The organism is Sulfitobacter aestuariivivens (genome assembly GCF_014763045.1).
In the GTDB taxonomy this organism is placed as follows: domain Bacteria; phylum Pseudomonadota; class Alphaproteobacteria; order Rhodobacterales; family Rhodobacteraceae; genus Sulfitobacter; species Sulfitobacter aestuariivivens.
Window position 1 is genome coordinate 1,633,044 of record NZ_JACTAG010000001.1, and the last position, 57,671, is coordinate 1,690,714.

A 57,671-nucleotide genomic window follows, 5' to 3' on the forward strand; every position below is an offset into this window, starting at 1 on the left:
GATCAAACCCCTTGCCGCCGCACCGCAGGATCGCCCGGCGCGCCGTCTCGAACCCCTGCCGTGCCGCCGCATCCGACCCGCCGGTGCTGCTTAGCAGGCGAATGGTATTACCGATGGGCGTGCCATCGCGGTTCATCTGCACCCCAACCACCACAATCGTGCGCAGCGCCTCTGACGACATGGAACCGACATTCCAGCATTCCTTGACCGCCAGCCGCAGAGATTCCCTTTCGCCTTGCGTCAGGGGCGGTCCACTCGGCGCGGGCGTGCCAGGAGCCTCAGCGGCTGCTTGTGCTGCAGCCACCGCTGCGGCAATGGCGGCTGCATTGTCATCCTGCGAGGCCTCATTTGTTGCCACCTGCGGCTCAGGTGCGGCCGGTCTGCGTCCCGGCGGCCGGACCGAAGCCGCCGGGGCCGCCGTCGCCTCAGTGACAATTTCGGTTGTGGCTTCTTCAGGGGCCGTGGCGTCCTGGGGCTCATCCGGCGTCTCGCCCGCCTCATCAGGGGCCACCGCCTGCTGCTGATCAAGCTCGGGGGCGGCTTCGGGATCAGGCTGAGCGACGGGTTCGGGAGCCACACGCTCTATCGGGCGCGGGGCTGCTTCGGGGGCAACCTCGGGTGCCAATACAGCCACATCGCCCACAGGGTCGTCCAATGTCGGCGCCGCATCGGTGACCTCTGCTGGCTGCGGCGGTGCATCGGGCACTTCTTCGGGCGGGCTATCTTCGGGTGGCGCCTCTGCCTGCGAGGGCACAGGCTGGTCGATCACCCTATCTGGTTCGGCGGCAACCTCGGGCGCATCCGGCGTAATCTCTGGCGCTTGTGGCTGTGCCACGTCTGTCACCTGATCTGGCGGGACCTGAGCAGCAAGAATGGCGTCAAATTCCGCCCCGGTGATCACCGAAACCTCGGTCATCTCGAAGGGCGGCGGTTCAGAACGAAAGACACCGCCCAGAAACGCCCAGCCGATCAAGATCAGATGCCCCGCGCCCGAGATATATTGGCCGGTATCCATGCGCCTAACCGTCCGATGGCCCGTTGCCATCCAGGGCAGGCCCGCCGATATCCGTGACCAGGCCGATGTTCGAGAACCCTCCGGCATTCATTGCGCCCATCACCTCCATCACGATCGCATAGGGCACGCGGCCATCAGCACGCAGGAAAACGCGGTCACTGCTGCGTTCTGCCGCGATGCCGCGCAGTCGCGCGACCAGCTCTTCGCGCGCCACATCCGTGGTCTGGATCTGCACCGCCCCTTCTGCGGTTACGGTAACCGTCAGTGGTTCTTCCTGCTCGGCTGGCAATGCTCCTGCGGCGGTCTTTGGCAATTCCACCGGCACTCCTACGGTTAGCAAGGGGGCTGCAACCATAAAGATGATCAGCAACACCAGCATCACGTCCACAAACGGCGTGACGTTGATCTCTGACATTGGCTGCGCCCGCCCGCCACGCCTGCGGCCCCTGCGGCTCCCGCCGCCGCCTGATTTCATGACACCGGCCCCCACGGCTCAGCTGTCCAACTGGCGTGACAGGATGGTGGCAAACTCGTCGGCAAAAGCCTCGTAGCCGCCCAGTATGCGATCACTGTCAGCACTCAGCTTGTTGTAGAACACCACCGCCGGGATCGCCGCCAACAGTCCCAACCCGGTTGCCAAGAGGGCCTCGGCAATGCCGGGGGCCACAACGGCAAGGTTGGTATTCTGCTGCTCTGCAATCTCGATAAAGGCATTCATGATGCCCCAGACTGTGCCAAAAAGTCCCACAAACGGCGCGGTCGAGCCCACTGTGGCCAACACCGGCAAACCCTTCTGCAGGCTCTCTGCCTCCTTGGCGATGGCCACATCCATCGACCGGTCAATTCGTGCAGTCGCACCGGGGATCAGCGCCCCGTCATCACGATGCGACCGACGCCATTCGGTCATACCGGCGGCAAAAATCTTCTCGCTCGGCCCCTCGGGTGTCGCCCCGATCTGGTCATAAAGCCCGTCCAGCGGCTCACCCGACCAGAAAGCCCGGTCGAAATCGCCCGCCTCGCCGCGTCTGCGACGATACTGCAGAACCTTCTGAATGATGATCGACCAGGACCAGAACGATGCAAAAACCAACATCGCCATCACGATCTTCACAGTGAGCGTCGCACGCGCGAACAGTCCCCACATGGAGAAATCAATCTCCTGCGCCAATGCCAGCGTCTCTGCTTCCATGTTTCCTGCTCTTATCCTGCGCCACTTGGGCGCGCCACTGCCTGACAGGCCCTGTTTTCCGGGCTCCAATTGGGATCAAACTACCCCAGCACAAGATCGATTGCCAGAATTAAGCGATCACGTGCCGGTGTTCGACAGCTTTGCGCGAAGTTTTGCTGGCAGGCGCTGCGGTTTGCCTGCGGTGGTCATGCAGACGGCGGTGACAATGGCGCGGAAAATGACAGTGTCACCGCGTCGCACCTCCTGATCAAAGATCCACCGCACGGCTCCTTTGGGCGCATGCGTCGTATGCACGTCCAATCTGTCCCCAAAGCCTGCTGTGCCCAGGTAATCTGCCTCTACCCGCGTGACGACAAAAACCATGGCTTCCGCCCGCATGGCGCGCTGATCAAGGCCCAGCTGCTCCACAATGTCCGACCGCGCGCGTTCAATATATCGCAGATAATTCGCGTAATAGACGATACCGGCCATATCCGTATCTTCGTAAAATACGCGTACCGGGAAAACATGGCTCATCTTTAGTCTCCTGCATTCCACGCCATCAGTGCGCCACCCCGATCCGCGCCGCCAGACGCAGCGCGTGAGAGGCGTCCTGCGCCATCCCCGGCAGCACCGGATCATAGGCCGCCCGCAGAAGTGCCGCAATTTCAGGCCGCAGTATCGTCGTCTCCCCCGCGACCGCCAATGGCGAGGTTTCCCGAAAAGCCAGATCGGACCACAGCAACACCGATTGCACGACCTGGCTCAACGCCAACGTCTCTGCTGATACATCGCTCAGATGCGTGTCCATCCGCAGAAAAACAAAGCAGGCTTTGATGGCGCCGTCTTCGTCAAAACGAAACAACCGGTATTGATTTGCTTCTGCTGTCTGCAGCTTGCCTATCAAGGTGTCCAACTCCGGCACAAGACGGTCCATTCCCGTCACCTCCGGCAATTCCGCCCAGTCGCGGAAAAAGAACATCATGAAGTTACTGCCCAGCTCAGGATCCGTCTCGGCCATCTGATGGCCCGTCAGTACCATCACCGCCTCCAGCGCTCCCTTGACGACAACCAGCGTGGCGTCATCAACCCCAAAGACCACCGGTGCGACGGGCCGGCCCCAGCGCGCAAAGGCATAGCTGCCATCACTGCGCGTAAACAACGCCTCGATCTCATCCGCCTGCATTTTCACCCTTTTACAAATACCTTGCCCAACGGATCACTCAAACAGATCGGTCTGTGATTTGGGCGGCTTCATACCCAAATGCGTCCATGCCTTCGAGGCCAGCATCCGCCCCCGCGGGGTGCGCTGGATAAGCCCCTGCTGCAGCAAGAACGGCTCGATCACCTCTTCCAGCGCATCGCGCGCCTCCGACAAGGCCGCCGACATCGTCTCGATCCCGACAGGTCCCCCCTGATAGTTCTCCGCAATCAGCTTCAGATACCGCCGGTCCGCCCCGTCGAGGCCAAGATGATCCACCCCCAGCCGCGTCAGCGCCATGTCCGCAAGCGCTTTGGTGACCCTGCCATCGCCCTCGACCAGCGCAAAGTCCACGACCCGCCGCAAGAGCCGTCCGGCAATCCGGGGCGTCCCCCGCGCGCGGCGGGCAATCTCGCGCGCGCCGCCTTCGTCGGCGGGCGCCCCCAGCTTGCGGGCATTGCGGTCGACGATGATGAAAAGTTCATCCTCGGTGTAGAATTGCAACCGCGTAGGAATACCGAAACGATCACGCAGCGGCGTCGTCAGCAACCCCATGCGTGTCGTGGCCCCTACCAGGGTAAAGGGCTGCAATTCGATCCGCACCGTGCGGGCGGCAGGCCCCTCGCCGATCACCAGATCCAGCTCGAAATCCTCCAGCGCCGGATACAATACTTCCTCAACAGCCGGGTTAAGGCGATGTATCTCGTCGATAAACAGCACATCGCGGGCTTCCAGATTGGTCAGGATCGCGGCCAGATCACCGGCCTTGGCCAGCACCGGGCCCGAGGTCATCCGAAACCCCACCCCCAGTTCGCGTGCCATGATCTGCGCCAGCGTGGTCTTGCCCAGACCGGGAGGACCATGAAACAGCGTGTGATCCATCGCCTCGCCACGCTGCTTGGCGGACTGAATGAACACCCGCAGGTTCGCGCGCGCCTCGGCCTGACCGACAAATTCATCCAGCATCTGTGGCCGCAGCGCGCGGTCGACATCCTCTGGCAACGGCTCTGGCCGAACGGTGGGGTCAATCTCTGTCATCTGCTCTCGCGCATGAGGGGGGCGGTTCTGCTGCAGCAAGGCTTCCCCACCACGTCCTTACCCTTTCGGTGCCAGAAGTTTCAACGCAGCACGAATAAGCGCAGGCGTGTCTGCCTCGGGGTTTTCAGCGCCAGCCTGCGCCACGGCGCCCGCCGCATCGCCCGGCGCGTACCCCAAATTGCCAAGGGCGGACAACGCTTCTGATTGGGACGACGCATTCGCCGGCGGCTGGGGTTTCGCGATCGGCGGCATGGGTTCGATGACCTCTGCCCCAACGTCGCCCGTGGCTTGGGCTACCGTGCCACCCATCGCCATCACACCCGGTGCCTTGTCCTTGAGGTCAAGCACCACGCGCTGCGCAATCTTGGGGCCAACGCCCTTTGCAGCCCTCACTGCATTCCAGTCCCCAAGCGCAATCGCCCGGCTGACACCATCAGGGCCAAGCGCCCCAAGGATCGCCAGCGACGCCTTGGCGCCCACGCCCTGAACCGACGTCAGCAACCGGTGCCATTCCTTTTCGACCAGCGTGAGAAATCCGAACAGTTGCAGTACATCTTCACGGACCAGAAGCTCGGTATAAAGCGCCGTGGCCTCGCCGACCCCCGGCAGTGCCGCAAGCGTCCGCTCTGAGCAATAGACCAGATACCCTACACCGCGCACGTCAATCAGCACGTGATCGCTGGTGCGATACTCAATCCGGCCTGTGATCTTGCCAATCATGCGCCGGCCTTCGCGACGGCCGCGGCAAGCGCGCTGGCGCCGCCGTGGTGGGCGTGACAGATGGCGATGGCCAGAGCGTCGGCAGCATCGGGCCCTGCAATCTCTGCGCCCGGTAATTGCATCCGCACCATGTGTGCGATCTGGCCCTTGTCGGCATGTCCAACCCCGACAACCGTCTTTTTAACCGTGTTGGGCGCATATTCGCCCACCTCAAGCCCCGCCTGCGCGGGCACCAGCAGTGCAATCCCCCGCGCCTGCCCCAACTTCAAAGAGCCAGCACCGTCTTTGTTGACGAAAGTCTGCTCGACTGCGGCAGATTGGGGACGATACGTGGTGATGATCCGACTCAACTGCGCATGCAGCGACAACAAACGGTATGCCATGTCCGATCCCTGCGACTGACAAACGCCGTTTGCCACATGTGCCAGTCTGCTGCCTGTCACATCGATGATTCCCCACCCGAGGTTTCGCAGCCCCGGATCGATGCCAATGACCCTGATCATAGCCGTACCGCCCGAATTGTTGCTTTTTGGTTGCACTAGCACGAAGCACGAACATCTGGCAATCAATTCTCATCTGATGGCAAAACACGACAGATCCGGGACGCATTTGCGCCAAGTGTCCTGAAAGCGCCTTCGCCGGGCACGAAACCGACACCGCCGAGGCTATTTTTAGCTTTTATTTACTATGGGTTACCGGACAAACGACCTATGCGCCATGTGCATCCCACACATGCGCTTACAGCATTTGTAAACGCGGGATACCCGGCCTATCTGCTCCTTACACCGCCGGAGAAACCGGCATAACTCTATATCAAAGGACGGCTACAATGGCAGCTTTCGACACCACCCGCACAGCATACGGCTCCACAGCAGTCGTATCCTCCATCTCTTCCTTCTTCTCCGGCCTGGTCGCCGCAGTCGTTTCCTGGAATGACGCACGCATCACCCGCAAGGTGCTGTCCGGTCTCAGCGACCGTGAACTAGAGGATATCGGCCTCGTACGTGGCGACATCGACGATGTCGCGATGCCGTACCTCATCCGCTGATGGTAGGCGCGGTCTTATCCGCGCCCAGCGTTGAATGAAAAAGAGCCGCGCTTCCCTACCGGAAGCGCGGCTTTTTCCTTGGAGTAGTCTGCATATTTCAGATCAGCGCAGGACCGGTCCTGCGATATCTGCAAGTTTTTCCGTGACCGGATCAATTTGAAGCGCCTTGGCGCCAGCCTGTTCAATGGGCGTACCGTTCTCAAGCTTGGCAAGCCGTTCGTTGTACGTAATCGGCCCCACGGCAACCAGGATGAACGCCTTGAAGAAGAAAAAGCTGAACAACAGCATCAGGATGCCCTTGACCGGAAAACGCAAGCGCATCCGCTTGGGCTTGACCGACATCAGGCCATCGCGACCGACCTTGGTCACATACCCGTTCTTCATCTTGGCGTGTTTGTGCCCCAGCACATTGAGGCGTTTGATAAAGTGGTCGTGGGTCTCTACCATGGCAGCACGTTCCTTAACGACGGCCCCCACCGCGTTGATCAACGATTATCCAGAAATTGTGGCAATTTCTGGGCAATTGCCGCGATTTTACCGCAAATATGCAAAAAATGAGGTTTTCTGCGTCCCGTCCCAAGGTCATTTGCGCAAAGTGAGTGTAGTCCAGTCAACAATGCTTTCACGGTGAACCAGATTGATGCCATTGCGTGCATAAACGCTGATTACGTCATCGGCCTGCTCGTTCAAAATTCCCGAGAGAATCGCTTGGCCTCCGGGCTGCAGGGCATTGGCCATATCCGATGCCAAAGCGATCAGGGGCCCTTTGAGGATATTGGCAAAAACTATATCAAATGGGGCAGACGCGGCCAGCTCCGGGTGATCAAACCCCGCCGCCTCGATGCACCGCACGCGGCCTTGCATGCCGTTGGCTGCGACATTTGCTGCTGCGACCTCTACCGCCACCGCATCGATGTCACTGGCCAGCACCGTCTCGGGCCACACCCGTGCGGCCGCCATTGCCAGAACTGCCGTGCCACAGCCAATGTCGACCACGTTGTGACCCACAACCCCCTGATCCAGCAAACGATCAAGCGCCAGCAGGCAGCCCAGCGTCGTCCCATGATGCCCGGTGCCGAATGCCATCGCCGCCTCGATCAACAAGGGCAGTTTGCCCTGCGGAATCTTATCCGCATCATGGCTGCCGTAGACGAAGAAGCGCCCGGCCTCTACCGGGGATAGTTCGCGCCGCACATGCGCCACCCAGTCGGTCTCGGGAAGTTGCGAGACCACAAAAGGTTTTGATCCCAGTGCCGCCGCTAACACCGCCAGCGCGGTGTCGTCCGGGGCTGCTTCAAAATAGCCGCCCACTTCCCACAATCCGGATCCATCTTCCATTTCGAAAACGCCGACGCCGGTCGGTTCTGGATCAAGCCGTTCCATCGCTTCGCCCAATGCATAGGCCTGATCACGTCCTGCAAGGGTCGTCAGGGCAGTAAAAGTGGTCATCATCGTCTCCGGAATCTGTCGGGGTTCGGGTAGGGCCGCGGCGGATCGGCGTCAAGCGGGCCCGACGGCGGGGAATGCAGGCCATTGACATAGACCCAGCCCCAGAGGGCTGCGATCACCCCCATCACCGCCCCCGCAACGGCCTGCCCGTAAATCACGCCCGGCGCGCCAAAGAGGGCCGCAAGCCACGAAGCCGCGGGCCAGCTGAGCGCGCCGTCCTTCAACCAGGTCAGCAGCGTGGACCGTCCGGGCTTGCCCAAATTGTTGAAAGCCGAATTGCTGACGAAAAGGGCGCCGATAAAGATAAACCCGCCTACCCCCACATAGGCGAAGGCCCATAGCACTTCCGCCCCCTGCCCGGTCAATCCAAAAGCCCGGATGGCGTAGGGTGTGGCCGCAAATAGAAGCGCCCAGGCCACAAGCGTGTAGATCAGGCAAAAGATCAACGCATCGCGATAGGTTCTGCGCACCCGGTCCAGCGCCCCGGCACCATAGTTCTGGCCAAAGATGCCGCCAATGGCCCCCGAAAGCGCAAAAATACCGCCGAACACAACCACCGTCAGCCGTGCCACGACGGCCCAGGCCGCCACCGCATCATCCCCAAATCGCGCCATCACGATGGTCAGCAGGTAGTTGCCCGCTGGGGTCGACATCTGTGTCGCAATAGCCGGAACAGCGACCACCCAGAACGGCCGCGATAGCGTGCTCAACGTGCTCAGCCGTGGTCGCGCGACAAGTTGCATCTGAAGGATCGCGAAGTAGACCCCAAGCGCCAAAAGGGAGAACCGGAACAGCACCAGACCAATCGCTGCCCCATCCAGCCCCCATCCCATCCAGAAGATCAGGATCGGATCCAGTACCAGCAGGACCAGGCCCGAGAACATGGTGATATACATCGATTTGGCCCCGTATCCGTCTGCGCGCAGTGTGCCGGAACAGACCAGTGCGGCAGACATCGGCACCAGCGAAAAGATCGTCATCGCCAGATAGCGCGCGGCCAATCGCGCGGTTTCGCCCTCGGCCCCGGCAAACGCCACCAGCTCGTGGCGGAAGATCACAATCGCCGCAGACACCACGGCCAGCGTGGACATGGCCATCACAATCGCCGCCCCTGCCTGGCGGCGTGCCCGCGCACGGTCCCCTGCCCCGATGCTGCGCGAAATCAGCGCGGTTGCGGCAATCATCAGACCCACAGCCACCGAAACGGAAAAGAACTGGATCGCATAGGCAAACCCGATGGCCGCAACCAGCCGCGCCTCCCCTAACTGGGAAATCCACAACAAGTTTGCCGCATCCACCAGAAACACAAAGGTGATCCCGAATGCCCCCGTCGCGGTCATCCGTGTCACATGCCCCATGGTGGACCCCGTCAGAAACCGCCCCTCGGACATCCCTACTCGGCCGCTTGCGCGACAGGATGCGCAAAGATCGTCTCGCGCCCCGGTGCGGGATTGCGGGGGATCAGCAGCGCCAGCGTCAACGATACCGCAGCCATCCCCGCCGCCAGCAAAAACACCGCCGCAGGCGAGACCAGCCACAAAAAGCCAAGCAGAACCGGTAAAAACACGGCCGCGATATGATTGATCGTGAATGCCACGGCGGCGGTTGGTGCGATGTCCTGCGGATCCGCGATCTTCTGAAAATATGTCTTCAGCGCCAGTGCCAAAGCAAAGAACATGTGATCCAGCACATAAAGAATGGCCGCAATCAGCGCGCCCCAACCCAGCCAATAGACCCCGCCATAGGCCAGAAACACGGCAATCAGACCCATGTATTCAAACGCCAGCGCGCGCCGCTCGCCAAAATATCCGACGGCACGCCCCATCAGGGGGGCAAAGATCATGTTGGCCACCAGATTGATCAGATAAAGCGTCGTGATCTCATGCACTTCATAGCCGAACCGCTCCACCATCATGAAGCCAGCAAAGACCATGAATATCTGTCGCCGCGCACCCGCCATGAACTGCAATGCATAATAGAGCCAGTACCGCCTGCGCAGCACCATCTTCTTGATCTGCGGTGTCGGTGCCTCGAACTGCGGATAGGCCAGCATCGCAAAGATCGCGATCACCACGGTCACGCCCCCGCCCACCATGTAAACGGTGTTGTAGCTCAGCTGCAGTGTCTCCCACAGCGCCATGATCGCCAGATAGGCAATCAGTGTGGCCAGCGACCCCGCCGCCATCAACCACCCCAGCATGCGCGGCGCATCCTCGATCTTCAGCCACTGCAGCTGCAGCGACTGGTTCACCGTCTCATAATAGTGAAACCCGATTGAGCTGAGCATGGTCAGCGTCAGGATACCGCCCATCTGAGGAAACTGCGCGGTCAGAGCTGTCGCAACCCCCAGCAGGATCAGCGATACCATGCCCAAAACCTGCTCGCGCATGAAGATAATGATTGCGATCACACCCACAGCGAAAAACCCAGGGATCTCCCGGATGGTGTGCAGCAGACCAATGTCTGCCCCGTCAAAATCCGCCACCTCGATTACAAAATTGTTCAGCAGCGCCGCCCAGGTGTTGAAGGCAATCGGCATTGCCAGCGCCATCAGGAACAGCAACGCCACAGGCCGCCGCCAGAATGGCAGCTGCTTTGCGTCTTCAAGGGTAATCAACCGGGCCATGAACGACCCTTACGCCTCTCCCTGACAATTGGCGAGACCCTGCTGATGCACGCCCCACAAATCACCCCCGCGACACACCCCGAAATCTTCTGGCCCGAAGTATCCCGGGGGGTCCGGGGGCAGCGCCCCCGAACGGGTGCGGCACAAGGCGATCGCTTATCGGGATGGCGGGCGGGGCGTCGTCGCAGACGCGCGCCGCTCCCATCTCGGTGCCCCCGACGCCGCGAACGACCCGCACATCAAAACCGCGCAACCGCCAAAGCCGCAGCGCCCGCATTCCCATGCCATTCTGGCCCAGCAGGCATGGGGTCCGTTCCCTGCGCAAACCAGATGAGCCCCACAGCCAAGAGCCCGCCAAGCAACAAGGCGAGCGGAACAGAGATGCCTCGGTGTGCACTCCGCGGGTGCTGAGCAAAAATATCCTGAACGGCCATAACGATCTCCTGTGATCAATCAGCGCCCCAAACCGGGACGACCTGATCCTCAGATAGAGATCACCGATCCATGTTTAAAATGAATGTTTAGCGTCGATACCATCACACATCATGATGCTTTGAACCCTCAATAAAACGACTGCGGATCGATATCGACCGCCAGCCTCAGTTCCCCCTTCAGCTTGACCTGCGCCACCCAACGGGCCAGCGCATCCTGCAACGGTACCAGCTTGTCCGCCTTGACCAGCAGCCGTACCCGGTGCCGGCCACGCACCCGTGCGATCGGCGCGGGCGCGGGTCCAAAGACCTGTGCCCCGATCTGCCGCAACGGCGCGTCCTGACGGGCCAGTAAATTCCCCGCATCAAATACCTGCGCCACATCCGGCCCCGACAGGATAATGCCCGCCATCCGTCCGTAGGGCGGCACGCCTGCCTGCTTGCGCTCGCGGGCTTCGGCCGCCCAGAACGCTTCTTCATCGCCCGCCAGAATGGCGCGGATCACCGCGTGCTCTGGTTGATAGGTCTGCAGCAGCGCCGCCCCTGGTGCCTCTGCCCGCCCCGCACGCCCCGCCACCTGCCGCATCAGCTGAAATGTCCGTTCCGCGGCGCGCAAATCCGACCCCATCAGCCCGAGATCGGCATCGATCACCCCCACCAGTGTCAGGTTGGGAAAATTGTGCCCCTTTGCCACCAACTGCGTACCGATGATGATGTCCGCCGATCCGTCAGCTATCCCTGCAATCTCTGCCTTCAACGCCCGGGCAGAGCCGTACATGTCCGACGACAGCACCGCGATCCGAGCGTCGGGCCACAGCGCGCGCGCCTCCTCGCCCAGACGTTCGACACCCGGTCCCACCGGCGCCAACCGATCTTCAGCGTCGCACGCCGGGCAGGCGGTGGGCATCGGCTTGGTCTCGCCGCACTGGTGGCACACCAGCCGCTTGAGAAACCGGTGCTCGACCATTCGCGCATCACAATCATCGCATCCAATCTGATGCCCACAGGCCCGGCACAACGTAATAGGCGCATATCCGCGGCGATTGATGAACAGCATCGCCTGCTCGCCCTTCGCAAGCCGCTGATCAACTTCCTTCTTCAGCGTGGCAGACACCCAGCGATCTGACGGCAGGCCTTCGGCGCGCATATCGATTGCACCCATTTTTGGCATCACCGCGGCGCCATAGCGCGACGTCAGCTCCAGCTTTCGATACTTGCCCGCCTCTGCATTGGCCCAGCTTTCCAGCGACGGTGTGGCCGAGGCCAAGACCACCTGCGCATCGCAAATTGCCGCGCGTAGCACCGCCATGTCACGGGCATTGTACAGGACCCCGTCTTCCTGCTTGTAGGATGTGTCGTGTTCCTCATCGACCACAATCAGACCAAGGTTCTGATAAGGCAGAAACAGTGCCGAACGAGCCCCGATCACCAGTTGCGCCTGCCCTTGCCCGACCATGCGCCAGATCCGGCGGCGTTCGGTCATGGTAGCGCCCGAGTGCCATTCAGCAGGCTTGGTGCCAAACCGCTCCTGCACCCGGCTCAAGAACTGTTCCGTCAACGCGATCTCCGGCAAAAGCACCAACGCCTGCCGCCCTGCCCGCAGCGCTGCGGCCACGGCTTCCAGATACACCTCCGTCTTGCCCGAACCAGTGACCCCGCGCAGCAACGTGGTTCCGTACTGCCCTGACCTTACAGCATCCGCTAGTTGCGCTGCGCCGCGCGCCTGATCCTCGGTCAACACCTTGCCGGGCAAATCGGGATCAAGGCGCGGAAAGGGCAAGTCGCGTGGGCTGTCCTCTTCGTGCACCACGCCCTGTTTGACCAGCCCCTTGATCACAGAAGACGTCACGCCAGCCATTTCAGCCAGTTCTTTGAGCGTAAATGACAGATCCCCATACTCCCGCAGCGTCTCGAGAACCTGCGTGCGCGCCTTTGTCGCCCGGTCCGGCGTGCCCATGCCACGCCGGTAGATTTTGCGCATCGACGGCGGATCCCCAAGCCCCGGCGCCCGTGTGGCCAGCCGCAGCATCGCGGGCAAGGGCGTCAGCGTATAATCCGCCGCGCGGGTCAGGAACGTCTGCATCTCCGCGCGCATTGGTGCGACATCCAGCACCCGGATGACACTGCGCACACGTGCATAGTCAAAATCCCCCTGCCCGGGTCCCCAGACCACCCCCAACACCTTGCGCGGCCCCAGAGGCACTTCGACAAAGGCCCCCGGATGGCAGCCCCCTTCCGGCGCTTTGTAGTCCAGCGTCCGGCCCAGCGGCTGGGTTGTCAGCACGCCAACTAGATCACCTTCATCGAAAAATTCCGGGGCACTCACAGGTGGGACGTGTCCTTGTTGGGATTGAGGGTTTAAGACAAGCGACGCTTGCGCTAGACCCAAGATCAACGCTCACCCTTCCAAGCGCAAGGATTGCACATGAAATTTTTCGTAGACACCGCAGAAATCGACGCCATCGCCGAACTGAATGAACTCGGGATCGTGGATGGGGTCACCACCAACCCGTCGCTGATCAAGAAGTCCGGTCGCGACATTCTCGAAGTTACCAAGGAAATCTGCGATCTGGTGGACGGCCCCGTCAGCGCCGAGGTTGTCGCCACAGAAGCGGACGCAATGATCGCCGAAGGCCGCAAACTGGCCAAGATCGCCGACAACATCGCCGTCAAGGTGCCGCTGACATGGGCCGGGCTCAAGGCCTGTAACGTGCTGACCAACGAAGGCAATATGGTCAACGTCACCTTGTGTTTTTCGGCCAATCAGGCGCTGCTCGCGGCCAAGGCCGGGGCCACCTTCATATCGCCCTTCATCGGACGACTGGACGATATCCACCTGGATGGGATGGAACTCATTCAGGATATTCGCACGATCTATGACAACTATGGCTACGAGACACAGATCCTCGCCGCCTCAATCCGGTCGGTGAACCATGTGCAGGGTTGCGCGCTGGTGGGGGCGGATGTCATGACCGCGCCGCCCGAGGTGATCCAAAAGCTTGCCGGTCACGTGCTGACCGACAAGGGACTTGATCAGTTCCTCAAGGACGCCAAGGCGGCCAACATCAAGATCGTCTGACCGGCCATTCAGGCCGCTTTCGCATCCTCGCGTTCAAGCAAGGCGCGCACAGCCGCGGGGCTCAGCGGAAAAAGCGGGTTCGCGACCGTCTCAGTCGTTTGCGGGTTCTGGGATTGTGTCTGTTGCAGCATGTTCATGGGACCGCACTAAATACGAAATGTGCTGCCGTCATGGCGAAACTGCGATGGTTTTTCCCCCCGCCTGACGCAGATTGGCCACATTTGCCCAAGGATCAGGAGAAATTCCCAATTCGTTGGCAGATTTCGGGCCCATCGGGTGCTATAGACCTTTCAAACAATAAGAGACGTTTATGAGCAGCACCCGACAGATCGATGATGCCCTGCGCGAGGCGATCATCACCGAACCCCAAGTCATTCTGGACGACAACGATGTGATGCAGGCCCTGATTGCGGCCAATGAAAAGGCCATGGGGGGCAATATTGTCGACCTGCGCGGCATCGCGATGGAGCGGTTGGAAACCCGGCTTGACCGGCTTGAGGATACCCACCGCAGTGTCATCGCCGCAGCTTACGAAAACCTTGCCGGCACCAACCAGATCCATCGCGCGGTGCTGTGCATGCTTGACCCGATGGATTTCGAAGTCTTCCTGCGTGACCTCGGCACCGAGGTCGCTGATATCCTGCGCGTGGACGCGGTCCGACTGGTGCTGGAATCAGTACAAAGCGATGAAGACCCCGCAATCCAGCGCCTTGGAAATGTCCTATGTGTTGCGGAACCCGGCTTTGTCGACATCTATATGACCCAAGGGCGCGGTGGCCATTTCCGGCCAGTAACGCTCCGTGGCATTCAAGAGGGCACCACCGAGGTCTTTGGTGACAAAGCCAGCTGGATCCGGTCGGAGGCCTGCCTCAAGCTCGATTTCGGCCCGCGCCGCCTGCCCGGACTTCTCGTTCTGGGATCTGAAGACCCGCATATGTTTACGCCCCAACAGGGCGCAGATCTGCTGACCTTCTTTGCCGGGGTGTTTGAACGCACCATGCGGCGCTGGTTGTCTTGAGCGCGCCAGCCAAAGCATACGACATCGGGCTGATCAGCCCGGCTGCGCGCGACGCACTGCAAACATGGTTAAATCAGCAACACGCCCTCAAGGGTGCCGCCGAAAACACCATTCTGGCGTATCAGGGTGATGTTACCGATTTCTTGGCCTTCATCACCCTGCACAAGGGCGATGCGCAAGGATTGGGCGCGCTGGCGCGTATCACGGTCTCTGACATGCGCAGCTGGATGGCCCAGACACGCAGCACCGGCGTTGGACCGCGGTCCATGGCGCGCAAATTGTCGGCAGTCAAAGCCTTCTACCGCTGGCTGGCCGAACGCGAGGGGTTTGAGCCCACCGCCGTGCTGTCCACCCGATCGCCGAAGTTCCAGAAAAAACTGCCCCGCCCCCTGGCCGTCGATGCGGCCAAAGCGTTGATAGACTGTGTCGAGATCCAATCGGAGACGCCGTGGGTCTCGGCCCGCGATGTCGCGGTCCTGACGCTTTTGTGGGGCTGCGGCCTGCGCATCTCTGAAGCCCTTGCTCTCAAAGGACAGGACGCACCGCTCCCTGAGGTGCTACGGATCACAGGAAAGGGCGGCAAAGAGCGGGTGGTTCCCGTCATCCCCGCCGCACGACATGCCATCAACGCCTATCTTGCCGCCTGCCCCTACCCGCAGGAAAAAGATGCTCCCCTTTTTCGCGCTATCCGGGGTGGGGCACTGAATCCGCGCGCGATTTCACAAGTGATGGCGAACGCCCGGATGCAACTGGGTCTGCCCGCCACGGCCACCCCCCACGCCATGCGCCACAGCTTTGCAACCCATCTGCTGGATGCAGGCGGCGATCTGCGTGCCATTCAGGAACTTCTGGGCCACGCGTCCCTGTCGACCACGCAGGCCTACACAGCCGTCGACACCGCGCGCCTGATGGAAGTCTACAACCGCGCGCATCCCAAGGCTTCAGGCTAATTCTTTGCAAACAACGCTTTGCGCAATTGTTTCATTCGCTGAGGCTAGATTGGCCATGGGCACCGAGGCTCACAAACGATCTATAAACCTCTGTGCGGCTTCTGCCGGATCAACCGCGCCACTTGCAACATCATCGCTGAGTGCAGACAAAGCAGCCTTGGTATCCGGATCGCCAAGACGCGCCAAAAGCCGCTGCTTGACGTCTTCCAAAAACCAGTACCGCGCCTGATCGGCACGGGTTTGCTCCCAAAAACCTGCGTCGCGCCGCCAGGCCGACAGCGTTTCCATCTCTGACCAGACCTGCGCTAATCCAGTGTCTTCCAGCGCACTGACGGTCATCGCCTTGGGAAAACCGTCAGGGTCTTGTGGGCGCTTGCGAAGCAGGCGCAACGCGCCCGCGTAATCCGCACATGTGCGCGTCGCTGTCGCCTTTAAATCTCCATCCGCCTTGTTGACCACGATGATATCCGCCATCTCCATGATGCCGCGTTTGACGCCCTGCAACTCATCCCCACCCGCCGGAGCCAGCAACAACAAAAACAAGTCAGACATTTCGGCCACAGCCGTCTCTGATTGTCCCACACCCACTGTTTCAATCAGCACCACATCAAAACCGGCCGCTTCGCACAGGCGCACCGCTTCGCGCGTGCGGCGTGCGACGCCACCCAGATGCGTCTGACTAGGTGAAGGTCGGATGAACGCGCCCGCCTCCCGGCTGAGCCGGTCCATCCGCGTCTTGTCCCCCAGTATGGAACCACCAGAGCGGGCAGACGAAGGATCGACCGCCAAAACGGCAACCCGCTTGTCCTGCGCGATCAACATCATGCCAAAGCTTTCAATGAAGGTCGATTTACCCACCCCGGGAGTGCCGGAAAGTCCCACGCGCAGCGCCTGCCTGTCAGTTGGCAAGGCACCCAACAGCTGCGCGGCCTGCGCCCGGTGATCGGCGCGGCCCGATTCAACCAGCGTGATCGCCCGCGCCAAGGCGCGGCGTTCGCCGGCGGCCACCCTCTGTGCCAGTTCGTCCATATCCATGGCCGCAGTCTTTAGTGGCACAGTTCGAAAAGTCCAGTACACACCCTTGGCGCGCCCACTGCGATACCCGATAAGACGTCATGTCCTTTTCCCTACCCATCGACGCGGTCCTGCCGCAGGTCATCGCCGCCCTGCGCGAACAGGGCCGTGTGGTGCTTGAGGCACCGCCCGGCGCGGGCAAGACCACCCGCGTGCCGCTTGCGATGCGCGATGCGGGGCTGACCACCGGGACAATCCTGATGCTTGAACCGCGCCGCCTTGCGGCCCGGGCGGCGGCAGAACGCATGGCCGCAACGCTGGGCGAAAAGCCCGGCGAAACCGTAGGCTACCGCGTGCGCGGAGCCTCAGCAGTGTCCAAAAAAACCCGCATCGAGGTGGTGACCGAAGGCATCCTGACCCGCATGTTGCAATCCGCACCGGATTTGCCCGGGGTCGGCGCGGTCATTTTCGATGAATTCCACGAACGCACGCTTAATGCCGATCTGGGCCTCGCACTTTGCCTGGAAGTTGCAGGCGCGCTGCGCGACGATCTGATGTTGGTTGCCATGTCGGCTACGCTGGATGCAGGCCCCGTTGCCAAGCTGATGAACGCTCCGATCGTCACCTCCGAAGGGCGCAGTTTTCCGGTGCAAACCCGCTGGCTGGACCGCCCGTTGGGCAAGGTGAGGTTTGAAAATGCCGTTGCCGATCTGACCCTCAAGGCGCTGCAAGAGGCACCCGGCTCTGCCCTCGTGTTTCTACCAGGTGAAGGGGAAATCAGGCGGGTCGAGGCACTTTTGAAGCCGCAATTGCCTGAAGATTGCGTTCTGTCCCCGCTGTTTGGTGCGATGGATTTCAAGGCACAGCGCGCAGCGATTGCACCCGCGCCAAAGGGCCGCAAAGTGGTGTTGGCCACCTCGATCGCCGAGACGTCCTTAACCATCGACGGCATCACAATTGTGGTCGATGCCGGCCGCGCCCGGCGGGCAGTATTCGACCCCGGATCCGGCATGTCGCGATTGATTACCGAACGCGTGACCCGCGCCGAGGCTACCCAGCGTGCGGGCCGCGCAGGCAGGATCGAGCCGGGTGTCGCCTACCGGATGTGGACCAAGGGCGAAGACGGCGCACTGGCCGCTTATCCACCCGCTGAAATTGAAGCCGGGGATCTTACCGGTCTTGCCCTTGAGCTTGCGCTTTGGGGTGCCGAGGCTGATGCGCTCAGTTTTGTGACCCCACCGCACGAGGGACGGCTGGCCGAAGCACAATCCGTGCTGCGCATGCTGGACGCCCTCGATCGCAACGGCAGGATCACCGAGCACGGGCGCGGCTTGGCCGCGCTGCCCTTGCATCCGCGTCTTGCACATATGGTGGCCAAAGGCGGCCCCCGCGCCCCGCAGCTTGCAGCACTGCTGGCAGAGCGCGATCCGCTGCGCGGCGCTGGTGTGGATCTTACCCTGCGGATGGACGTAATAAGTGGCAAACGAAAAGATCCAAACGCCCACGCCCCGACCGTCGCCCGGATCCGGCAAGAGGCCAAGCGCCTGGCGCGCGGTCAAGCCTCGCGTGGCCAAAACAGCCTCGGCGTGCTCGCAGCGCTTGCCTACCCCGACCGCATTGGCCTGCGCCGCAAAGGCGAGGCCCCGCGCTATGTCCTCTCCGGTGGCAAGGGGGCCGTGGTGCCCGACAACGATCCGCTGGCGGCGATGCGCCTGATCGTGGCAACCGATCTGGACGGCGACCCCCGCGAGGCGCGCATCAGACAGGCCGCGATTCTGACAGAAGCTGAATTGCGCCATGGCTTCTCCACGCAGATCCTGTGGGAAGACGTTTGCGAATGGTCGCGCCGCGAGGGCCGCGTGCTGACCCGCAGTCAGGAACGCTTTGGCGCGCTGGTGCTGAATGATCGCAACTGGACGGACGCGCCGTCCGATGACGTTGCCCGCGCGATGCTCGACGGGGTCAGGCAGACAGGATTGTTGCCTTCCCCTGCAGCCCGGCGCTTTTTGGCGCGCGCGCGGCTGATGGGTCCGGAATTCCCCGACTTTTCAGATGTGCACCTCATGGACACGCTCGAAGACTGGTTGTTGCCGCATCTTATCGGGGTGCGTTCCACAGCGGATTGGAAAGCGTATGATATCCTGCCCGCCCTCAAGGCCCGACTGGATTGGGATGCTACCCGGCACCTGGACACGGTCGCACCTTCACATTTCGAAACACCATTGGGCCGCCGTGTGACCATTGACTACGCAGGCGCACAGCCAGCTATATCGCTACGCTTGCAGGAACTCTTTGGCGTCACGCGCCATCCCAAAGTTGCCGGTGTGCCCGTCCAAATTACCCTGCTTTCCCCTGCCCAGCGTCCGGTTCAAGTGACAACCGATCTGCCGGGGTTCTGGCAGACCTCTTATGCTGACGTGCGCAAAGACATGCGCGGTCGCTATCCGCGCCATCCCTGGCCCGAAGACCCCACCCAAGCCGACCCGACCCTGCGCGCAAAACCTCGAGGGACCTGAAGGGGCACATCGGAGGCGACGATCAAAAGGGGTGGTGAACGCGCGCAAGGCTAAGGGCAGGCTCGAAGTTATGCGGCCGACCCAGGGACTTTGATGTCGGGACCGTGAAAAAGATAGAAGAAATCTAATCGTTATCCGTCAAACCCGCTCCGGCGCCTGCCAACCGCGACGCCTCGCTTTCCGGCACCAGAATACGCGCGGCCAACTCTGAAAGATGTGCGGTGGTATCTGCGGTCAGCTCAACCCGCGCGGGCGGGATCGGGGCTGCAGGCTCTGTCAGGTACAGCGTAACGGAGAAATGCTCTCCGTCCGCCATGACCTCCTGTCTGAAAGGCAACGCCTCCACATAGCTTTGTGCAAGTGCGGTGGCGGTCATCCTCCCTTGTGCGTTGTCACCATTGCCATCCTCCAACAGGCGCAGCAGCACCAGCGGCATCTCCAGAATGGGCCCGCCCGGCAAGGCATCCAACGCAGAAACCAAATCATCCAGGTCCCGCCCGCCCAACACATGATGCAGCGCAGCACGACCAAACTGAGAGGCCTGCTCAGGGGGGGCACCTGCCCCGCGCGCGGCCTTGGCCATCAGGCCCATGATCTCATTGCCCGAAAACGTCACGCCTTAAATACCGGCAGCCACCAGTCATCGGCCCCGTCCTTCAGATCGTCTGCCAGTGGCGCGCCCTGACACAGCGTGATGCGCGTCCAGCGGTCGGATTTGGGATCAAACTTGGAGGCCCCAAAGAACGACAGCTTGCAGCGCAACATGTCGATGGGAAGGCAGGATGTGGCAATCAGATTGTCGCGGATTTCCGCATAGGGATACCGTTCCGCCAGCAAAACACGGGACACCGCCAGCGCGTGTCCCGGATGCCGCGCCAGAAAATCTGAGACGCGCCCGTCTTCCCCCTCAAGTGCGGTATAAAGCGCTTTGACGCGGCGGCCCACGTCGAGCGGGCTTTCCAGCTCTGATCCGGCTTCGGAAAATCGCAGGCCCAGACGAGGTTCCTGTTTGGCTTCAGAGACATACCAGAATTGGCCACATCCATCTTTGGCGTCATAATCCGGCATCAGTGCCCAGTCAAAATGGTCCTCTATCGTCGCGCGCATTGCGCCGGTCTCCCGCATCGGCGGGCAGAACGCGCCAAAAGGATCGCCCATGCAGTCGGCCAAGCCATCCACCACATCGCCAAACGGCTCGATGACCAAGGACACCATCAGTTCCTGCACATCCTCCGACATGTCCTGCACAACGCGGACCGCATGATCCAGCGGCAGCGGCGCGTCCAGATCAAGCCTGCCGCACGCGATATTCCAGTCCGCCCGCAGCGTCACGATACGCGCCTGATGTTCGGCATCCGGAACCGTCCATTCCTGCAAATGCTGCGCCGCACGGTCGGCCAATGCGACAAGCCGGGCCTTCTGCCTCTCTGTCAACACCTCGATCGCTCGCACTCGCGCCAGCGCGGTTTCACGCACCATCATCCAGTTGTTCAATAAAACCGGATGGTTGACCAGAAAGGGCGCCATGCCCAGCCCGGTGGAATTACCAATCCCCAGATGCCGTTTCAGCGTCGGATCCAACGACCCGCGGCCCACATGTTCTACCAGTTCATGGGTGAAATGCCGGATCAGCCAGACGGTCAGCATTTCAGCGGCAAAAGGCCCTTCCAGACCGGGACGGCTTTCGATCACGGCCCGATCGGCAATGCCGAACTTGCCGTTGCCATAGACCGCCGTCGTGCGCATCAGATAGCCGACGCTACGCACCATCTCTGCATCAGGTTGCTGCCCATCGCGCAGCGCCTGCACCACATGCGCAAACAGCCGGACGGATTTGTTGGCGCGGCTCAGCACCAGGTCGGCCCCCGTAAAGCGTGCGGCTTCCTGCTTTGGGGCTGACGCCACAATGCGCGCAACCTCTGAAGCATTCGGAACCCCATCGTACAGCACATACGCGCTGTCCCAGGCCTCTGCGATCACCCGGTCAGTCCGCATCTCAGGCGGCAGATCGTTGGAAACGGCCACCAGCGAATAGTCATGGCCGCCCAGCGTCACGGTATAAACCGCATGACCGAACCCATCCGCATCCATCTGCCAAACCGGGCGGCGCACAGCGACATCCTCTGCTGCCAGCCTGCGCATCAGAGATCGCAGGAAACTCAGGCGCGTCGGAAACATCGAGCCCATCCGGCTAAGCCGCATTACCGTATCCGGTGCGCGCAGGGGCATTTGGGGCGGTTGGGGCGTATCAAGCATCGCTCAATTCCTCAGGCCCGAAAGAGGTTTCGTAGAACCGCAGCCAGTTCCCGCCCATGATGCCATCCACGTCTTCGCCGCTGAGCCCGGCGGCGGACAGACCGTCCCGAATGTTGCAAAAGTCCCGATTGTCGTTGAACCACGTGGGCATGGGAGGAAAGCCTGCATTGCTGGCCGATCCTTCACCATAATCAATTCCCTTGGTCCAGCGCCCGACACGCATCCATTCCACGATGCTGTCAGGCTGATCCTGACACAGGTCCGTGCCGATCCCGAGGTGCTCTGCGCCGTATCTGTTGGCGGCCTCAGCGATCATGCCGCAAAAGCTGTCGAGGGTGCAGTCTGTGCCCCCGGCCAAATGATGCGGATAAACCGAAAACCCCAGCATCCCGCCCCGTGCCGTCAACGCCCTGAGCACGGTGTCTGATTTGTTGCGCAACGCCGGGTGCCACCAATGCGGATTTGCATGCGTGATCGCGATGGGGCGGGATGAATGGTCAATCGCCTCAAGCGTCGAACGCTCAGCAGAGTGGCTCATATCCACAACCATGCCAACGCGGTTCATCTCCGTGACCACCTCGCGACCCATGCGCGTCAACCCGGTGTCATCATCCTCATAGCACCCCGTCGCCAGCAGGGACTGGTTGTTGTAGGTCAGCTGCATAAACCGGACGCCCAGCTGGTGACAAATTTCCACCAGCCCGATGTCGTCTTCGATGGGGCTGGGGTTCTGAAACCCAAAGAAGATCGCCGTGCGCCCGGTTTCCTGCGCGCGGCGCACATCTGCTGCGGTGGTGCCCTTGAAAATCAGATCCGCGTGATCCTCGAACCAGCGGTTCCAACGCTCAAGGTTCAGCACCATTTCGCGGAAGACTTCGTGGTAGGCGATGGTGACATGCACCGCATCCACCCCCCCTGCCCGCATTTGGGCAAAGATCTCGGGCGAGAAGTTGGCGTATTGCAAATTGTCGATCAGCGGGCTTTTCATGGGCGCATCATCGGGCTTTGTGCGCGCAATCTCAATCTAGAATGCGACACCGGCCACGTCATTTCGAACGCTGCGTTGGGCAAATTGCCAAGGCAGGTCCCCTGTCCAGATGTCGACAGGAACACCAGACCAAGAATTGCGACGAAACGGCCGGATCCAGGTGCACCTGGATCCGGCTCATACTCGTCACAAAGGGACAACACCCCGGCACTCGTAAACCACTCTCACCCAGGCGCTGCGCGTGATACATCTGGTACGCGGGAAAGACTGCGAAAGTTTCACCCGTGACAAAAAGAATGCCGCTCTTTTGGATCAAATTTTCGACAATACGCCAGCGACCTGAATGTCATCCCCAGGCGCGACCTGCTCTACCCTAACGGATAACCCGCGCTCAGGTTGATCTCTGTCAAGGCGCGGAAAGCGCGGAGGTGTCAGAATGACAAAAGCCAAGAGGGAGGTGCTGATATGGAAGACTTGGTCAAGATGGGACGGGACTTCGTCAAGGCAATGCGCGATCGTCAGGGCATCGCGCATGTCGATGACATCTATGCTGAAAACGCACAATCGGTTGAAGCGGTCGTACCGCCGGGCCGCGATGTGCGTATCACCAAAGGACGTGACGCGATCAAGACAAAGCGCGAAGACTGGCAAGCCCTGCACGATCTGCACACGCTTGAAGTGGACGGACCCTTTGTGCATCCCCCGAACAGTTTCGGCGTCCGCTACGAGGCCGAAGTGACACACAAAGCCACGGGAAAGCGGATGACCCTGAGCGAGATCGCGATCTACTCTATCGAAGAAGGGAAGATCGTGCGCGAGGAATTCTACATGCGCCCAAGGTAAATCGCCGCGCGGGCGCTGCTGCCTGCGACCTGCCAAGGTATGGTCACTGCGACAAATGGGGGGCATGCAATGCCCGGGCCGAGGCTAGGGTGACAAAAATACTTCTGCACGCACCAAGCGCCGCTTCAGGGCTGCTGGGAAAGAAACGCTTCATAATCTTCAATCCACCTTTGCTCACACCAGGCGTTTTCACCAAACCTCTTGATCTGCGATAACTCGCCTTTCTCAGTGATTGTCTCAAGCCACGGTAGAATGCGCGCTACGACCGTTTTCCGGAGTTCTCTAAGATGGCTCCTGACCATCCCTTCATCACCATTGGCGTAGTTGGTATCGTGAATTCGCCAGCGCCCAGAGTTTTCGGGTCGGTAGTTGAGTTGGGACGGATTCCAGCCATCAAAATCGTCAAAGATCAGCTTTCTCGAACAGTCTTGTACATAAATTGGTGACTTTTTCGGGTCATCGCTTGCGATAGGCCTCAGGAAGGAGTGGCGGAAACAAATGACGGAGCGCGCAAATCCGGGCCGGGCAAGCCGCCCTCCTTGTCTTAGTATCAAGAGTTCCCGGTTTCCGGAGGCATAGCGCAATGAGTTGCCACGTCCAATCAGACAAAACCCCTGCTCAATCAGTGGCTCGACGAACTCGGTCGTGAACAGTTTGTGGAACTCTTCGTTTTTCATTTGGCTGCAATTTGAACCCAAACAAGCGGGTGGCTGTCAACTATGGAGGCGGCACGGTCTGTCACACCGGACACTGGTGAGATCGCAGCGAAAACTCACTTTGTGCCGCTGAGCCGCTGTTGCCGCCGCGCTCAAGGTGCCCTGGCGCCTCGAGAGCGCCAGTGTCCGGTTTGAGCCCGGATTGACCGATCCAGAGCCTAAAAAAGTCCGATTCAGAGAACGAGCTTACTCCGGCAAACCAGCGTCGCGGAGACTGGTGAGCCACCTTCGCCGGTTTTCCGGATGGTTTTTAGAGCCTACAAATTGCCTTTGCATCGCTGTGATCGAAAGCTTTGGATTAATCTTTAATGCGGCGGCAACGGCCTTTTGAGCCTCTTCTGGCACCCCGAGTTCGCTGAGATTTGCGGCACGTAGCAAGTGATAAAAAACCCGCCAAGTATCACTTATGGCAACAGCGCCCAAATGGCGCGCCGCGTCGAGCGCGTCCTCATGTCGACCAAGATGAAAGAGAATATGCCCCTGATAGAAATACATATTCTGGAGCATCGGATCACGGGGGCTTAGTTTCAGTGCCATCTCGATGTGGGGCAAGGCTTTGCTTTGCATGCGAAACCAATCATACGTATGCGCCAGTTCCAGGCGAATGCGGGCATTGTTTGGATTAAGAACCACCGCACGCTCAAGGTTTGCAATCGCAGGTTCGGCCTCACCGGTAAACCGATAGATATACCCCAAGGCTGCGTGGGCTTGCGCGTCCTTGTCATCCAATTCAATGGCCCGTTTCGCCGCCTCTGTTGAGGACACAAGTGTGTCCTGTGGTGCATCGCTCCACTGAAAGAAGAATATGGTGCCAAGTGCCCTCGCCTTCAGGCTATGCGCTGCCGCGAATTCCGGATCACGGGCCAGCGCCTCTTCTGCAAACTGCAAGGCCTCTTCCTGTGCTTCTTTGGAAAACACAGACTGTCGAACACGGCCACGCAAATAAAGATCCCACGCGCCAAGATCATCTGTCGGCTTGTCAAGTCCCTGCAAACTGTCAGATTGATAAATTTCAGGCAGAAGTCTGCCCGAAATCGCTTGGCTAATCTCCTCCTGAACAAAGAAGATGTCATTCAGTTCATGCTCGAAAGCCTCCGCCCAGATTGTCTCGTTGGCCTCAACATCGACAAGCTCTCCACTGACACGTACACGTTCATCTTCGCGTCTAACGCTGCCTCGAACCACATAGCTCACACCGAGATCACGGGCGATTTGGAGAGCCGTGTCCGTTTGATCGGCGTAGGAAAACATCGTCGCGCTTGAGACAACAAACAGATCTCGATTGCGCGAAAGGTGTCCGGTAAGTTCATCCGTCAAACCCTCTACAAAGTATCGGGTCGACGGGTCTCCGCTGAGATCATCGAAACGAACAACGGCGATCGACGGCTTTTCTGTATCCAGCACCAGCATTTCTTCACCGGGTAAAGCAAGCCAGACAACGCCAGACAGGGCGACAAAAGCTGCAACCAGGCTCAGCAGCCGCCGTTTGGGTTTTAAAGGTTTTTCCCCGGCCTCGTCTGTGGTTACCCGCGCAACGAACTGAAACCCGCGCTTTGGATATGTCTTGATAAATTCGGAGGTAGAAGCGGTATCGCCCAGGGCCTTTCTGACAGAATGCACACGGGTGTTCAGTGCCGCGTCGGTTATTGCCTTCCCATCCCAGATTTTATCAATGAGGTCCTGCTTGCTGACGATGCCTGCGCGATGCTCGATGAGATATCCCAACAACAGTAGCGCCTGTGGTTCAAGCGCGACGGCAACACCATCCCGGGAAAGCCCCCGATCGGGATGAAATTCAAAGTCCGCAAATTTGTACATACAGAGACCTTACAATCGGCAAAGCATGGCGCTCAACGGTTGATCGTCTTTGTCATCTAAATGTCAGAAAAAATCAGGTTCCGATCAAGCCAGTCAGGATTGGCCACTTTATGCATTCGAATTGGGCTTTGCCCGCGAACACGTAATAGATTGAAAAGGAGACGAACATGACATTCTCAAAAGTAGCGATTGCGAGCTGTGCAGTTGCATTGGTGGGCGGTATCGCAATGGCGGAAACTGAGCTCGATGCAGCGCTCAAGGACGGCGGTGAGCGACTGAAGTCTGATCAGATAGCGGAACTTTTGGTCGGCCATGTCGTGACAGCAAAGTCGGGCGAAAAGATGTTTCGATTCTTTTATGACCCAACCAATGTAGTAAGCGGCGAACTGACCAACGGTGGTTGGGAAGGCAGTGGCGTCTATGCCATTACCGATACTGATCATGTCTGTGTATCGATGGCGGCAGACAAGGGCCGCTATCGTTGTTTGTCCGCCGTGCGGAATGGGGATGTTGTTCAGAAGTTCAATGCGAAAGGCAAGATGACATTCGAACTTCTCGATTTCGAACCTTCGTCAGGACTCTAAGGGTCGGTCGGTCAATCTCTGCCATTGGCTCGCATATGGCCGATGGCAGCAATGTCCCCCGACCTGCCTTCCTCTTAAACAGGTTCTTGCGTGTACTTCTTCAGCTCTGCGCGCGCGACCTGACGGCGGTGTACGGCGTCCGGTCCATCGGCAAGGCGCAATGTACGGACATGGGTCCACGCGATGGCCAACGGCGTATCCTGAGAGATGCCTTCGCCCCCGTGCATCTGCACGGCTTCATCGATGACTTTCAGCGCCACGCGCGGCGCAATGACCTTGATCTGGCTGATCCACGGGGCAGCGGCGCGTTTGTCGCCCTGATCCATGTACCAGGCGGCCTTCAGGCACAAAAGCCGCGCCATTTCGATCTCCATCCGGCATTCTGCGATGATGTCATAGTTGGCGCCCAACTTGGCAAGGGGCTTGCCAAAGGCTTCGCGCTGCAAGGATCTGCGGCACATCAGCTCCAGCGCACTTTCCGCCTGTCCGATGGCGCGCATGCAATGGTGGATACGGCCCGGCCCAAGGCGGCCTTGTGCGATCTCAAAGCCGCGCCCTTCGCCCAGCAGCAGGTTTTCGGCCGGCACGCGCACATCCGTGAAACGGATATGCATGTGCCCGTGGGGCGCGTCGTCATGGCCGTAGACCTGCATGGGACGCAGGATGTCGATGCCGGGTGTCTCAGCATCGACGATGATCATCGACTGGCGACGATGCTTGGGGTCCTCTTCGGTGCCGGTGCGCACCATTACGACATAAACCTTGCAGCGCGGATCACCCGCACCCGATGCCCACCATTTTTCCCCGTTCAGCACATAGTCATCGCCATCGCGCACACAGCTAAGTTTGACATTCGTGGCGTCTGACGACGCGACATCAGGCTCTGTCATCAGATAGGCGGATCTGATTTCACCGTTGAGCAGCGGCTTGAGCCACCTCTCTTTCATCGCCTCGGACCCGTAGCGTTCGAACACCTCCATGTTGCCCGTATCCGGTGCCGAGCAGTTGAAGGTTTCGGCTCCAAGAGGCGTCTTGCCCATCTCTTCGGCAAAGTACGCGTATTCAACCGTGGTCAGCCCGAACCCCTTTTCACTGTCCGTCAGCCAGAAGTTCCACAGCCCTGCATCCTTGGCCTTTTGCTTGAGCCCTTCGAGGATTTCGGTTTGCCGCGCGGTAAACTCCCAGCGATCGCCTGTGCCGATTTCAGTCTGGTATTCCTCTTCCATCGGCATGATTTCGTCGCGGATCATGGTCGCGACACGGTCCAGCAGCTCTTGATATTCGGGGCGCATGGAAAAATTCATGGGATGTTCCTTTGGCGTGACGTGACGGTGGGGTTTCGCTTGGGCGGCAGAGTTGCTTAGATTGCCTGGGCTGTCCATGGCGGAGTGGCCCTGACCAAAGGAGACGTTACGTGCACCAGTATGATCGCGCCGAATTGGAAGGGTATCTGCAGGCCCATGTCGACGGATTTGGCCGCCTGGATGCGATCGACAAGTTCTCTGACGGGCAGTCGAATCCCACTTACAAGCTGACGTCCGGGGCCAAGCAATTTGTGTTGCGTGCCAAGCCGCCGGGCAAGTTGCTGAAGTCTGCCCATGCCGTTGACCGTGAATTCCGCGTGATGCAAGGGCTGGCGAAAACGAATGTGGCAGTGCCGAAAATGCTGCATTTGTCCGACGACGACAGCCCGATGGGCACACAGTTCTTTGTGATGGAAATGGTCAAGGGTCGCATATTTTGGGATCCGGCCCTGCCCGATCTCGACAATAACGCACGCGGGCGCGTTTACGACGCCATGAACAACACGCTGGCCGCCCTGCACTCAGTCGATCCAGAGGCCGTGGGTCTGGGAGATTATGGCAAGCCCGGCAATTACTTCGAACGGCAGGTGGGGCGCTGGTCAGGACAATACCGGGCTGCCGAAACCGATAAGCTTGAGGATGCCGATTGGGTCATGGACTGGCTTGAGGCCAATATGGTGCCTGACGATGGTGCATCTTCAATCGTGCATGGAGATTACCGTATCGACAACATGATCTTTGCCCCAAACCGCGAAGTTGTCGCGGCGGTGCTGGATTGGGAGCTGTCGACCTTGGGCCACCCGCTTGCCGATCTGGCCTATCAGTGCATGCATTGGCGGTTGCCCAATTCGGGGCATTTCCGCGGATTGGCGGGCGTGGACCGCGCCGGGATCGGCCTGCCAACCGAAGATGAGTACGTCGATCTTTACTGCGAACGCAGAGGCATCAAACGGCCCGCCAACTGGACGTTCTATCTGGTATTTTCCTACTTCCGCCTGTTGGCCATCCTGCAGGGAGTTCTGAAACGCGGGCTGGACGGCAATGCCTCAAATCCACGCGATTCAGAGATGATGCGTCATGTTATCGCGCTGATGGCGGGCGAGGCGCGGCGGCTGGCCAATGACTGATGGCGTGATCGAATATTTCTACTCGGCCCACTCGGCCTATGCCTATCTGGGCGCATGGGAACTACAGCGCATCGCTGATGATGCGGGCTGGCGGATTGATCATCGCCCCATTGATCTGAACCCGGTCATTGATGCCACCAGCGGCGATGCCTTCGGGTCCAGAAGCCCCGCGCATGAAGACTACTTTTTTGGCCGCGACATGTTTCGGTGGGCCGAAGTGCGCGACCTGCCGATGATCCGGCACCGGCCCACGTACCACGACAATGCACTGGCGCTGCCCAACGGCATGATTATCGCCGCCGGACCAGACGCCGATGCGCTGTCGCGGACTATCCTGCAGATACACTGGCGCGATGACGCGAATATCGCGGATGAACCGACCTTGCGCCGTGCAGCAGATAGTCTGGGTCTCGACGGTGCCGCACTGATCGAGGCTGCCCAAAGCGACCCAGTGCAAGCCCAGCACACGACAAACACGCGCGAGGCAATCCAGCGGTCGGTCTTTGGGTCGCCCACATATTTTGTGCGGGGCGACATGTTTTACGGGCAGGATCGGTTGGATTTGGTGGCCCGCGCCATTGCAAAACCGTTCGCTCCATAAGCCCAGCGGTCGAAAAAGCTGGTCAATCGATGCATCAGAATCTACCCCTTTGGAACAGCAGTATGCTGGTGGTCCGAAGGGGGAGACATGGACAATCAATCATATGACGTTGTGATTGTAGGCGGGGCGATCTACGGATCTTCGCTGGCCTGGTGGCTGACCCAGATGACCGGCTTTGACGGCAAGGTTCTGGTGGTGGAGCGTGACCCGACCTACGAATTCGCCTCTACCAGCCACACTAATTCGTGCATCCGCCAGCAATTCTCGAATGCCACGAACATCCGCATTTCTCAGTTCGGGGCCGAGTTCATCAAGAATTTTCGCGCCTTCATGGGGGGTGACCCCGAGGTGCCCCATCTCGTGTTGCAAAGTTATGGTTATCTCTATCTTGCAGACACACCCGAATTTGCCGCCACATTGAAAGAAAGTCAGCAGATACAGGCATCTCTTGGCGCACACACCAGGCACATGACGCGCGAGGACATCGCGGCGGCATACCCGTTTTACATGCTGGATGACATCATCGCGGCCAATCATAACCTGGTCGACGAAGGATACTTTGACGGTGGCACAATGTTTGACTGGTTCAAGCGCATGGCCAAGCGCAACGGCGTGACCTACATCCACGACGAAGTGGTTGGGATGACGCTGAACGCCGCAAAGGCCAACGTCGATAGCGTCACCCTGAAATCCGGCGCAACCATATCTTGCGGCACCGTGGTGAACTGCTCTGGCCCACGCGCCAACGATACGGCACAGATGGCGGGCATCGACCTGCCCGTCCGACCCCGCAAGCGCTATACGTTCATCTTTGATGCGGCCCACCCGCTGAACCGCGACCTGCCGTTGACGATTGATCCCTCGGGCGTGCACATGCGCTCGGAAGGGAAATATTATCTCGCCGGGTGCCCCCCGGATGACGACCCCGACGTGGCCCCCGACGATTTCGAGTTTGATCATTCGATCTGGCTCGAAAAGGTCTGGCCCGCGATCGCCACCCGTGTGCCTGCGTTCGAACAAGTCAAGGTGATCAATCAATGGGTGGGTCACTATGCCTTCAACAGCCTCGATCAGAACGCCATTCTGGGGCGCCACACGAGGGTCGAAAATTTCGTCATGCTCAACGGTTTCTCAGGCCACGGCCTGCAACAATCCCCGGCCATGGGGCGCGGCATTGCCGAACTGATCGCCTATGGTGCTTACCGGTCGCTTGACCTTTCACCTTTCGGATACGAGCGTATCGAAACAGGGCAGAAATTCGTGGAAAGGGCCATCATATGAGACTTCGCGAAAATGCCTTTCTCAAGGCGATCCGTGCGGGTCGTCAGCAGGTGGGCCTGTGGGTCAGTCTCAGCAATGCCTATGCCGCCGAAGCTGTGGCACCCGCCGGGTATGACTGGGCCCTGTTGGACATGGAACACTGCCCAAACGAGTTGACCTCGTTGCTGGGCCAGTTGCAGGCTTTTGAGCCGACCCCGACCACCCCCATCGTGCGCCCCGACTGGAACGATGCCGTCAAAGTCAAACGCCTGCTTGATATGGGCGTGCCGGGGCTGCTTTTTCCCATGGTCGAAAGCATCGCAGAGGCCGAAGCCGCTGTAGCGGCCTGTCGCTACCCGCCGCGGGGCAACCGCGGCGTGGCGGGCACCATGCGGGCCAATCGGTTTGGCCGGGTCACAGACTATTTCACCGAAGTCGAAAACCAGACCGCGATCCTGATCCAGCTCGAAACCGTGCAGGCCGTCGAAAACGCAACAGCCTTTGCGGAGATCGACGGCATCGACGGCATCTTCTTCGGCCCCGCTGACATCGGCGCGGACATGGGGATCCTGGGACAGCCAATGCACCCCGACATCTGGGCTTTCATCCGCCCCGCCGCACGCAAGCTGATGGATCGGCGCATGCCTGTGGGCACGCTGGTTTCTGATCCGGCTTTTGCAACAGAACTGCTGAACGACGGGTTCAGCTTTGTCGCCTGCGGATCGGACGCGGGGCTTCTGGCCAAGGCGGCCGACACCCTGCTCAAAACCGTCAAAGACAATCTAACCTGAGGAAAAGCCCCATGAAACTGAAGAAACTTGTCCTGACCGGTGCCGCTGGCCGCCTTGGGTCCTACTTGCGTGAACCACTCAGCCAGATGGCAGATGAACTGGTCAGCACCGATATCGCCGACGACATCGGCACGCTTTATGCGGGCGAAAGCTACGTGCAGGCGGATCTGGCCAAATACGACGAAATATTTCCGATCCTCGAAGGCGCCGACATGGTGATCCACTTTGGGGCTATTGTCGATGAAAAGCCGTTTGAAGAGCTTTTGGGCCCCAACTTCATCGGCTCTTACAACATCTGGGAAGCCGGCTATCAGCAGGGCGTGCGCCGGGTGGTCTATGCGTCATCCATTCATGCGGTCGGCATGCACAAGAAACGCGATTTCATCGGCATCGACGCCCCCCACCGCCCCGATACGTTCTACGGGCTGGCCAAATGTTTCACCGAAGACCTCGGCTCCATGTACTGGGACAAGCGCCAGATGGAGAGCGTGCACTTGCGCATCCTTTCCGCAGCGCAAGTCAACAACGCGCGCGCGCTGGGGTCCTGGCTCAGCTATGATGACCTCATCCACCTGGTCGAGCGCGCGATTGACACGCCCTCGGTGGGGTTCTCGATCATCTATGGAGTGTCAAACAACGACCGCGCCCCGGTGGACAACACGCTTGCGTCCTTCCTGGGCTACAAACCCAAGGACAATGCCGAACAATTTGCTGAAAAGGTCCTGGCCGAAACTGGTCCTGCGGATGTCACGGACCCGGCGGAAATGTTGCAGGGCGGGCCGTTTGCCAAGGTCGATCTGGGCGAATCCGGCATCGCTCAGATGACAATCGTCAACGACAAGAAAGAGACCTGAAGCGAGGGTCGGGGTCATCCCCGCCCGACAAGACGTGCCATGCCCGGCGTCCTCCAAGGCTGGTCCGGCCCAAAGGTATCCTGCAAAAAGAGGCCCCGCGCGGCGGCCCCTCTTCATCTTTCAATTTAAACTCAGTGAAACCCCGACACTGCGCGGCGCATTCGCCTGAGGACGCATAGGACTGGTCCTGGTCTTGCTTACACTCAAAGACTGTCGCGAATTTCCCAAAGTTCGGGGAAGAACCGGTGCTGGGTCACATGCTGCAACCACCCGACCCCTGCTGACCCTCCCGTACCGGGTTTATAGCCGATGATCTTGTGGACGGACGTGAAATGCCGCCAACGGTAAAACGACATCTTCTCATCAATCGCAATAAGCTGTTCAGCCAACAGATAAAGCGGGTTATCCGGCGCTGGATTCTGATACACCTCCGCCCATGCAGACGCGACAGAGGCGTTCGACTGATATGTCTCCGCCCAGTCCCGGTTGAGTGCTGCGTTGTCTACCTTGTGCCCCGCGTTGTGGATCACGCTGATTGCTGCATCATATAGACTGGGGCTTTCCAGCGCCTCCTTCATCGCGGGCCAGACGTGCCGCACGTTCTTGTGCGCCGTGGCCAGCCGTTTGCTCTTGTTCCCCAAGATAAATTCCACGTGCCGATACATGAAACTCAGCTGTCCTGATGCGGTCGACAGGTGGTCCCGGAATTCGTTGAAGCCCTCGGTCGTGATCGTGTTGAGGATATTCCACGTATCTGCCAGATGATCGACATAGGCGCCAGCACGGTTCAAAATCACCAATGCATTGGTCACCGCGCCCTCACGCAACTGCGCCCTGGCGTTGAAAAGCTCAAAATGCAAACCGCGAAACAGCAATTCCTTCACCTGCCCCATGACAAAGAACGACATCTCGTCATAGCCATCCGACCGGGGATGTTGCAGCGACAACAACAAGTCAATGCTCTGGTAATCTATGTAGGGGTTGGTCTTGCCTTGGAATTCCACCATCGGCTCGCCGCCGGTCTGTTCTGCCATCTCGGCGCGGGTGGCATCGGTGGTCATCCCCATCGGGCGCGGATGCACTGATGCCTCAACCTGAGAGGCATCGATCAAATTGGGAAAAACAGGCTTGTAACTGGGCATCAGTGCTCCTTTGGTCGCGCCAGCCGGGCCAGCCAGCCGCCCAGCGCGCTGTCGCTGGCGATGTCATGCACGATATCGAAATGATTGCGCCCGGCAACCTCGCGCGTGTCAGTCGCGCATCCCGCCTGCTGCAAGAGCTCTGCGAAATGCAGACTTTGGCGCTTGAATTCGTCGGTTTCATTGTCGCCCCAGGCAACGACACTGGGCGGAAAGCCCGAAAGGTCGCACAGCGCCGGGCTGAGAGCGGCGGCGGATTTGTCGTCCATACCAATGGCATCATTGATGTACGTCCCAACTAAGGGGCGCAGATCGTAGATGCCAGACAGTAACATCAACCCCGCCGGTCGCTCAGACGCCCCTAGTCTCAGCGTTGCCATCGCTGCCAGATGTGCGCCTGCAGAGCTGCCAGAGATCACGACCCGGGTGGGATCAAGTCCATAGGCATCTGATTGCATGATCAAAAATCTGATCGCAGAGATAACTTCATCGACAATCTCACCAAGTGCCGCGCCAGGGGCCAGCGTATAATCCACTGCAGAAAACGCGATGCCCTGCGCCAAAGTCCCGGGCGCCGCAAAGAAGCTCTCTTTCTTGGAAAGCGCCTGCCAATAGCCGCCGTGGACAAACACGTGCAGCGGGTGTGGCCCGGCCCCCTGGGGCACGACAAGATCAAGGGTCTGTGTTTCGGCTTGCCCGTAGTGCAGTGTTTGCAGATCAGGGCAGGTCGCATAGGCGGCACGACTTTGTTCCGCATAGGATGCAATGAAGCGGCCCAGATCGCCACCGACCATCGTGCTGGGTGAATAGGCGTCTTCCCGTTCAGCCGCCGTCATCTCGCGCCAACGGGGTTGCGTGTCGGCATCCAAGTGGATCGCCTTATGTTACGGCCGAACGGGTCTGGAAACGTTCCTCTTTCCAAGTTTCATTCTTCAGAATGTCCGACAGAATATCCACGGCACCGCGAATATCGTCCTCATCAAGGAAAAGAGGCGTGATCCCAAACCGCATGATGTCGGGCGCGCGGAAGTCGCCAATGACCTTTTTCGCAATCAGCGCCTGCATGCAGGGATAGCCGTGCTCGAACCGGAACGAAACATGGCTGCCGCGCGCATTCATGTCACGCGGACCGGCAAGCGTCAGACCGGGGCAACGGGCTTCGACCTCTCCCACAAAAAGCGTCATCAGTTCAATTGAGCGGGCGCGCAATGCCTGCATGTCGACGCCGTCCCAGGCGTCCATCGCCGCCTCAAGAATTGCAAAGGACGCAATCGACGGCGTGCCGATGCGCATCCGGTCGATCTTGTTGGGCATCGGGCGATAATTGAGATCAAAATCAAAAGGTGCGGCGTGGCCGTACCAGCCGGACAGCGCGGGTTCCACATCTGCGATCAGTCGCGGTGCCACGTAGATGAACGCGGGCGCGCCGGGACCACCATTGAGGAACTTGTAAGTGCAGCCCGCAGCAAAATCCGTGTCACAGCCAGACAGGTCCACAGGGATCGCGCCCGCAGAATGGGCAAGATCCCAGACCACCAGTGCGCCATGCGCATGGGCCTTGTCGATGATGGCCTTCATGTCGTGCTTGCGGCCAGTGCGATAGTCCACCTCGGTCAGCATCACGCAGGCAACCTCGTCAGTGATCTGTTCCATCACGTCATCAGGATTGGGTGTGCGCAGATCGTATCCCGCTTCTTTGAGCTTCAGCAACCCCTCGACCATGTAAAGGTCTGTGGGGAAGTTACCATTGTCGCTCAGGATCACCTTGCGGTCTGGACGCAGAGCCAGGCAGGCGGCCACGGCCTGAAAGATCTTGATCGATAGCGTGTCGCCCACAACAATACTGTCTTCTTCGGCCCCGACCAGCGCGCCAATGCGGTCACCAAGGGTGTTGGTCTGCATGAACCAGCCTTTGGTGTTCCAGCCCTTGATCAGATCAGTGGCCCATTCATTGTGCATGAAATCGAGGATCCTGTCGGGGGCCGACTTCGGCATCGGGCCCAGCGAGTTACCATTTAGATAGATCATGCCCTCGGGGATCTGAAAGAGCGCTTTGGTCTTGGTAAAATCTGTCATCAGGTCGTTCTTAGCCTTCTTGTTTGCGCGTATCGTGCCGCCAGTGGCGCAGGCGTTTTCTTTCAAAGAAAACGGTCGGAAACTTTGAAAGTTTCCGCGCGCCCAGCCAGCGGGACGATCTGTTATCCCGTCAAGAGTTACGGCCTTAGACCGCAGCCTTCGAATGCCTGTCGGGTCGCATCCTTTTCGGCCTGAGTCAATTCCAGCATCGGAAAGCGAACGTGTCCGCCAACCTGTCCGAGCAGCTCTTGCCAGTACTTCCCGTGCGCCGTTGGTTTCCCCGCAGGCTTGGTCGACTTGATTGCCTGGCGCACCGGATCAAGACTGGTGCTGATCTGATGCGCGGTCTTGAAATCCCCCGCCAGGGCGGCTTGCGTGTACTCATGCATCCGACGATCTGTCGCCGTTTGCAATTGATAGGGTGGCGAGGAACACAGGTACAAATCCCACCCCAATTCTTCGATATTGCGCAGCCAGTCGTCCTCGAGCGAGGTTGAGACCTGTATCTTGTCGCCGACCATCTGCGTCAAACGCACATACATCTCGCGCGGGACGGAATACTTGATGGCAACGATGTTGGGCAGCTCAGCAATGCGCGCGCAGGTTTCGGGCGCCATCAGATAGCCGCTGTCGGGATGGCTCCACATGGCGATGCCGATATCCAGATTATCGCAAAGGTGTCTGTAATAATTGTGCAGAACCTCATCGCGATCATGGCAAAAGCTGAGCATCGGGGCATGCACGACGATGTAATCCGCACCGATATTCTGTGCGTGGCGGCCAAGGTCCAGTACCGTATCCACATTCTGGTCCGACGCTGACATGATCGTGGCGGCCTTGGCCCCGCATTCATCGACCGCGATCTCCATATTGCGTTTCCGCTCCTCCAGCGACATGGCCCAGAACTCGCCCTGCTTGCCCGCAATAAACAGGCCCGCAATCTCCAGGTCATCGATCCAATGGCGGATGTTGGACCGCAGCCCGGCCTCATTGAACGCGCCATCCGCCTCAAACGGGTTGAGGGCTGCGGCCCAGATGCCGCGCATGTGCTCCTTGGCATAGGCCTTGGCATCCGCCTTTTGATATTTCATGTCGCCTCCCCCGGCATTGCGTCTTGTATCGCGTCCCACAGCCTATGCGGCGTCAGCGGCATTGTCAGGTCCTCGATACCCAGCGGGCTAAGCGCATCGATTGCTGCGTTCAAAATAGCGGCGGGCGCACCAATGGTGCCCGCCTCCCCCACGCCCTTGGCACCCAACAGGTTCGTTGGGCTTGGCGTTTGCATCTTGTGGATATCAAGCGGGGGCACGTCCGCTGCGCGCGGCATGGCATAATCCATGAACGACCCGGTCAAAAGCTGACCGTCCGCGTCATAGACCACCCGTTCCATCATCGCCTCACCAAAACCTTGGGTAAAGCCGCCGATGATCTGTCCCTGCACCTGCGCATCGTTGATGATGCGCCCCGCGTCGTCGACGCAGGTCACCGCCTCGATCGTGGGTTGACCGGTCTCGGCACATATCGACAGCATGACCAGATAGGCACCATAGCCCCACGCCTGCCCCTTGTTGCAATAAACCACTTCGGCGGTCAGCGGCAGGTCTGCTCCTGCTGCCCTCGCTGCCGCTGCCTGTTGGCAGGCGTCCAGCACTGCCGATCCGCCAATGGCAGTTGCCCGGCTGGCCAGCGCCCCGATACCTGCCGGGGTCAACCCGGTGTCTCCCATCACCACCTCAATGGCATCAGCGGGCAATTCGAGGGCGCCAGACGCGATCTTGGCATAGGTCGTCTCGCGGCCATGCCCCTGCGATGAGCTACCACTGGCGATCACAGCATTGCCGTCTGACAGCGTGACCCGCGCACTTTCCCAGCCTTCCCCCGATGGCTCCAGATAAAAAGCAACGCCCAGCCCTACGAGCGCGCCCTGTGCCCGCCGCGCATCGCGCTGGCGGATCAGATCGGCATAGCCCGCCTGTTGCATCATCATGCACAGCGCGCCCGAATAATCACCTGAATCCAGCAGATTACCCGTCGGTGTCTGCCGCGGTAAGGCCTCCGCAGACAGCAGGTTCTGCAGCCGCAGTCGCACGGGGTCGACATTCAGTGCACGGGCGGCCTTGTCCACCAGACGTTCCATCAGGCAATTCGCCTCCGGTCGCCCCGCCCCGCGATAGATCCCGGTGATCCCGCCGGACGCTCGCACCGCGCGGGTTTCAATATCGACCGCCCCGACCGCATAGCCTGACGGCAACATACGGCCCGCATTCCACGCCGGGATAAGCCCGCTGTTGGGCACCCAAGGGCCTATCGGGGCAACAATTCTGGCCCGCAGGCCAAGAAATTCGCCCGCCGCATCAACTGCCAGCGCCCCCTCGCTTTGGATGCCCCGTCCTTGCGTGGCCGACAGAAATTCTTCTGACCGGCTTGCCGTCCAGACAAGCGTCTGGCGCAGTTGCAAGGCCGCCCAGACCACAAAGACCTCTTCAGGATAGATCGAGCCCTTCATGCCAAAGGCCCCACCCACATGCTGCGCAATCACCCGGATGCGGCGGGCGTCGACATTGAGGATCGCTGCCAGTTCAGAGCGGCTGCGATGGGGCGTTTGGGTCGACTGCCAGACCGTGAGACTGTCGGTCGCCGGGTCAAAGGCGGCGCAGACCGCGCGCGGCTCCATCGGCGACGGGGCCAGCCGGGGGTGCGTAATTGTTGTTTCGACCACCAACGCCGCTGCGGTAAAGGCAGCATCGATATCACCATCCGACCAGCTTTGGGCCGCGATCTCCTCATCCGGCACCGCAAGTTCGTCGATCTCGACGATGACCTGCTCGACCGCATCCGCCGCCGCCATCGCAGTCCGGGCAACGACGGCGGCAATGGGTTGGCCCACCGCCCCCACATCCGGACCGGCAAGCACCGGATAGCGTGGCAACGCCCCGGCCGGGATCACCTGATTGACCGACAACTCGCCCAGATGCGCAACGTCATCAGCCCTATAGACCCCCAGCACATCCGGCGCGGCAGCGGCCAAAGACGTATCAAGCTCCACAATCTTCCCCGCCCCAACGGGGTTGCGCACAAAAGCCACATGCAAGGCGCCCCGTGGGGCAACATCGGCAGCATAGCGGCCCTGCCCTTTGAGAAATGTCGGGCTTTCGCGGTTCGGGGTATTGGACAACATGACGCTCCGACAAAGATGGATTGTGCTATTCGATCAAATCCCCGCGCAGAAGCCAAATTCAAAGTTGCAGAGTGTGGCATGATACCGAAAGACTGCCTTCCACGGACAAGGAACATACCCATGAACATTGCGCTCATTGGCAATGGTGCCATCGCTAAATATATCGTCAACGCCCTGACCGGCACGAGGATCCGCATCACCGCGCTACTAGTGCGGCCAGAACGCGCGGCCGCATGGGATGGCACCGGACCCCGCCTGATATCGACCACGGCTGAACTGCCCGAGGACACGCAACTGGTGGTCGATTGTGCAGGTCACAGCGCCCTACGCGCATTTGGGCCTGCGATTCTGTCAGGTGGTCGCGACCTGATCACCGTGTCCATAGGCGCGCTGGCGGATGCGATGCTCTTGGCTGAACTGACCGCCGCAGGACAGGCCGGTGGCGCGCGGCTGCATCTGGCCAGCGGTGCGATTGGCGGCCTCGACGTGCTGCGCGCCGCGCGTGCAGGCCAACTGCGGCACGTGCACTACACGGGCCGCAAACCACCCAAAGGTTGGGCGGGCTCCCCTGCCGAAAAGGTGCTGGACCTTCCCGCCCTGAAGAGTGGCAGCGCGGTGCACTTTGAAGGCACAGCGCGCCAAGCAGCACTGGCTTACCCCAAGAACGCTAACGTCGCCGCTGCTGTCGCTCTTGCAGGTCTGGGTCTGGATGATACCCGCGTCACCCTGATTGCCGACGCCGACGCAACCGGAAACACCCACCAGATCGAAGCTCAGGGCGACTTTGGCGAGCTCTCTCTTACTCTCACCGGCCACACTCTGCCCGACACTCCGCGCACCTCCGCCCTTGCCGCGATGAGCGTGCTCTGCGCCATCCAAGACCGCCGCGCGACAATCCATTTCTGACAAGATGGTTGACCCCTTTGCCCGCCCGGCCCAAGCTTGACCCCATTGCTGAAGGAGGGGATGCGATGTCCAGACTAGCCGCGTTCAATTTCAACAAGTGGATTGATGAACATCGTCATCTGCTCAAACCGCCTGTCGGCAATAAGAAGGTCTTTGAAGACGCCGATCTGATGGTCACCGTCGTCGGCGGCCCCAACAAGCGCACCGATTATCACGACGACCCGGTCGAGGAATTCTTCTACCAGCTTCAGGGCGACATGCTGCTCAAGATCTATGACGGAACAGAATTCTACGACGTCCCGATCCGCGAGGGCGAGGTGTTCCTGCTGCCCGCACACGTGCGCCATTCCCCCCAGCGCCCGCAGGAAGGCTCCATCGGGCTGGTAATCGAACCCAAACGCCAGACGGGGGAACTGGATGCCATCGAATGGTACTGTTTTGAGTGTCATTCGCGCGTGCACCGCGCCGAGATGCAGCTTGTCTCTATCGTCGATGACCTGCCGCCAGTGTATGACGCTTTTTACGCCTCGACCGAACAGCGCACCTGCCCGGATTGCGGCACGGTGCACCCGGGCAAAGAGCCGCCCGAGGGGTGGGTTCAGCTTTGACATATATTCACCTTCAGGTTGCACCCCGCGACGCCGACCTACGGGGCGACCGGTCGCAGGGGATATGTCATACATTAACCTTGCTGAATAAAGTGAGCCTGCTAAGGTAGTTACCGAAGGGAACCTGGGTGGGAACAGTGCCAAAGAAAGTCGCCATTATCGGCGGCGGTTGTGCCGGTGTGGCCGCCGCCTTTGAACTCACGCGCCCAGAACGGCGCGGCGAATTCGACGTGACGGTCTACCAGATGGGCTGGCGACTTGGCGGCAAAGGTGCCTCGGGCCGTGACGCTGAGACAGGCCGCATCGAAGAACACGGCCTGCACCTGTGGATGGGTTTTTACGAAAACGCCTTTCGCTTCATGCGCGATTGCTACGCTGAACTTGACCGCCCCGAGGGCCACCCCCTGCGTGACTGGAGCGACGCCTTCAAACCCGACAATCACGTCGGCGTCACAGAAAAGATCGGCGAAAACCAGTGGCTCAACTGGTCGGCCTATTTCCCGCCCGCGGCCGGATTGCCCGGTGATCCGCTGTCGGACCGCAACCCGTTTTCGGTGCAGGGCTATCTGACGCAATGCCTGCGTCTTGTGCGCACGCTGCTCCTCAGTGTGCAGGACAGGGGCCACGAGCCCCCCCTGGCCACTGACGATTCCGGTCTGGCCAAGGCGGTGACCTCTCTGATCAGCAGCCTGCTGAGCACCGCACGCTCTGACATGACGGGCACCGCAATGCGCGCGGCACGCTATGGGCAACTGGCGGTTGGTGCGCTGGTCCTTGAGGCCATCGGCGCGCTGCAGCGCATCCTTGATACCCTGCGCCCCGGCACCGACCCGCAAGGCCCGGCCTCTTTGCTGGACCGCCTGTCTGCAACAATCCGCTATCAGTTCGAACTGCTGATCGCCTCAGACGACGAAGTGCGCCGGGTCTGGGAAATCGTCGACACCGTGCTGGCGATCGTGCGTGGCGTACTGCGAGAAGGCGTGCTGTTTTCCCCGCAGGGCTTTGATCTGTTGGACAAATATGACTGGCGCGAATGGCTGTTGTCACATGGCGCGTCACCCGCGACCATCGACAGTGCATTCATCCGCGGCTCTTACGATCTGCTCTTCGCGTTCGAAGACGGCGATGTCGCGCGACCTCAGCTTGCGGCGGGTCAGGCACTACGCGGTGCGATGCGCATGTTCTTTACCTATCGTGGCGCGCTTTTCTGGAAGATGCAGGCAGGCATGGGCGATGTCGTTTTTGCCCCCGCCTATGAAGTGCTGGAAAAGCGCGGCGTGAAATTCGAATTCTTCCACCGCCTCGACCACGTGGCCCTCAGCGCCGACAAAAGCCACGTGGCACGGCTCGATATGTCCGTTCAGGCAGAGGTCAAGCGGGGTGCCGACTACAAGCCGCTTGTTCCGATCAAGGGCCTGCCGTGCTGGCCCAGCTTGCCCCTTTATGACCAACTCAAGGACGGCGCGAAGCTGAAGAAGGCAGGCTGGAACCCCGAACATGGCGCGGACGGTGACCGGGCGGTGAACCGCAAAAAGCTCAAAGTCGGCAAGGATTTCGACTTTGCCGTGCTGGCCGTGGGCTACGGCGCCGTGCCGGACCTCTGCAAGGAACTGATCGCGGTTGATCCCGCGTGGCAGCGCATGACCCAAAGCGTCAAGACCGTCGCCACACAGGCCTTCCAGGTCTGGATGGACGACACGGTCGAAGATCTGGGTTGGGGCCAGCCCCCGATCAACATATCCGGCTATGTCGAACCCTTTGATACCTGGGCCGACATGCGTCAGCTGATCGCCGTTGAAGACTGGAAAACCGACCCCAAGGCGATCGCCTATTTCTGCTCTGTCCTGCCCGATACCATGACGGGCAAAGACGCCCATGCCCACGTGCGCCAGAATGCGGTGACCTTCCTCAACCGGGATGTCGCGCACTTCTGGCCGCAGGCGGTGGATGAGAAGGGCTTTCGCTGGGACCTGCTGTCGGGGGGCAAGGGCAAAGGTGAGGCGCGCTTTGACAGCCAGTTCTGGACCGCGAACACATCGCCCACCGAACGCTACGTGCTGTCTCTGCCCGGCACGCTGGAGCACCGCGTCTCGCCGCTTTACAATCGGTTCGACAATTTCACAATTGCAGGTGACTGGACAGGATGCGGGCATCAGGCCGGCTGTGTCGAGGCCGCCGTGATGTCCGGTTTGCTGGCCGCAAGCGCGCTTTCGGGCGCACCAAACCTTGGCCATATCGTAGGGTATGATCACCCATGAAAAAACCAGCAAATACCGCTGATGCCCCTGCCCGCCTGCGACGCCCCGAACCTGAGCGAACCGAACCAAATCGCGGGATACTCGGGGTATTTGGTCAGTCTAGCTGGGGCGCACCGCCACAAGGCAGCCATCCGCTGGGCTTTGACGAAGACACAGGCACCCCGGTTGAGCCGACCGGCCATGGGTTTCTTGACGACAGCGTTCAGGAAGCCTCCGAACTGGTGGATGCGCATATCCGACAGGGCCTCAAGGAAAGTGCAGGGGCCGACGAAAGCCTTCTGGGGCGGATGGCGGCCCTCTACGGCAGCGCGCAGGCCAATGATCTGACGGCACTGGCCACGCAATTCACCCGCGTCTACGCCGACATGGCCACCCAGTGGATCGATATCGCCGGCAGCATCCGGGATCAGCTTGGTAATCTGCGCGGGGCAACGGCCAGCGCCCCGGCGGCGAGCACGGGCATCGCGTCCCCCTCAATGGTCCTCCGCGCGTCAAAGCCAGTGGAGACCCGGGTCGACATGTTTCGCGCAGCAGGCAGCCTCAGCGCGCAACCGCTGACATCCGAGGACGCCAATCAGGACCTTCGCATCACAACCGTCAGCGTCGAGAACGGACAGCTGCGCATCACAATTCCCGCCGACCAACCTGCTGGCACCTATCACGGGCTGCTTGTGGAAAAGGGCGCAGGCCCGGCCGGAACCGTCACCGTGCGGGTGTTTGAGACATCGGAGGACGGATCGTGAATATCAACAGCATCGATACTGTCACGCCCGTGCTGGACGAATATGGCGCGCTGACCCGCAAGGCCATGGCAGAATACCTGCCCAAACGCGAACCGCTGGATTATCTCTACGCCCCGCTGGCCGATTACCCCACGCGTGGTGGCAAGATGATGCGCCCGTCGCTGTGCATCGCGACCGCCTCTGCCTTTGGCACACCGCCTAAAGAGGCTGCGAAGGCCGCCGCCGCCATCGAAATGCTGCACAACGCCCTGCTGATCCATGATGATATCGAGGATGAAAGCGATGAACGGCGCGGCCAGCAGACCCTGCACAAGCTGCACGGCACGCCCATTGCGCTGAATGCGGGCGACGCACTTGCGATGATGAGCATCAAACCAATGCTCGACAAGGCCAAGGAACTGGGACCGCATCTGGCGATGCACATCCTCAGCGACTGGGAGCGCATGGCGCGCGAATCCGCCGAAGGTCAAGCGATGGAACTGGGCTGGCGCGCCAATCCGGCCAAGGTGGTGACACGCAATGATTATCTGGAAATGGTCCTGAAAAAGACCTGCTGGCTTGCCGCGATCTTTCCCTGCCGCATCGGCGCGACGCTTGGCACCTCAAACAAGGGGCTAATTGCACCCGACGCCTTTATCCGCTTTGGCTTTTTCTTCGGGGCTGCGTTTCAGATCCACGACGATGTGCTGAACCTCAAGGGCGACAAGGTTTATGGCAAGGAAAGCTGCGGCGATCTTTGGGAGGCCAAGCGTACGCTGATGCTGATTGACGTGGCCGAACGGCTGAAGGGTGACGACAAGAAACGCTATGACGCCTTCATGATGCAATCGCGCGACGACCGCTCAGAGGCTGACGTCGCTTGGCTGCTGGATGCCATGAATGAGGTCGGCGCGATTGACCGGGCCTTTCAGTACTCGCAAAGCCTTGCCAGTGCCGCGATCCACGAATTCTCGCGTGCGTTCAAAGACATACCAGATACGCGCGACACGGTTTTTATTCGCGACCTGATCACCTGGACCTTCCGGCGGGATCATTGAATTTGAGCGTCTCAGCCAAAGCAATGACGCAGGTCGCTTCGCCTCGACGCGGAGTGCAGGATCATCGCTAGGAAAGAACAGAAACGTGCCCTTGTACTGGGCGGTACCGGGCATATCGGGTCTGCGATTGCACGAAAACTGGCCACGGACGGATGGACCGTCACCGCCGCCGGGCGCAGCGCGGAGCCCCGTCCCAATCTGGAAGGCACGAAGGTCAAAATCGTCGGTGGCGATGATCATCAACCCGCTGCTGTTGCGGGCTGGATTGCCGACGCAGATCTGGTCGTTGATGCCGCAACGCCCTACCCGCTGTGGCTGCATGACCGAGACCGGGTGCGCATCGTGGCAAACGCCGTCACGCGCGCCCGACATCTGACTGCGATGACGGCCAGGTCAGGCGCGGCATTCGTGCATATCTCTTCTTTCACGACCCTACCCCGCCCCAAAGGGCCGATTGCGCAACTCTCACAGGGTATCCTTCAGGGACTGCACAGCTATTTCGACCTCAAGGCCAAGGTCGAAGCGGCGGTGCGCGGCGCGCTGCGCGATGGCCTGCGGGGATGCGTGGTCAATCCAGCGACGTGCTTTGGCCCCTATGACCTTAAGCCGATGGAACATGCCTTTATCCCGATGCTGCTGGCCGGCAAGGTTGGCGGGTTGGTGCGCCATGATCTGAACGTTGTGGACGTGCGCGATGTGGCCGCAGTGGTCAGCGCGGCCTGCGCGCAAGATTTCCCCACATCCCAGATCCCGGTATTTGGTCACACAGTCTCGCTCCCTGAGCTCGCGACCCGTATCTGCCAGCTGGGTGGGGTGAACCCGCCGCGCCTGCAGGTGCCATCCCTAATGGGATTGGCCAGTCTCTACTGGGTTGAAACAGCCTATGCTGTGGCGGGGCGGAAGTCGCCCTGGCCCAGCCTGCCGATGATGCTGGTGCGGGCCAGCTATGCTGCGGCACCCAGCGCGGCCCAGATCAGCCTGGCGGGTCATCCCCGACCACTGGCCGACACCCTGCAAGACGCGGTTGCGTGGTATCGCAAGATCAACCGCGTCTGAGCCTACGATGCCTCGTCCGCGACCTCTTTCGTCATGATCCTCTTGAGGCGTGCGCGCATTTCCTCGTGCGGCAGGCCGATCGAGCCGTTGGTCACAATAGTGCCGTCAGGTTCCGCTCGTTCAATCCCCTGCATATCCCGCATGTTGTATTCGGCGCGTTCGATATAGGTGTAAAAATGGTGGTGAAAATGTTGGTCGAAAGAGTCGTCTTTCATCAGCTTTGTCATCTTTTCACCGATTTCTCTCAGTGAAGTGACCAGTGCCGCCCAATCAGCGGATGGCACCAGCTTGTCTGCGGAACCTTGACCATTTTCCATCAATTCGTACATGGACCGACGCATGTTCTCTTCGCTGACACGGAATGCTGCGGGCAAATGCGCATCGACAAATTCTCTTACGATCTGTTCTGATGCACGCGCCAGACCATCGAAATCTTCGTCGTTTTCGATCCTCTCGATGACCGCGCGTGTGCTGTCATATGCGGCTTGCTTCTTTTCGTCGTCCAGCATCCCGAACAGACCTTCGGTCAGCGTCGTGACAAAACCGTCGATGGCCGTTCTTCCGTCGGCACCAGCCGAACTGGCGGGAACCAAGTTATCCGATGTAAGCGCTGCCGGATAGATAAGCGCCAGGATCTGGACAGCCGAGTTTAGCTCATACTTAAAGGCCGTCGCCTCGCTTTCCCGCTGGGCCATTGCGCTGAGGTACTGCCGTGTAGTCTGAGGCCAGTAAATGCCTGCGCGCTCGTGTTCCGGAAAAAGATCAAGTGCGATGCGCTTGGGCACAGATGTCGCGGGCACGCAGAAATCGGGCCGCCCAAATCGCGGCAACTTGGTGCCCTTGACCACGCCCCAGCCCCGGGACAATACCTTGTCCAGCACGGTTGCGGGGCTGAACCGTTCCATGTTTTCGGCCATGTCTTCCTGTTTGAAACCGGTTTCCTTATCCTGCATCTGGGCATTCCAGGCGGCGATATCGATGCCCTTGCCGGGATCGAGTTCGTTCAACAGTTTGGGATCACACACCACCGACACGATATCCTTGAAGTCACGCCGCTTGGCCTTGATATCCTTGGCCTGACCGGTCTGGACGCGGCCCTCAAGAAACGTCTCTTCGAGGTATTTGCGCTTTACCTCCTTGAACCGCTTTTCCATGGTGGCGCCGGTCTTGGGATTGGTGGATTCATAGGCCAGCGAAATGTGGGTGCTCCCTTTGACGGCTCTGACCATGTCAGCCACCTCGCCGCGCGGAATATTGCGCCAGCCGAAAATCTCCTCGGTGATGTCGACGCGGCTCCATTTCTTTTCGTTAATACGCTCGAACAGGGTCACACCGGCCCCGCGCCGCAGGTCGGCATTCAACGAAAACGGGCGCACGGCCTCGTACACTTTGATCAGGCGATCCGGGCCGGGATAGCTGAACTTGGGCTTCAGGCCCAAAATCTTGCTGATCGGCTGTGTCGGATAATCAGTAATGCAGACATGTAGCGGCGCGTCGATCTCTCGGAAGTCGCCGAGCTTCAGAATATGGTGCCGCCGCAGCACAAGGCCCTGATAGCAGGCATTCTGCGTTTCACTGCTATGGCGGAATTGCTTGAGCGAGAACTGATTCAATGGCAGCATGCCGCCCAGAATCTTAAGCGCAAAACCCTGCGCCGCACAGATCGCCTGCTTTTGATCCGCTGCTGCCGCGCGGGGATCGACCTGCAAGTCGGAACGGCAATCCTCTTCAATCTTCTCTTGCAGGTCGTCGGCCAGTACACCAACCCAGCGGTTGACGGCCTCATCTTCTGTCTCCTGCACCGCTGCGTGATGCGGATGGTGCGTCGAGACATCAACAATCGTGCGATCCACAGACTGCGCGCCCACGCCAAGTGCCGGCAGCACCGGCGCCTTTAGGGTCAGGATCTCGTGCTGGTCCTGCTCGCGCGTGTAGTCCCGGCTCAGCCATTCATTTTCGCTGGCGCGAATTGTGGACCCAAGGCTCGGCACGCCAAACACCTCATTGGCGGTGATCGCGGTGCCAACATCATCAACAAACGTGAACGCGTTCACGAAACCGGTCGTGACCAGCTTTTCCTTGCCGCGTTTGCGGCGCATCTTGGCGTCCTCGTCTTTCTTGCTCGCGCTGTAGTCGAGCGGATAATCTTCATCCTTGAACCACTCGTAGCATTTGACCGGGACCAGCAGGCTCAGCTCACGCGCGCGCCGCTTTGCAATCGATGTCGTCTCCGAATTCATCTGCTTGAAGTCGCTGATCACAAGATAGACAAAATCCCCCCAGGCCTCGAACCGCAGCGCGCCTTTGAAGCGCATATATTCGCCCACGAACTTTTGCAGCGTTTCCGCATCTGCCTTGAGCGGCAGCACCCTGACCGAAGCATCCGGCACAGAGAACGATCCCCCGATCGCCTCGCTTGCACCGCGCGCCGTGTTGAACGCGTTCATCGCGCGAATGTAGTCAAACCCCTGCCCATCATCGAGCTCTTTGGGTGGATCATACGCCTGGCTATCTTGCGCGGCACTCTCAGGATCAGCGCCGGTGGAACGCGGTTGCAGCTCGTCTTCGCCAAAGCTGAAGGTCTTTTCATCCTGCGCACGCTGGGCCTTGCTGGCGGCCTTGATTTTGGTCAGCGTCTCACCTTCCTGCCATTCGCCCGACCGTCCGCGCCAGATCAACGTATCGGCCAACCCATACATCATGTCCACGCGCATCCACAGCGGGGCCACAGGTGACAGGGTCGACACCGTCGTGCCATTCGCCTCGCGCGTCTCCGCGACCTCCAGACCAAGGCTTTCCACGATGGGCAGCCCGGCCAGATGATGGATGTCAATCCTGAAACCGCCGTCGATTTGGCCCAGCATCATGTTCTGCGGCCCAAGAAATCCGCCTTCTTTCAACGATGTAACTGGCATCTGCGCGGCAGTCAGGGCTTGATAACACGTGCCACTCGGATTGGCCGCATCCCGGAATTGCTTGAAGTTTATCGTGTTCGCATACATCCGCGGATAGAGCGACCACAGCGCATCCTTGATTCCTGGCAGCCATTCCTTTGTATCGCGCCACTTGCCCAGGTTTTCCGGCGACAGCTGATTGCGCAGCGTGCTCAGATCCATCAGATTCGGCAGCATTGCAGAGCCGGTGATCCGGTCGCTGGCCATGCCCAGAAAGGTTCTGGTCAGATCCGCACCCAGCCGGGTCAACCCGGCGGCGGCGTTCGACATCTGCGACAGCGGCTTGACGATCGCATCAAGGCTCGGCGGCACATCCATGAGCCCCGCCGTACGATGCTGAAAGACACTCAGCAAGGGGCGGTAGCTGTTGGTTTCCCCTGCAAAAGCCTCGCTGGCCCCTTTGGTTGAAACCTGAAATACCCGCCGCGCCCCGTGCGGATCACGCACCCATTCACTGACTGACGGATCAAGCCGCGCCAGCAACTTGGGCCAGCCGTAAACTTCGCGACCCGTGCTCATCGACAGTTCATTGTCTACAAAGATGAAAGGCGATGAGAACGCCCAATCATGAAAGTGCAGCCCGTCCTCTTCGGCATTCAGCCACCGCAGCGGCACGCCAAAGGCGACCTCGCGCTGCGAAATCCACCCCATATTGGCCGCCTCGATCGACATGCGGCCATAATCAAGGATCACCAGATAGACAAATGGCATGAAGGGCTGGAACTGAATCTTGCCCGGCGCCTGATTAAGATAATTGCGGCAGAAGTTCTCCAAAGTGGGCAGACTGGCCCGCAACGGAAAGACAGACATCGTAACATCACTAAAAGCAAAAGGTGGGGCCATCTGCAGCGAACTTGCTGCACCCCGCGCTGTGTTGAATGGAACACCTTGCATTTGGTGACCCCCCCCAAGGAATAAATTTCTTCTATTGGGAAACCTTAGGCACTGTGCCATTTTCGAACAAGCGGGAATGCCAGTTAAAGCCAATGAAACAAAGGCTCAACTGCAGGTAGTATGCCCGTAAGTAACGATTTGCGGGGTCGAAATAGACACCCCGTCAGCGGTGATACTATCAGACGCATAAGACGGAACGGCACCATCGATACTTCACTTTTTAAATTCATCTGGACCTATTCCAAACGCCAGCAAATCCTCCTGCTCTTGGTCACGATGCTGCTGTTCCCGTTTCTCTACCTGACACTGGAACTGCCAAAACGCATCATCAACGATGCGATCGGCGCAGCCCAAAACGTTGTCGTGGTCTTTGGCGTCCCGCTTAGCCAGACAACGTTCCTGTGGCTGCTTTGCGGATTGTTCCTGTTGTCGGTTCTGGGGCACGGACTGCTTAAGGTGCGCATTAACACCATGAAGGGCGCCCTGTCCGAGCGGATGCTGCGGCGGTTCCGCTATCTGCTGGTGACCCGGCTTTTCAGGTTCCCCAAACCCTACTTCCAGCGCACCAGCCAGGCCGAGATCGTGTCGATGATCACGTCCGAATCCGAACCGATGGGCGGCATGATGGGCGATGCAATTTCCCAGCCCGTGCTGCAGGCAGGTCAGATGGCGACGATCCTGATGTTCCTGTTTCTGCAAAGCTTCTGGTTCGGGTTGGCCGCGATCGCCCTCATTCCGCTGCAGGCGTGGCTTATCCCCATGCTACAAAGGCGGATAAACGTCCTGAACAAGGCGCGCATCGGCGAGGTGCGCAAGCTGGCCGCCGAAATCGGAGAGACCGCCGCAGGCACGCCCACACTGCGGACAAGTGGCGCGCATTCCTATCGCTCGGCCATGGTCACACATCGCCTGGGGCGTTTGTTCTTCATCCGGCTGGATATCTACCGCAAGAAATTCTTCATGAAGTTTCTCAACAACTTCATCACTCAGCTGACACCGTTTTTCTTCTTTTCGGTGGGTGGGTATCTGGTCATCCGCGGCAACGTTTCTCTGGGGGCCCTGGTGGCGGCCCTTGCCGCCTACAAGGATCTCTCGGCACCTTGGAAAGAGCTGCTGACCTACTACACCAGCTTTCACGAAATGTCGCAGCGCTGGACACTGATCACCGACCGCTTCGCCCCGGCAGGGATGATGGAAGATGGTCTTTTCGACGACCCTCCCGAAACAATCGGCCGGCTCACAGGGGACATCGTCTTTGACCGGGTCAGCGCCCGTGACGTGGACGGTATCCCACTGGTAGAGAACCTGTCCTTCACGATCCCCGGCGGCGGCGTGGCCACCATCAGCTGCGTGACCCCCGAAGAACGGCAGGTGATTTCCGAGCTTCTCACCCGCGAGATAGTGCCCTCCGAGGGGCGCATCACCATCGGTGGGCGCGACCTGGCCAGCCTGCATCAGGCCGAGATCGGCACGCGAATCGGCTGGGCTGATTCGGCCCCCTACCTCTTTGCAGGCACCATCGACGACAACATGATGCTCGCGCTCAAGTCGATGGGTCGTGTTGGCGATACCGAATTGCCTGAACTGGCTATGGAAAGGCTTGAAGCCACCCGGTCGGGCAACAGTACGGTGTTGCTCGAAGACAACTGGATCGATCCTGCGCGGTTGGGGATGCAAAGTCTGAGTGACGTACGCGCTTGGTGGCTCGACATCATTGAGGGCATGGGCGCAGATCGCGAACTGGTCCGCCGCGCGCTCGGCCTGCGGATCGCTGCGCAAGAGGCCCCTGAAGTGGCACAGCACCTTGTCGATCTACGCGATGAAGTGCGCGTGCGGCTGGATGGCGACGGTCTGCTCAGCACCATGCGCCCGTTTGAGCACGAAACCTACAACAAGGCAGTCCCCCTGCTGGAAAACCTGCTCTTTGCGGCTCCATCAGAGCCTGTTACCCAGCGCGAGTTGGCCGAACACAACGGCTTTCTGCCGCTGCTTCGGGCGGTCGATCTGGTGGCCGAAATTGCCGAGGTGGCCCAAGCCGTCACTGACCTTTTGCACGATACTTTCGGCGCAGATGGCACCGATCACCCGCTGTTCCGGCGGCTGGGTATCGACCAGACAGACTTTGACGCAACCTTGCGCATCTCCAACCGCGCCAAGTCCGACGGCCTGAGCGGCGTCAGTGACGAGGACCTGGCCCTGCTGCTGGCCCTGCCCTGCCTGCTGGCACCTGATCAGGTCGGCTCTTTCGTGCCCCTGGCCCTGCAGGATCAGGTCGTTGCCGCCCGTCAGGCGGTGCCGCAGGACCCTGCCAAACGCCTGTCTGAGCTTTACCAGCAACTCGACCCGACCAGCTTTTCTGACGGTTTGTCGGTGGTGGAGAACATGCTGTTTGGTGTGGTCAATAAGGACGTCGGAAAACGCGTTGATCTTCTTTTCGAGACCATCGCCGCGATCCTGGACGAACAGGGGCTCAAGTCAGAAATCGCCACCCTCAGCCTGAGCGAGGAAAGCCTGCTGGGTGGCACAAATCTGTCGCCCCGGGTGCGCGAACGCGTTGCCTTTACCCGTGCCGCAATCAAACGCCCCGATGTGCTGGTGCTGGACAAGGCGCTGGCAAGCTACGAGGCAGAGACCCGCGCGGCAGCCGTGTCGCGCCTGCATCAGGCCCTGCCGGACGCAACGATCGTGTTGCTCGACAGCAGCTTTGACGAAACGCAGCAGTCTGACGTGTCGATCGAGATTGCACAGGGCCGCCTTGCGCATGAAGGCCGGGATAGTCCCGATCAGGGCAAGGAAACGACAAGCGGCAGCGCAACCGATCTGGCGACCAAACTTCAGGCCCTGCGACAGTCCGTCTTCTTTTCCGAGCTCGATCAAAAGCAACTTCGCCTGCTGGCCTTCTCTGCGAAATGGTTCAACATCCCGCATGGCGAGGTCATCTTCAGCCAGGGCGAAGATTCCGCAAGCGGCGTCTATCTGATCCAGAAAGGTGAGGCCGATTTCATCGCACCGGGCAAGGACGGTAAAGAGGACGTTCTGATCCGCATCGCAGGTCCCGGCAGCCTTGTTGGCGAACTGGGTCTCATACTGGGCGTGCCCCGGACGCTGACGATGACCTCGCGCACCGACCTATCGGGCCTTGTGATCGGCGGCGAGGAATTCCTCTCTGTCATGCAACACGATGCGGGCACGACATTTAAGCTGATGCAGCTGATCGCCGGTTACTTATCCAAGTCCGCCGCTGAACAGACACAAAAGTAGGTCCGCTCAGGACGCCCGTTCAAGAAAGGCGTTCACCTCGCGCACGGCAGTTCCCTGATTGATCCTGCGGAAGGTCAGATCAAGACCGCCTTCAACGAGGGTCCGGTGATATTCCTGGATCTCATAGGCGCCTTCTTCGGCGATGAACATCGAATAGAGCGACAGCGTATCCCCTTCGAGACGGGCCCAGACAAAGGGCTCCCCCTTGAGCGGATCAAGCGGGATCTGTTTGCCGAACATGTTGGTCTGCATGGCTGAGCCATAAATGGACTCGCGCTGGCTTGGCGTGAAGTTGATCGTATAGGTCTTTTCCTTTGAGCGGCCATCACTCTTGTAGGTCACCGAAGTCCAGCTGACGCTGAACCCCTTGTCCTGAGCTTCGATGGTTGTGCTCATGTCCCGCAGCCGTGCTTCGCCTGCCACAATCTCTTCAGCACTGCCCTCATACCGGCCAAAGAACTGATCAATCTCGGCGGCGACGGCGCTCAACGGTAGGGCCAGAAATACAAGGCCAAGGACGAAACGACGCGTAAATGAATTATGTGTCATAGGGTTAAGATAATCCTCCTGCCTGATAATACCACAATAACCGCCACTTGTGATGCTTAATGTGTGCCTGCGCGCTTCGGGACCGATGCCGCTTGAGGCGCTACCGCATGATGTTGCGGCCCGACGCGCGGCGCGGGCTATTTTCTGGCGTTCGGAAAGAAAAGCGACGCCAATCCAAGGATCGCCGAAATCACGATCAGCAGCAGCGACACGGCATTCAAAACCGGGGTGGACCCCTGTTTGAGCTTGTCGAACATGGTGATCGTCAAAGGTGAATCCGATCCCACCAGCATCAACGTGGTGTTGAAGTTCTCAAAGCTCATCAAAATAGACACGATGGCCGAGGCCACGATCGCGGGCATCAGGAACGGCAGCGTGATCTGCCGGATCGCACCCCATTGACTTGCCCCCAGATTGAGGGCGGCCTCTTCAAGGCTGGGGTCAAACTTTTGCAACCGCGCAGAAATGACAAGCGTGGCAAAGGTCGTGATAAACGAAAATTGACCGAGAATGACAAGGATCAACCCCGGCCGCAGCCCATCAAACCAAAGACCCGTGGCATCTTCCAGCGTGTTGGCAATAGCGCTGGAGAAGACAAGGATCGAGATGCCCAGGATCACCCCCGGAATGATCAGCGGCAAAAGCATCAGCATATACAGCAGTGCCTTTCCCCTGAACGTATGGCGCACGAACAAAAAGGCATTGCAGGTCCCCACCGCAACCGCTAGCGCGGATACCCAAAGGGCCACAAACGTCGAGGTCCCGATGGCGCGCAGGATAGACCGCTCGTGAAAGACACCGATGTAGGGCGCCTCAGTGCCGAAAAACCACGCTAGCGTGAACCCTTCCCACGGCGGCGACGGGAAGACACTGTTGTTGAACGCGAATACGCACACCACGCTCAGCGGTAGCGCAAGGTAGATGAAAAAGGCGGTCACATAGGCGCGGTAACACCATTTGGCAAACGCTGGCTGCGGGACAGTGGGGATCATGCGCGCCCCATCGTATCAGACAGCGATTGACGGGACAGCTTGAGCCCCAGAAACACAATCCCCGATGACAGCGCCAGCAGCAGAAACCCGAGGGCTGAGCCAAGCTCCCAGTTAAAGCGGGTGATGAACTGCGTATAGATCATCCCCGTGAACCAAAGACTGTCCTTGCCGCCCAGCAGGATCGGGGTCAGGTAGTTACCGAGCGACAGCATGAACACGACGATGCCCCCCGATACGATACCCGGCATCGCATGGGGAATGACGATCTCGCGCATGATAGAGGTGCTGGTGCCACCCAGATCATAGCCCGCTTCGATCAGGCTGTTGTCCAGACTGTCGAGGGTCGTCACCAGCGGCACCACCATGAACAGGATCGACGTGTACACCAGCCCAACCATAATCGCCGCATCGTTGTACAAAAGCTCAACCGGCCCACTTATCAGCCCAAGGTTCTGCAGTGCGGTCGATATGACTCCGGTTTCCCGCAGCAGGATCATCCAGCCAAAGGTGCGCACCAGCTCAGAAACCCAGAACGGGATCATGCACATCAAAAAAAGCGTGGTTTTCGTGCGACCCCGGGTCAGCTTGGCAATGTAATAGGCAATCGGAAAGCCTAGGATCAGCGTCAGCGCCGTGGCAAGGATCGACATGATCGCGGTCCGCGCGAACGTGCGCCAATACAGCGGCTCACCAAAGAACGTGGCGTAGTTGCCAAACCCGGTCTCGAATTCACGTGGGCCGACCTTTTCGCTTATCGACACGATGAATAGGCCGATATGCGGCAGGATGATCAGCACAATCAGCCACAGCAGGATCGGCGCCAGCAAAAGATAGAACCCGAGCCTGGATGTGTCAGAGCCCATCGGCTCAGACCTTGCCCGCTGGATAACAGCGCGCCTGTTGCGGGTCCCAGCAGGTGAACACCGTGTCGCCCGCGCGCAGATGTGCGTGTGTCCCTGTCTGCGGCACGGCCACGTTCATCAAGGTGCCGCCCGCATCCCGCACAATGACCGAACTGTTCGCACCATTGAACAAAACCGCATTCACCGTACCGGGGCTGACGTTCTGCCCTGCACCGACGTCCTCTTGCGATGTAGACAACGTGATGGATTCGGGCCGCAGGAAGACCTGCGCGCCCTGCCCTTCGGACAGATCCGCCCCGCCCGCCTCGACATGCATCTGTGTGCCTCTTTCCGAGGTCAGCGTCAGCCTGCTGCCATTCACGCCGGTCACTCTGGCCTCGATCCGGTTGGCATCGCCGACGAACCCGGCAACAAAGGCGGTCGCCGGCTTTTGATACACCTCATCCGGCGGCCCAATCTGCTCGAACCGCCCCTTATTCATCACCGCGATGTTGTCGCTCATCACCAGCGCCTCTGACTGGTCATGCGTGATGTAAACAAAGGTTGTGTTAAACGCTGCCTGCAGCGACTTCAGCTCAACCTTCATGTGTTCGCGCAGTTTCAGATCAAGCGCGCCCAGCGGTTCATCCAACAGCAGGACATCCGGTTCCAGCACCATGCAGCGCGCGATGGCGACCCGCTGTTTCTGCCCGCCCGACAGCTGATCGATCCGGCGCGCCGACACCCCCGGCAGGCCCACGCGCTCCAGCACCGCCTCGACACGGCGGGCAATCTCACCGCGTGCCACGCCCCTTTGGCGCAGGCCGAAGCCCACGTTGTCACCAATGTTCATCGTCGGAAACAGCGCCAGATGCTGAAACACCATCGACACCGGGCGTTTGTTGGGGGGCACACCGATCATTGATCTGCCCTTGATCAGCAGATCGCCACTGGTCGGCGACTGAAACCCCGCAATCATGCGCAAAAGCGTTGTTTTCCCGCACCCTGACGGTCCAAGAATGGAAAAGAACGACCCCTGCGGCACATCAAAGCTGACATGATCCACAGCGCGAAAGTCATCGAAATCCTTGGTCAGATCACGGCAGATCAGATCAGGGTTGGTGTCGGTCACAGGCACTGCCTCACAGCATGAAGAGAGGCACCATCCGGTGCCCCCCTTCCTTTCTTAGCACAGCTCAGTTTGCCGCGTTGATACGGTCAAGCGTCGCCCCTTCGAGCGCTTCGAGACCCGCAGGCACCGGCGGATACCACTTGATATTGTCAATCGCCGCCTGGTCAAAGCTGCCCTGATAGCGCGCCTTGAGATCAGCACTGACACCGCCATCCCCGTCCACGGCGGCGGTAAAGTTACCGGCCGTATTGGTGATCATCGCGGCGATATCGGGCCGCATCACAAAGTTGATCCAGTCATAGGCCGCATCATCCGCACGCCCCCGCGCAGGCAGGACAAAGGTATCGATCCAGCCCAGCGCACCCGCTTCGGGTGCAACAAAAGTGATGTCGGGGTTGTCCGCATTCAGCTGCCAGCCGCCTGTGTCCCACGCCATCGCGGCCACGACCTCACCAGACCGCAGCAGGTTCTTGATCTCGTCACCGCCACCCCAGTAGGTTTTCACGTTGGGCTTGCACTCAGTCAGCTTGGCCTCGACCTGATCGAGGATGTCCTGATAGGCCGCCGTGTCGCTGTAGGCGGCAAAGGGATCAAGCCCCATCGAATAGGCGAACCCGATCAGCGTTGGCCGCTTGAGGCGATAAGACACCTTGCCTGTTACGGATGCATCACACAGATCTGTATAGTCCTGCACGTTGCCCGCCATCGCGGTGTTCACCACCAGCCCGCTGGTGCCCCAGACATGCGGCAGGCCGTAAACCTCACCATCGTATGTCGTGTTCTTGGCAGTTGCGGACAACATGGAGGGGATGAACAAGGCGGCATTCACCTTCGACATGTCGAGGGGTTTGTAGATGCCAAATTCTTCCTGCGCGCTGGTGATCCGGTCCTGGCTGGGTTGGGCAAGATCAAATCCGCCGCCATTCGTGGCGCGCAGCTTTGCGATCATCTCTTCATTGTTCGAGGTCGTCACTTCGACCGTATGGCCGGTTTCGGCCTCGAATTTCGCGATGACATCTTCCGGCGCGTAACCACCCCACGTGAGCAAGCGCAGTGTGTCAGCCTGAGCCAATGACGCAGAAAGCGCCGTGGCCGCCAGAAGGGACGTAAGGAATGTGATTTTCATGATTTTCACCCTGATCAGTATGTCTGCCGGTGCAAGTTACCCGCAGTTCGTTGCAGTATTAAGTCGAAGGCGCCCAATATTGTCCATGCTGGCGCAGCGGCCCACGGGCGCAATTTCTGAGCCGCTAAAGGATTTTCAGAAGAAGCTCCCTCGTGTTGTCGCGGGTCATCTCAATCGGGTTGCCGCCAGTGCTCGGATCCGCCAAAGCGCCCTCAACTACACGGTCCACGTCCAGGTTTTCGATACCCAGCCCCGACAACGTCCGGGGAATACCCATGCTGGCGTTCAGATTGTCGACATAGGCGCAAAAGCCGTCAAACCCGCCCGGGATGCCCAGATAGTTGGCCGCCGTATCGAACCGCTCGACGATCGCGGTGCTGTTGAATTGCAGGACCGCTGGCATACAAACCGCATTCGTGGTGCCATGGTGCGTATGATAGATCGCCCCGATCGGGTGCGACAGCGCGTGAATGGCCCCCAGACCTTTCTGAAACGCCGTGGCCCC

Annotated in this window: 52 protein-coding genes and 1 pseudogene (2 of these 53 cut by a window edge); 19 read left to right on the forward strand and 34 right to left on the reverse strand. The window is 59.8% G+C overall.

Annotation, left to right across the window (positions count from 1 at the left end):
* The 8 genes from H9Q16_RS08030 to ruvC form a co-directional block, all read right to left on the reverse strand.
* Window positions 1-1,015, reverse strand: the 5' portion of a protein-coding gene (locus H9Q16_RS08030) for a flagellar biosynthesis protein FlhF (RefSeq protein ID WP_191074795.1). 68 nt of this gene lie to the left of the window's left edge; 1,015 of the gene's 1,083 nt are visible here — the first part of the coding sequence; it begins with the start codon at window positions 1,013-1,015; its stop codon lies off the left edge, out of view.
* Window positions 1,016-1,019: 4 nt separating this feature from the next.
* The gene (gene tolR, locus H9Q16_RS08035) at window positions 1,020-1,505 is read right to left on the reverse strand and encodes a protein TolR (RefSeq protein WP_191074796.1); all 486 of its coding nucleotides are present in this window, start codon (window positions 1,503-1,505) and stop codon (window positions 1,020-1,022) included.
* Window positions 1,506-1,508: 3 nt separating this feature from the next.
* Window positions 1,509-2,204 (reverse strand): protein TolQ, encoded by a 696-nt coding sequence (tolQ, locus tag H9Q16_RS08040; RefSeq protein WP_191074797.1) that lies wholly within the window; start codon window positions 2,202-2,204, stop codon window positions 1,509-1,511.
* Between the two features lie 117 nt (window positions 2,205-2,321).
* Window positions 2,322-2,720, reverse strand: a complete 399-nt coding sequence (locus H9Q16_RS08045; RefSeq protein WP_191074798.1) for a YbgC/FadM family acyl-CoA thioesterase — start codon at window positions 2,718-2,720, stop codon at window positions 2,322-2,324.
* 25 nt (window positions 2,721-2,745) lie between these two features.
* Complete coding sequence (locus tag H9Q16_RS08050; protein ID WP_191075205.1) at window positions 2,746-3,369, reverse strand: hypothetical protein; 624 nt, start codon at window positions 3,367-3,369, stop codon at window positions 2,746-2,748.
* Window positions 3,370-3,402: 33 nt separating this feature from the next.
* Window positions 3,403-4,422, reverse strand: coding sequence for a Holliday junction branch migration DNA helicase RuvB (gene ruvB / locus H9Q16_RS08055; protein WP_191074799.1), 1,020 nt, complete (start codon window positions 4,420-4,422; stop codon window positions 3,403-3,405).
* 57 nt (window positions 4,423-4,479) lie between these two features.
* Entirely contained in the window at window positions 4,480-5,142 is a 663-nt protein-coding gene (ruvA, locus tag H9Q16_RS08060; RefSeq protein ID WP_191074800.1) for a Holliday junction branch migration protein RuvA, read from the reverse strand.
* The gene (gene ruvC, locus H9Q16_RS08065; RefSeq protein WP_191074801.1) at window positions 5,139-5,645 is read right to left on the reverse strand and encodes a crossover junction endodeoxyribonuclease RuvC; all 507 of its coding nucleotides are present in this window, start codon (window positions 5,643-5,645) and stop codon (window positions 5,139-5,141) included. The genes ruvA and ruvC overlap by 4 nt, the downstream gene beginning before the upstream one ends.
* Window positions 5,646-5,971: 326 nt before the next feature.
* On the opposite strand from ruvC, the gene H9Q16_RS08070 reads away from it, so the two are divergent.
* Window positions 5,972-6,190: a DUF1127 domain-containing protein gene (locus H9Q16_RS08070; protein ID WP_191074802.1), complete on the forward strand. Its 219-nt coding sequence runs from the start codon at window positions 5,972-5,974 to the stop codon at window positions 6,188-6,190.
* Window positions 6,191-6,292: 102 nt separating this feature from the next.
* On the opposite strand, the gene H9Q16_RS08075 is transcribed toward H9Q16_RS08070, so the two are convergent.
* From H9Q16_RS08075 to H9Q16_RS08095, 5 genes are all read right to left on the reverse strand, one after another.
* Window positions 6,293-6,679, reverse strand: coding sequence for a hypothetical protein (locus H9Q16_RS08075; RefSeq protein ID WP_246455542.1), 387 nt, complete (start codon window positions 6,677-6,679; stop codon window positions 6,293-6,295).
* Between the two features lie 93 nt (window positions 6,680-6,772).
* Window positions 6,773-7,639: a 50S ribosomal protein L11 methyltransferase gene (locus tag H9Q16_RS08080; protein WP_191074803.1), complete on the reverse strand. Its 867-nt coding sequence runs from the start codon at window positions 7,637-7,639 to the stop codon at window positions 6,773-6,775.
* Window positions 7,639-9,030, reverse strand: coding sequence for an MATE family efflux transporter (locus tag H9Q16_RS08085; RefSeq protein ID WP_246455543.1), 1,392 nt, complete (start codon window positions 9,028-9,030; stop codon window positions 7,639-7,641). Before H9Q16_RS08085 ends, H9Q16_RS08080 begins: the two co-directional genes overlap by 1 nt.
* A 2-nt stretch (window positions 9,031-9,032) precedes the next feature.
* Window positions 9,033-10,265: an MFS transporter gene (locus tag H9Q16_RS08090; protein ID WP_191074804.1), complete on the reverse strand. Its 1,233-nt coding sequence runs from the start codon at window positions 10,263-10,265 to the stop codon at window positions 9,033-9,035.
* Window positions 10,266-10,826: 561 nt separating this feature from the next.
* Entirely contained in the window at window positions 10,827-13,022 is a 2,196-nt protein-coding gene (locus H9Q16_RS08095) for a primosomal protein N' (protein WP_191074805.1), read from the reverse strand.
* A gap of 99 nt (window positions 13,023-13,121) precedes the next feature.
* Here H9Q16_RS08095 and fsa point away from each other — a divergent pair, with 99 nt between their 5' ends.
* Complete coding sequence (gene fsa / locus H9Q16_RS08100; protein WP_191074806.1) at window positions 13,122-13,775, forward strand: fructose-6-phosphate aldolase; 654 nt, start codon at window positions 13,122-13,124, stop codon at window positions 13,773-13,775.
* An 8-nt stretch (window positions 13,776-13,783) separates the two neighbouring features.
* Here the strand turns inward: fsa and H9Q16_RS20760 are convergent, their stop codons facing one another.
* Entirely contained in the window at window positions 13,784-13,912 is a 129-nt protein-coding gene (locus tag H9Q16_RS20760) for a hypothetical protein (RefSeq protein WP_281403098.1), read from the reverse strand.
* Window positions 13,913-14,085: 173 nt separating this feature from the next.
* Here H9Q16_RS20760 and H9Q16_RS08105 point away from each other — a divergent pair, with 173 nt between their 5' ends.
* Both H9Q16_RS08105 and H9Q16_RS08110 read left to right on the forward strand, forming a co-directional pair.
* The gene (locus tag H9Q16_RS08105) at window positions 14,086-14,793 is read left to right on the forward strand and encodes a DUF484 family protein (protein WP_191074807.1); all 708 of its coding nucleotides are present in this window, start codon (window positions 14,086-14,088) and stop codon (window positions 14,791-14,793) included.
* A gap of 23 nt (window positions 14,794-14,816) precedes the next feature.
* Window positions 14,817-15,743 (forward strand): tyrosine-type recombinase/integrase, encoded by a 927-nt coding sequence (locus H9Q16_RS08110; RefSeq protein ID WP_191075208.1) that lies wholly within the window; start codon window positions 14,817-14,819, stop codon window positions 15,741-15,743.
* A gap of 69 nt (window positions 15,744-15,812) precedes the next feature.
* Here H9Q16_RS08110 and meaB read toward each other — a convergent pair whose 3' ends face one another.
* The gene (gene meaB / locus H9Q16_RS08115) at window positions 15,813-16,778 is read right to left on the reverse strand and encodes a methylmalonyl Co-A mutase-associated GTPase MeaB (RefSeq protein WP_191074808.1); all 966 of its coding nucleotides are present in this window, start codon (window positions 16,776-16,778) and stop codon (window positions 15,813-15,815) included.
* Window positions 16,779-16,858: 80 nt separating this feature from the next.
* On the opposite strand from meaB, the gene hrpB reads away from it, so the two are divergent.
* Complete coding sequence (gene hrpB / locus H9Q16_RS08120; RefSeq protein WP_191074809.1) at window positions 16,859-19,273, forward strand: ATP-dependent helicase HrpB; 2,415 nt, start codon at window positions 16,859-16,861, stop codon at window positions 19,271-19,273.
* A gap of 124 nt (window positions 19,274-19,397) precedes the next feature.
* Here the strand turns inward: hrpB and H9Q16_RS08125 are convergent, their stop codons facing one another.
* The 3 genes from H9Q16_RS08125 to H9Q16_RS08135 are packed head-to-tail and all read right to left on the reverse strand — an operon-like array spanning window position 19,398 to window position 22,517.
* Complete coding sequence (locus tag H9Q16_RS08125; protein WP_191075231.1) at window positions 19,398-19,889, reverse strand: hypothetical protein; 492 nt, start codon at window positions 19,887-19,889, stop codon at window positions 19,398-19,400.
* On the reverse strand, window positions 19,886-21,529 hold the full coding sequence (locus tag H9Q16_RS08130; protein ID WP_191074810.1) for a hypothetical protein: 1,644 nt from the start codon (window positions 21,527-21,529) through the stop codon (window positions 19,886-19,888). The genes H9Q16_RS08125 and H9Q16_RS08130 overlap by 4 nt, the downstream gene beginning before the upstream one ends.
* Window positions 21,522-22,517, reverse strand: coding sequence for a membrane dipeptidase (locus H9Q16_RS08135; RefSeq protein WP_191074811.1), 996 nt, complete (start codon window positions 22,515-22,517; stop codon window positions 21,522-21,524). Before H9Q16_RS08135 ends, H9Q16_RS08130 begins: the two co-directional genes overlap by 8 nt.
* 465 nt (window positions 22,518-22,982) lie before the next feature.
* On the opposite strand from H9Q16_RS08135, the gene H9Q16_RS08140 reads away from it, so the two are divergent.
* Window positions 22,983-23,360, forward strand: a complete 378-nt coding sequence (locus H9Q16_RS08140) for a SnoaL-like domain-containing protein (RefSeq protein ID WP_191074812.1) — start codon at window positions 22,983-22,985, stop codon at window positions 23,358-23,360.
* A 125-nt stretch (window positions 23,361-23,485) separates the two neighbouring features.
* On the opposite strand, the gene H9Q16_RS08145 is transcribed toward H9Q16_RS08140, so the two are convergent.
* The 3 genes and pseudogenes from H9Q16_RS08145 to H9Q16_RS20905 form a co-directional block, all read right to left on the reverse strand.
* Window positions 23,486-24,037 (reverse strand): hypothetical protein, encoded by a 552-nt coding sequence (locus H9Q16_RS08145; RefSeq protein ID WP_191074813.1) that lies wholly within the window; start codon window positions 24,035-24,037, stop codon window positions 23,486-23,488.
* Window positions 24,038-24,262: 225 nt separating this feature from the next.
* Window positions 24,263-25,486, reverse strand: coding sequence for a tetratricopeptide repeat protein (locus H9Q16_RS08150; RefSeq protein WP_246455545.1), 1,224 nt, complete (start codon window positions 25,484-25,486; stop codon window positions 24,263-24,265).
* A gap of 138 nt (window positions 25,487-25,624) precedes the next feature.
* Window positions 25,625-25,894, reverse strand: a pseudogene (locus tag H9Q16_RS20905) (winged helix-turn-helix domain-containing protein); the annotation flags it as partial.
* Window positions 25,895-26,061: 167 nt separating this feature from the next.
* Between H9Q16_RS20905 and H9Q16_RS08155 the strand changes: the two are divergent.
* The gene (locus H9Q16_RS08155; protein ID WP_191074815.1) at window positions 26,062-26,478 is read left to right on the forward strand and encodes a hypothetical protein; all 417 of its coding nucleotides are present in this window, start codon (window positions 26,062-26,064) and stop codon (window positions 26,476-26,478) included.
* Window positions 26,479-26,552: 74 nt separating this feature from the next.
* Here H9Q16_RS08155 and H9Q16_RS08160 read toward each other — a convergent pair whose 3' ends face one another.
* Complete coding sequence (locus H9Q16_RS08160) at window positions 26,553-27,782, reverse strand: acyl-CoA dehydrogenase family protein (RefSeq protein ID WP_191074816.1); 1,230 nt, start codon at window positions 27,780-27,782, stop codon at window positions 26,553-26,555.
* A gap of 110 nt (window positions 27,783-27,892) precedes the next feature.
* Between H9Q16_RS08160 and H9Q16_RS08165 the strand changes: the two genes are divergently transcribed.
* The 5 genes from H9Q16_RS08165 (at window position 27,893) to H9Q16_RS08185 (ending at window position 32,415) form a co-directional block, all read left to right on the forward strand.
* Window positions 27,893-28,909: a phosphotransferase gene (locus H9Q16_RS08165; protein ID WP_191074817.1), complete on the forward strand. Its 1,017-nt coding sequence runs from the start codon at window positions 27,893-27,895 to the stop codon at window positions 28,907-28,909.
* A complete protein-coding gene (locus tag H9Q16_RS08170; protein WP_191074818.1) occupies window positions 28,902-29,510 on the forward strand; it encodes a 2-hydroxychromene-2-carboxylate isomerase in 609 nt (202 codons plus the stop codon). Before H9Q16_RS08165 ends, H9Q16_RS08170 begins: the two co-directional genes overlap by 8 nt.
* Window positions 29,511-29,597: 87 nt before the next feature.
* A complete protein-coding gene (locus H9Q16_RS08175) occupies window positions 29,598-30,791 on the forward strand; it encodes an NAD(P)/FAD-dependent oxidoreductase (protein WP_191074819.1) in 1,194 nt (397 codons plus the stop codon).
* The gene (locus H9Q16_RS08180) at window positions 30,788-31,561 is read left to right on the forward strand and encodes an HpcH/HpaI aldolase family protein (RefSeq protein ID WP_191074820.1); all 774 of its coding nucleotides are present in this window, start codon (window positions 30,788-30,790) and stop codon (window positions 31,559-31,561) included. Before H9Q16_RS08175 ends, H9Q16_RS08180 begins: the two co-directional genes overlap by 4 nt.
* A 17-nt stretch (window positions 31,562-31,578) precedes the next feature.
* Window positions 31,579-32,415 carry an NAD-dependent epimerase/dehydratase family protein gene (locus tag H9Q16_RS08185; RefSeq protein WP_191075209.1) on the forward strand — a complete coding sequence of 279 codons (837 nt, stop codon included), beginning with the start codon at window positions 31,579-31,581 and terminating at the stop codon, window positions 32,413-32,415.
* Between the two features lie 203 nt (window positions 32,416-32,618).
* Here the strand turns inward: H9Q16_RS08185 and H9Q16_RS08190 are convergent, their stop codons facing one another.
* From H9Q16_RS08190 to H9Q16_RS08210, 5 genes are all read right to left on the reverse strand, one after another.
* Window positions 32,619-33,557, reverse strand: a complete 939-nt coding sequence (locus H9Q16_RS08190) for a tryptophan 2,3-dioxygenase (protein WP_191074821.1) — start codon at window positions 33,555-33,557, stop codon at window positions 32,619-32,621.
* Window positions 33,557-34,423 carry an alpha/beta hydrolase gene (locus H9Q16_RS08195; protein ID WP_216859313.1) on the reverse strand — a complete coding sequence of 289 codons (867 nt, stop codon included), beginning with the start codon at window positions 34,421-34,423 and terminating at the stop codon, window positions 33,557-33,559. Before H9Q16_RS08195 ends, H9Q16_RS08190 begins: the two co-directional genes overlap by 1 nt.
* 10 nt (window positions 34,424-34,433) lie before the next feature.
* Window positions 34,434-35,630 (reverse strand): kynureninase, encoded by a 1,197-nt coding sequence (gene kynU, locus H9Q16_RS08200; RefSeq protein WP_191074822.1) that lies wholly within the window; start codon window positions 35,628-35,630, stop codon window positions 34,434-34,436.
* A 137-nt stretch (window positions 35,631-35,767) separates the two neighbouring features.
* Entirely contained in the window at window positions 35,768-36,721 is a 954-nt protein-coding gene (locus H9Q16_RS08205) for a dihydrodipicolinate synthase family protein (RefSeq protein WP_191074823.1), read from the reverse strand.
* A complete protein-coding gene (locus H9Q16_RS08210) occupies window positions 36,718-38,808 on the reverse strand; it encodes a xanthine dehydrogenase family protein molybdopterin-binding subunit (RefSeq protein ID WP_191074824.1) in 2,091 nt (696 codons plus the stop codon). Before H9Q16_RS08210 ends, H9Q16_RS08205 begins: the two co-directional genes overlap by 4 nt.
* A gap of 120 nt (window positions 38,809-38,928) precedes the next feature.
* On the opposite strand from H9Q16_RS08210, the gene H9Q16_RS08215 reads away from it, so the two are divergent.
* From H9Q16_RS08215 to H9Q16_RS08240, 6 genes are all read left to right on the forward strand, one after another.
* Window positions 38,929-39,714 (forward strand): aspartate dehydrogenase, encoded by a 786-nt coding sequence (locus tag H9Q16_RS08215; protein WP_191074825.1) that lies wholly within the window; start codon window positions 38,929-38,931, stop codon window positions 39,712-39,714.
* Between the two features lie 65 nt (window positions 39,715-39,779).
* Complete coding sequence (locus H9Q16_RS08220; protein ID WP_191074826.1) at window positions 39,780-40,322, forward strand: 3-hydroxyanthranilate 3,4-dioxygenase; 543 nt, start codon at window positions 39,780-39,782, stop codon at window positions 40,320-40,322.
* A 128-nt stretch (window positions 40,323-40,450) separates the two neighbouring features.
* Window positions 40,451-42,580: an FAD-dependent oxidoreductase gene (locus tag H9Q16_RS08225; protein ID WP_191074827.1), complete on the forward strand. Its 2,130-nt coding sequence runs from the start codon at window positions 40,451-40,453 to the stop codon at window positions 42,578-42,580.
* The gene (locus tag H9Q16_RS08230; protein WP_191074828.1) at window positions 42,577-43,323 is read left to right on the forward strand and encodes a hypothetical protein; all 747 of its coding nucleotides are present in this window, start codon (window positions 42,577-42,579) and stop codon (window positions 43,321-43,323) included. The genes H9Q16_RS08225 and H9Q16_RS08230 overlap by 4 nt, the downstream gene beginning before the upstream one ends.
* The gene (locus H9Q16_RS08235; RefSeq protein ID WP_216859314.1) at window positions 43,320-44,360 is read left to right on the forward strand and encodes a polyprenyl synthetase family protein; all 1,041 of its coding nucleotides are present in this window, start codon (window positions 43,320-43,322) and stop codon (window positions 44,358-44,360) included. Before H9Q16_RS08230 ends, H9Q16_RS08235 begins: the two co-directional genes overlap by 4 nt.
* A gap of 96 nt (window positions 44,361-44,456) precedes the next feature.
* Window positions 44,457-45,416, forward strand: coding sequence for an NAD-dependent epimerase/dehydratase family protein (locus H9Q16_RS08240; protein WP_216859387.1), 960 nt, complete (start codon window positions 44,457-44,459; stop codon window positions 45,414-45,416).
* A 2-nt stretch (window positions 45,417-45,418) separates the two neighbouring features.
* On the opposite strand, the gene H9Q16_RS08245 is transcribed toward H9Q16_RS08240, so the two are convergent.
* Window positions 45,419-49,180: an acetoacetate decarboxylase family protein gene (locus H9Q16_RS08245; protein ID WP_191074829.1), complete on the reverse strand. Its 3,762-nt coding sequence runs from the start codon at window positions 49,178-49,180 to the stop codon at window positions 45,419-45,421.
* Window positions 49,181-49,540: 360 nt separating this feature from the next.
* Between H9Q16_RS08245 and H9Q16_RS08250 the strand changes: the two genes are divergently transcribed.
* Window positions 49,541-52,525, forward strand: a complete 2,985-nt coding sequence (locus H9Q16_RS08250; RefSeq protein ID WP_246455549.1) for an ABC transporter transmembrane domain-containing protein — start codon at window positions 49,541-49,543, stop codon at window positions 52,523-52,525.
* 6 nt (window positions 52,526-52,531) lie between these two features.
* Here H9Q16_RS08250 and H9Q16_RS08255 read toward each other — a convergent pair whose 3' ends face one another.
* The 6 genes from H9Q16_RS08255 to H9Q16_RS08280 all read right to left on the reverse strand — a co-directional run.
* Window positions 52,532-53,074, reverse strand: a complete 543-nt coding sequence (locus H9Q16_RS08255) for a hypothetical protein (RefSeq protein ID WP_246455553.1) — start codon at window positions 53,072-53,074, stop codon at window positions 52,532-52,534.
* Between the two features lie 137 nt (window positions 53,075-53,211).
* Entirely contained in the window at window positions 53,212-54,066 is an 855-nt protein-coding gene (locus H9Q16_RS08260; RefSeq protein ID WP_191074831.1) for an ABC transporter permease, read from the reverse strand.
* A complete protein-coding gene (locus H9Q16_RS08265; protein WP_191074832.1) occupies window positions 54,063-54,929 on the reverse strand; it encodes an ABC transporter permease in 867 nt (288 codons plus the stop codon). The genes H9Q16_RS08260 and H9Q16_RS08265 overlap by 4 nt, the downstream gene beginning before the upstream one ends.
* Before the next feature lie 4 nt (window positions 54,930-54,933).
* On the reverse strand, window positions 54,934-56,040 hold the full coding sequence (locus tag H9Q16_RS08270; RefSeq protein ID WP_191074833.1) for an ATP-binding cassette domain-containing protein: 1,107 nt from the start codon (window positions 56,038-56,040) through the stop codon (window positions 54,934-54,936).
* A gap of 64 nt (window positions 56,041-56,104) precedes the next feature.
* Window positions 56,105-57,166, reverse strand: a complete 1,062-nt coding sequence (locus H9Q16_RS08275) for an extracellular solute-binding protein (protein WP_191074834.1) — start codon at window positions 57,164-57,166, stop codon at window positions 56,105-56,107.
* Between the two features lie 124 nt (window positions 57,167-57,290).
* Window positions 57,291-57,671, reverse strand: partial view of an iron-containing alcohol dehydrogenase gene (locus tag H9Q16_RS08280; RefSeq protein ID WP_191074835.1) — the final stretch only. 765 nt of this gene lie beyond the right edge of the window; the window shows 381 of its 1,146 coding nt (coding positions 766-1,146); its start codon lies off the right edge, out of view; the stop codon is at window positions 57,291-57,293.

Bases quoted from the DNA above. Each gene is read 5' to 3' on its own strand.
- H9Q16_RS08150 (WP_246455545.1), bottom strand. From the start codon at position 25,486: ATGCTGGTGCTGGATACAGAAAAGCCGTCGATCGCCGTTGTTCGTTTC.
- H9Q16_RS08265 (WP_191074832.1), bottom strand. From the start codon at position 54,929: ATGGGCTCTGACACATCCAGGCTCGGGTTCTATCTTTTGCTGGCGCCG.
- H9Q16_RS08180 (WP_191074820.1), top strand. From the start codon at position 30,788: ATGAGACTTCGCGAAAATGCCTTTCTCAAGGCGATCCGTGCGGGTCGT.
- H9Q16_RS08050 (WP_191075205.1), bottom strand. From the start codon at position 3,369: ATGCAGGCGGATGAGATCGAGGCGTTGTTTACGCGCAGTGATGGCAGC.
- H9Q16_RS08215 (WP_191074825.1), top strand. From the start codon at position 38,929: ATGAACATTGCGCTCATTGGCAATGGTGCCATCGCTAAATATATCGTC.
- H9Q16_RS08260 (WP_191074831.1), bottom strand. From the start codon at position 54,066: ATGATCCCCACTGTCCCGCAGCCAGCGTTTGCCAAATGGTGTTACCGC.
- H9Q16_RS08190 (WP_191074821.1), bottom strand. From the start codon at position 33,557: ATGCCCAGTTACAAGCCTGTTTTTCCCAATTTGATCGATGCCTCTCAG.
- H9Q16_RS08140 (WP_191074812.1), top strand. From the start codon at position 22,983: ATGGAAGACTTGGTCAAGATGGGACGGGACTTCGTCAAGGCAATGCGC.
- H9Q16_RS08255 (WP_246455553.1), bottom strand. From the start codon at position 53,074: ATGACACATAATTCATTTACGCGTCGTTTCGTCCTTGGCCTTGTATTT.
- H9Q16_RS08070 (WP_191074802.1), top strand. From the start codon at position 5,972: ATGGCAGCTTTCGACACCACCCGCACAGCATACGGCTCCACAGCAGTC.
- H9Q16_RS08135 (WP_191074811.1), bottom strand. From the start codon at position 22,517: ATGAAAAGCCCGCTGATCGACAATTTGCAATACGCCAACTTCTCGCCC.
- H9Q16_RS08170 (WP_191074818.1), top strand. From the start codon at position 28,902: ATGACTGATGGCGTGATCGAATATTTCTACTCGGCCCACTCGGCCTAT.
- fsa (WP_191074806.1), top strand. From the start codon at position 13,122: ATGAAATTTTTCGTAGACACCGCAGAAATCGACGCCATCGCCGAACTG.
- H9Q16_RS08090 (WP_191074804.1), bottom strand. From the start codon at position 10,265: ATGGCCCGGTTGATTACCCTTGAAGACGCAAAGCAGCTGCCATTCTGG.
- H9Q16_RS08175 (WP_191074819.1), top strand. From the start codon at position 29,598: ATGGACAATCAATCATATGACGTTGTGATTGTAGGCGGGGCGATCTAC.
- H9Q16_RS08210 (WP_191074824.1), bottom strand. From the start codon at position 38,808: ATGTTGTCCAATACCCCGAACCGCGAAAGCCCGACATTTCTCAAAGGG.
- H9Q16_RS08130 (WP_191074810.1), bottom strand. From the start codon at position 21,529: ATGCTTGATACGCCCCAACCGCCCCAAATGCCCCTGCGCGCACCGGAT.
- H9Q16_RS08145 (WP_191074813.1), bottom strand. From the start codon at position 24,037: ATGAAAAACGAAGAGTTCCACAAACTGTTCACGACCGAGTTCGTCGAG.
- H9Q16_RS08245 (WP_191074829.1), bottom strand. From the start codon at position 49,180: ATGTCTGTCTTTCCGTTGCGGGCCAGTCTGCCCACTTTGGAGAACTTC.
- H9Q16_RS08160 (WP_191074816.1), bottom strand. From the start codon at position 27,782: ATGAATTTTTCCATGCGCCCCGAATATCAAGAGCTGCTGGACCGTGTC.
- tolQ (WP_191074797.1), bottom strand. From the start codon at position 2,204: ATGGAAGCAGAGACGCTGGCATTGGCGCAGGAGATTGATTTCTCCATG.
- hrpB (WP_191074809.1), top strand. From the start codon at position 16,859: ATGTCCTTTTCCCTACCCATCGACGCGGTCCTGCCGCAGGTCATCGCC.
- H9Q16_RS08230 (WP_191074828.1), top strand. From the start codon at position 42,577: ATGAAAAAACCAGCAAATACCGCTGATGCCCCTGCCCGCCTGCGACGC.
- H9Q16_RS08085 (WP_246455543.1), bottom strand. From the start codon at position 9,030: ATGTCCGAGGGGCGGTTTCTGACGGGGTCCACCATGGGGCATGTGACA.
- ruvA (WP_191074800.1), bottom strand. From the start codon at position 5,142: ATGATTGGCAAGATCACAGGCCGGATTGAGTATCGCACCAGCGATCAC.
- H9Q16_RS20760 (WP_281403098.1), bottom strand. From the start codon at position 13,912: ATGAACATGCTGCAACAGACACAATCCCAGAACCCGCAAACGACTGAG.
- H9Q16_RS08275 (WP_191074834.1), bottom strand. From the start codon at position 57,166: ATGAAAATCACATTCCTTACGTCCCTTCTGGCGGCCACGGCGCTTTCT.
- ruvB (WP_191074799.1), bottom strand. From the start codon at position 4,422: ATGACAGAGATTGACCCCACCGTTCGGCCAGAGCCGTTGCCAGAGGAT.
- H9Q16_RS08250 (WP_246455549.1), top strand. From the start codon at position 49,541: ATGCTGCTGTTCCCGTTTCTCTACCTGACACTGGAACTGCCAAAACGC.
- H9Q16_RS08205 (WP_191074823.1), bottom strand. From the start codon at position 36,721: ATGAAATATCAAAAGGCGGATGCCAAGGCCTATGCCAAGGAGCACATG.
- kynU (WP_191074822.1), bottom strand. From the start codon at position 35,630: ATGACAGATTTTACCAAGACCAAAGCGCTCTTTCAGATCCCCGAGGGC.
- H9Q16_RS08220 (WP_191074826.1), top strand. From the start codon at position 39,780: ATGTCCAGACTAGCCGCGTTCAATTTCAACAAGTGGATTGATGAACAT.
- H9Q16_RS08045 (WP_191074798.1), bottom strand. From the start codon at position 2,720: ATGAGCCATGTTTTCCCGGTACGCGTATTTTACGAAGATACGGATATG.
- meaB (WP_191074808.1), bottom strand. From the start codon at position 16,778: ATGGATATGGACGAACTGGCACAGAGGGTGGCCGCCGGCGAACGCCGC.
- H9Q16_RS08155 (WP_191074815.1), top strand. From the start codon at position 26,062: ATGACATTCTCAAAAGTAGCGATTGCGAGCTGTGCAGTTGCATTGGTG.
- ruvC (WP_191074801.1), bottom strand. From the start codon at position 5,645: ATGATCAGGGTCATTGGCATCGATCCGGGGCTGCGAAACCTCGGGTGG.
- H9Q16_RS08080 (WP_191074803.1), bottom strand. From the start codon at position 7,639: ATGACCACTTTTACTGCCCTGACGACCCTTGCAGGACGTGATCAGGCC.
- H9Q16_RS08105 (WP_191074807.1), top strand. From the start codon at position 14,086: ATGAGCAGCACCCGACAGATCGATGATGCCCTGCGCGAGGCGATCATC.